This is a genomic window from Candidatus Marsarchaeota archaeon (genome assembly GCA_023473665.1).
In the GTDB taxonomy this organism is placed as follows: Archaea; Micrarchaeota; Micrarchaeia; order Micrarchaeales; family Micrarchaeaceae; genus JAMCYM01.
The window spans coordinates 1-55,984 of record JAMCYM010000001.1 but is presented as its reverse complement, the minus strand read 5'-3'; the positions used below and the strand labels follow the sequence as shown (position 1 = coordinate 55,984).

Annotated in this window: 61 protein-coding genes, 4 tRNA genes and 1 pseudogene (1 of these 66 cut by a window edge); 32 read left to right on the top strand and 34 right to left on the bottom strand. The window is 51.1% G+C overall.

The genetic code is table 11. The features are described from left to right. The 3 genes in view from sufC to M1158_00320 are tightly spaced (at most 9 nt apart) and all read left to right on the top strand, a layout consistent with a single transcriptional unit that may run on beyond the window. Positions 1-618, top strand: the 3' portion of a protein-coding gene (gene sufC, locus M1158_00330) for a Fe-S cluster assembly ATPase SufC (protein ID MCL5099561.1). Its footprint begins 147 nt before the window's first position; only the last 618 of its 765 coding nucleotides appear in the window; the start codon falls outside the window, past its left edge; the stop codon is at positions 616-618. Continuing rightward, on the top strand, positions 611-1,885 hold the full coding sequence (locus M1158_00325; GenBank protein MCL5099560.1) for a cysteine desulfurase: 1,275 nt from the start codon (positions 611-613) through the stop codon (positions 1,883-1,885). The genes sufC and M1158_00325 overlap by 8 nt, the downstream gene beginning before the upstream one ends. A gap of 9 nt (positions 1,886-1,894) precedes the next feature. Continuing rightward, the gene (locus M1158_00320) at positions 1,895-2,299 is read left to right on the top strand and encodes an iron-sulfur cluster assembly scaffold protein (protein MCL5099559.1); all 405 of its coding nucleotides are present in this window, start codon (positions 1,895-1,897) and stop codon (positions 2,297-2,299) included. Here the strand turns inward: M1158_00320 and M1158_00315 are convergent, their stop codons facing one another. The 7 genes from M1158_00315 to M1158_00285 all read right to left on the bottom strand — a co-directional run bounded on the left by M1158_00315 (position 2,300) and on the right by M1158_00285 (position 7,230). Next, the gene (locus tag M1158_00315; protein MCL5099558.1) at positions 2,300-3,013 is read right to left on the bottom strand and encodes an alanyl-tRNA editing protein; all 714 of its coding nucleotides are present in this window, start codon (positions 3,011-3,013) and stop codon (positions 2,300-2,302) included. A gap of 9 nt (positions 3,014-3,022) precedes the next feature. Beyond that, positions 3,023-3,904: an EamA family transporter gene (locus tag M1158_00310; GenBank protein MCL5099557.1), complete on the bottom strand. Its 882-nt coding sequence runs from the start codon at positions 3,902-3,904 to the stop codon at positions 3,023-3,025. Positions 3,905-3,937: 33 nt separating this feature from the next. Further along, positions 3,938-4,010: transfer RNA gene (locus M1158_00305), tRNA-Gln, on the bottom strand. A gap of 96 nt (positions 4,011-4,106) precedes the next feature. After that, a complete protein-coding gene (locus tag M1158_00300) occupies positions 4,107-4,973 on the bottom strand; it encodes a proline dehydrogenase family protein (GenBank protein ID MCL5099556.1) in 867 nt (288 codons plus the stop codon). Continuing rightward, the gene (locus M1158_00295) at positions 4,973-5,566 is read right to left on the bottom strand and encodes an HAD family phosphatase (GenBank protein MCL5099555.1); all 594 of its coding nucleotides are present in this window, start codon (positions 5,564-5,566) and stop codon (positions 4,973-4,975) included. The genes M1158_00300 and M1158_00295 overlap by 1 nt, the downstream gene beginning before the upstream one ends. 33 nt (positions 5,567-5,599) lie before the next feature. Beyond that, positions 5,600-6,163: a hypothetical protein gene (locus M1158_00290; GenBank protein MCL5099554.1), complete on the bottom strand. Its 564-nt coding sequence runs from the start codon at positions 6,161-6,163 to the stop codon at positions 5,600-5,602. A gap of 11 nt (positions 6,164-6,174) precedes the next feature. Next, complete coding sequence (locus tag M1158_00285; protein MCL5099553.1) at positions 6,175-7,230, bottom strand: pyridoxal-phosphate dependent enzyme; 1,056 nt, start codon at positions 7,228-7,230, stop codon at positions 6,175-6,177. Positions 7,231-7,309: 79 nt separating this feature from the next. On the opposite strand from M1158_00285, the gene M1158_00280 reads away from it, so the two are divergent. Both M1158_00280 and M1158_00275 read left to right on the top strand, forming a co-directional pair. After that, positions 7,310-7,507 (top strand): hypothetical protein, encoded by a 198-nt coding sequence (locus tag M1158_00280; GenBank protein MCL5099552.1) that lies wholly within the window; start codon positions 7,310-7,312, stop codon positions 7,505-7,507. A 92-nt stretch (positions 7,508-7,599) separates the two neighbouring features. After that, a complete protein-coding gene (locus M1158_00275; GenBank protein MCL5099551.1) occupies positions 7,600-8,640 on the top strand; it encodes a hypothetical protein in 1,041 nt (346 codons plus the stop codon). A 22-nt stretch (positions 8,641-8,662) separates the two neighbouring features. Here the strand turns inward: M1158_00275 and M1158_00270 are convergent, their stop codons facing one another. Both M1158_00270 and M1158_00265 read right to left on the bottom strand, forming a co-directional pair. Continuing rightward, complete coding sequence (locus M1158_00270; GenBank protein ID MCL5099550.1) at positions 8,663-9,421, bottom strand: class I SAM-dependent methyltransferase; 759 nt, start codon at positions 9,419-9,421, stop codon at positions 8,663-8,665. Beyond that, positions 9,415-10,182: an isopentenyl phosphate kinase gene (locus M1158_00265; GenBank protein MCL5099549.1), complete on the bottom strand. Its 768-nt coding sequence runs from the start codon at positions 10,180-10,182 to the stop codon at positions 9,415-9,417. Before M1158_00265 ends, M1158_00270 begins: the two co-directional genes overlap by 7 nt. A 171-nt stretch (positions 10,183-10,353) precedes the next feature. Between M1158_00265 and M1158_00260 the strand changes: the two genes are divergently transcribed. From M1158_00260 to M1158_00250, 3 genes are all read left to right on the top strand, one after another. Further along, entirely contained in the window at positions 10,354-10,803 is a 450-nt protein-coding gene (locus M1158_00260; GenBank protein ID MCL5099548.1) for a hypothetical protein, read from the top strand. A gap of 4 nt (positions 10,804-10,807) precedes the next feature. Continuing rightward, entirely contained in the window at positions 10,808-11,872 is a 1,065-nt protein-coding gene (gene fni, locus M1158_00255; protein MCL5099547.1) for a type 2 isopentenyl-diphosphate Delta-isomerase, read from the top strand. Positions 11,873-11,939: 67 nt separating this feature from the next. Next, on the top strand, positions 11,940-12,653 hold the full coding sequence (locus M1158_00250) for a glycosyltransferase (protein MCL5099546.1): 714 nt from the start codon (positions 11,940-11,942) through the stop codon (positions 12,651-12,653). 3 nt (positions 12,654-12,656) lie between these two features. On the opposite strand, the gene M1158_00245 is transcribed toward M1158_00250, so the two are convergent. Further along, the gene (locus M1158_00245; GenBank protein ID MCL5099545.1) at positions 12,657-14,246 is read right to left on the bottom strand and encodes a glycosyltransferase family 39 protein; all 1,590 of its coding nucleotides are present in this window, start codon (positions 14,244-14,246) and stop codon (positions 12,657-12,659) included. A 234-nt stretch (positions 14,247-14,480) separates the two neighbouring features. Continuing rightward, positions 14,481-14,834 (bottom strand): DsrE family protein, encoded by a 354-nt coding sequence (locus tag M1158_00240; GenBank protein ID MCL5099544.1) that lies wholly within the window; start codon positions 14,832-14,834, stop codon positions 14,481-14,483. 348 nt (positions 14,835-15,182) lie between these two features. Here M1158_00240 and M1158_00235 point away from each other — a divergent pair, with 348 nt between their 5' ends. Then, positions 15,183-16,226: a bile acid:sodium symporter gene (locus M1158_00235; GenBank protein MCL5099543.1), complete on the top strand. Its 1,044-nt coding sequence runs from the start codon at positions 15,183-15,185 to the stop codon at positions 16,224-16,226. A 324-nt stretch (positions 16,227-16,550) separates the two neighbouring features. On the opposite strand, the gene M1158_00230 is transcribed toward M1158_00235, so the two are convergent. Then, positions 16,551-16,689 (bottom strand) — tRNA-Trp (locus M1158_00230). Between the two features lie 62 nt (positions 16,690-16,751). On the opposite strand from M1158_00230, the gene M1158_00225 reads away from it, so the two are divergent. Further along, a complete protein-coding gene (locus M1158_00225; protein MCL5099542.1) occupies positions 16,752-17,252 on the top strand; it encodes an NUDIX hydrolase in 501 nt (166 codons plus the stop codon). Between the two features lie 12 nt (positions 17,253-17,264). Here the strand turns inward: M1158_00225 and M1158_00220 are convergent, their stop codons facing one another. Next, the gene (locus M1158_00220; protein ID MCL5099541.1) at positions 17,265-17,531 is read right to left on the bottom strand and encodes a DUF5654 family protein; all 267 of its coding nucleotides are present in this window, start codon (positions 17,529-17,531) and stop codon (positions 17,265-17,267) included. A gap of 90 nt (positions 17,532-17,621) precedes the next feature. On the opposite strand from M1158_00220, the gene M1158_00215 reads away from it, so the two are divergent. Together M1158_00215 and M1158_00210 are read left to right on the top strand one after the other, a co-directional pair. Then, positions 17,622-18,494 (top strand): undecaprenyl-diphosphate phosphatase, encoded by an 873-nt coding sequence (locus tag M1158_00215; GenBank protein ID MCL5099540.1) that lies wholly within the window; start codon positions 17,622-17,624, stop codon positions 18,492-18,494. Positions 18,495-18,546: 52 nt separating this feature from the next. After that, complete coding sequence (locus M1158_00210; protein ID MCL5099539.1) at positions 18,547-19,392, top strand: DUF929 domain-containing protein; 846 nt, start codon at positions 18,547-18,549, stop codon at positions 19,390-19,392. 5 nt (positions 19,393-19,397) lie between these two features. Here M1158_00210 and M1158_00205 read toward each other — a convergent pair whose 3' ends face one another. Together M1158_00205 and M1158_00200 are read right to left on the bottom strand one after the other, a co-directional pair. Beyond that, entirely contained in the window at positions 19,398-20,837 is a 1,440-nt protein-coding gene (locus tag M1158_00205) for a sulfatase-like hydrolase/transferase (GenBank protein MCL5099538.1), read from the bottom strand. Positions 20,838-20,891: 54 nt separating this feature from the next. Further along, the gene (locus M1158_00200) at positions 20,892-21,572 is read right to left on the bottom strand and encodes a hypothetical protein (protein MCL5099537.1); all 681 of its coding nucleotides are present in this window, start codon (positions 21,570-21,572) and stop codon (positions 20,892-20,894) included. Between the two features lie 45 nt (positions 21,573-21,617). On the opposite strand from M1158_00200, the gene M1158_00195 reads away from it, so the two are divergent. Both M1158_00195 and M1158_00190 read left to right on the top strand, forming a co-directional pair. Beyond that, positions 21,618-22,760: a glycosyltransferase family 4 protein gene (locus tag M1158_00195; GenBank protein MCL5099536.1), complete on the top strand. Its 1,143-nt coding sequence runs from the start codon at positions 21,618-21,620 to the stop codon at positions 22,758-22,760. Continuing rightward, positions 22,757-23,842 carry a flippase-like domain-containing protein gene (locus M1158_00190; protein ID MCL5099535.1) on the top strand — a complete coding sequence of 362 codons (1,086 nt, stop codon included), beginning with the start codon at positions 22,757-22,759 and terminating at the stop codon, positions 23,840-23,842. The genes M1158_00195 and M1158_00190 overlap by 4 nt, the downstream gene beginning before the upstream one ends. Positions 23,843-23,860: 18 nt before the next feature. Here the strand turns inward: M1158_00190 and M1158_00185 are convergent, their stop codons facing one another. Next, a complete protein-coding gene (locus M1158_00185; GenBank protein ID MCL5099534.1) occupies positions 23,861-24,226 on the bottom strand; it encodes a DNA-binding protein in 366 nt (121 codons plus the stop codon). Positions 24,227-24,370: 144 nt separating this feature from the next. On the opposite strand from M1158_00185, the gene M1158_00180 reads away from it, so the two are divergent. From M1158_00180 to M1158_00150, 7 genes are all read left to right on the top strand, one after another. Further along, entirely contained in the window at positions 24,371-25,159 is a 789-nt protein-coding gene (locus tag M1158_00180; GenBank protein ID MCL5099533.1) for an Mrp/NBP35 family ATP-binding protein, read from the top strand. A gap of 131 nt (positions 25,160-25,290) precedes the next feature. Next, complete coding sequence (locus M1158_00175; protein ID MCL5099532.1) at positions 25,291-26,952, top strand: TCP-1/cpn60 chaperonin family protein; 1,662 nt, start codon at positions 25,291-25,293, stop codon at positions 26,950-26,952. 84 nt (positions 26,953-27,036) lie between these two features. Further along, positions 27,037-27,618: an AAA family ATPase gene (locus tag M1158_00170; protein ID MCL5099531.1), complete on the top strand. Its 582-nt coding sequence runs from the start codon at positions 27,037-27,039 to the stop codon at positions 27,616-27,618. A gap of 8 nt (positions 27,619-27,626) precedes the next feature. Next, positions 27,627-28,136, top strand: a complete 510-nt coding sequence (locus M1158_00165) for an EMC3/TMCO1 family protein (GenBank protein MCL5099530.1) — start codon at positions 27,627-27,629, stop codon at positions 28,134-28,136. Between the two features lie 108 nt (positions 28,137-28,244). Further along, on the top strand, positions 28,245-28,550 hold the full coding sequence (rpl34e, locus tag M1158_00160; protein ID MCL5099529.1) for a 50S ribosomal protein L34e: 306 nt from the start codon (positions 28,245-28,247) through the stop codon (positions 28,548-28,550). A gap of 8 nt (positions 28,551-28,558) precedes the next feature. Next, entirely contained in the window at positions 28,559-29,110 is a 552-nt protein-coding gene (locus M1158_00155) for a cytidylate kinase family protein (GenBank protein MCL5099528.1), read from the top strand. A 1-nt stretch (position 29,111) separates the two neighbouring features. Next, a complete protein-coding gene (locus M1158_00150; protein MCL5099527.1) occupies positions 29,112-29,369 on the top strand; it encodes a 50S ribosomal protein L14e in 258 nt (85 codons plus the stop codon). Here the strand turns inward: M1158_00150 and M1158_00145 are convergent. From M1158_00145 to M1158_00110, 8 genes and pseudogenes are all read right to left on the bottom strand, one after another. After that, positions 29,366-30,592 (bottom strand): DNA repair exonuclease, encoded by a 1,227-nt coding sequence (locus M1158_00145; GenBank protein ID MCL5099526.1) that lies wholly within the window; start codon positions 30,590-30,592, stop codon positions 29,366-29,368. The two genes, M1158_00150 and M1158_00145, sit on opposite strands and share 4 nt — an antisense overlap. Positions 30,593-30,596: 4 nt before the next feature. Next, positions 30,597-31,601, bottom strand: coding sequence for a DHH family phosphoesterase (locus M1158_00140; protein ID MCL5099525.1), 1,005 nt, complete (start codon positions 31,599-31,601; stop codon positions 30,597-30,599). A gap of 4 nt (positions 31,602-31,605) precedes the next feature. Further along, on the bottom strand, positions 31,606-31,944 hold the full coding sequence (locus M1158_00135) for a prefoldin subunit (protein ID MCL5099524.1): 339 nt from the start codon (positions 31,942-31,944) through the stop codon (positions 31,606-31,608). Between the two features lie 69 nt (positions 31,945-32,013). Then, positions 32,014-33,108 carry an NADH-quinone oxidoreductase subunit D gene (locus M1158_00130; protein ID MCL5099523.1) on the bottom strand — a complete coding sequence of 365 codons (1,095 nt, stop codon included), beginning with the start codon at positions 33,106-33,108 and terminating at the stop codon, positions 32,014-32,016. Continuing rightward, positions 33,108-33,431: an NADH-quinone oxidoreductase subunit C gene (locus tag M1158_00125; protein ID MCL5099522.1), complete on the bottom strand. Its 324-nt coding sequence runs from the start codon at positions 33,429-33,431 to the stop codon at positions 33,108-33,110. The genes M1158_00130 and M1158_00125 overlap by 1 nt, the downstream gene beginning before the upstream one ends. Before the next feature lie 55 nt (positions 33,432-33,486). Further along, a pseudogene (nuoB, locus tag M1158_00120) lies at positions 33,487-33,876 on the bottom strand (NADH-quinone oxidoreductase subunit NuoB). Positions 33,877-34,033: 157 nt separating this feature from the next. Beyond that, complete coding sequence (locus M1158_00115; GenBank protein ID MCL5099521.1) at positions 34,034-34,393, bottom strand: NADH-quinone oxidoreductase subunit A; 360 nt, start codon at positions 34,391-34,393, stop codon at positions 34,034-34,036. Between the two features lie 70 nt (positions 34,394-34,463). After that, a complete protein-coding gene (locus M1158_00110; GenBank protein MCL5099520.1) occupies positions 34,464-34,772 on the bottom strand; it encodes an RNHCP domain-containing protein in 309 nt (102 codons plus the stop codon). Positions 34,773-34,844: 72 nt separating this feature from the next. Between M1158_00110 and M1158_00105 the strand changes: the two genes are divergently transcribed. The 5 genes from M1158_00105 to endA are packed head-to-tail and all read left to right on the top strand — an operon-like array spanning position 34,845 to position 42,352. After that, entirely contained in the window at positions 34,845-35,639 is a 795-nt protein-coding gene (locus M1158_00105; GenBank protein MCL5099519.1) for a hypothetical protein, read from the top strand. Next, the gene (locus M1158_00100) at positions 35,626-37,626 is read left to right on the top strand and encodes a hypothetical protein (GenBank protein MCL5099518.1); all 2,001 of its coding nucleotides are present in this window, start codon (positions 35,626-35,628) and stop codon (positions 37,624-37,626) included. Before M1158_00105 ends, M1158_00100 begins: the two co-directional genes overlap by 14 nt. Before the next feature lie 18 nt (positions 37,627-37,644). Beyond that, positions 37,645-40,410: a DEAD/DEAH box helicase gene (locus M1158_00095; protein ID MCL5099517.1), complete on the top strand. Its 2,766-nt coding sequence runs from the start codon at positions 37,645-37,647 to the stop codon at positions 40,408-40,410. A gap of 11 nt (positions 40,411-40,421) precedes the next feature. Continuing rightward, positions 40,422-41,189, top strand: a complete 768-nt coding sequence (gene dph5 / locus M1158_00090) for a diphthine synthase (protein MCL5099516.1) — start codon at positions 40,422-40,424, stop codon at positions 41,187-41,189. Beyond that, entirely contained in the window at positions 41,186-42,352 is a 1,167-nt protein-coding gene (gene endA / locus M1158_00085; GenBank protein MCL5099515.1) for a tRNA-intron lyase, read from the top strand. Before dph5 ends, endA begins: the two co-directional genes overlap by 4 nt. A gap of 11 nt (positions 42,353-42,363) precedes the next feature. Here the strand turns inward: endA and M1158_00080 are convergent, their stop codons facing one another. The 5 genes from M1158_00080 to amrS form a co-directional block, all read right to left on the bottom strand. Then, positions 42,364-42,855 (bottom strand): hypothetical protein, encoded by a 492-nt coding sequence (locus M1158_00080; protein MCL5099514.1) that lies wholly within the window; start codon positions 42,853-42,855, stop codon positions 42,364-42,366. A gap of 19 nt (positions 42,856-42,874) precedes the next feature. Next, positions 42,875-42,948, bottom strand: a tRNA-Lys gene (locus M1158_00075). Positions 42,949-42,973: 25 nt separating this feature from the next. Continuing rightward, positions 42,974-44,092, bottom strand: coding sequence for an HD domain-containing protein (locus tag M1158_00070; protein MCL5099513.1), 1,119 nt, complete (start codon positions 44,090-44,092; stop codon positions 42,974-42,976). A gap of 11 nt (positions 44,093-44,103) precedes the next feature. After that, on the bottom strand, positions 44,104-44,508 hold the full coding sequence (locus M1158_00065) for a vitamin K epoxide reductase family protein (protein MCL5099512.1): 405 nt from the start codon (positions 44,506-44,508) through the stop codon (positions 44,104-44,106). 109 nt (positions 44,509-44,617) lie between these two features. Continuing rightward, positions 44,618-45,670, bottom strand: a complete 1,053-nt coding sequence (gene amrS / locus M1158_00060; protein MCL5099511.1) for an AmmeMemoRadiSam system radical SAM enzyme — start codon at positions 45,668-45,670, stop codon at positions 44,618-44,620. A 185-nt stretch (positions 45,671-45,855) separates the two neighbouring features. Here amrS and M1158_00055 point away from each other — a divergent pair, with 185 nt between their 5' ends. The 3 genes from M1158_00055 (at position 45,856) to M1158_00045 (ending at position 50,786) form a co-directional block, all read left to right on the top strand. Beyond that, the gene (locus M1158_00055) at positions 45,856-47,760 is read left to right on the top strand and encodes a DNA gyrase subunit B (protein MCL5099510.1); all 1,905 of its coding nucleotides are present in this window, start codon (positions 45,856-45,858) and stop codon (positions 47,758-47,760) included. 10 nt (positions 47,761-47,770) lie between these two features. Continuing rightward, a complete protein-coding gene (gene gyrA, locus M1158_00050) occupies positions 47,771-50,212 on the top strand; it encodes a DNA gyrase subunit A (protein ID MCL5099509.1) in 2,442 nt (813 codons plus the stop codon). A 70-nt stretch (positions 50,213-50,282) separates the two neighbouring features. Further along, positions 50,283-50,786 carry a hypothetical protein gene (locus M1158_00045; protein MCL5099508.1) on the top strand — a complete coding sequence of 168 codons (504 nt, stop codon included), beginning with the start codon at positions 50,283-50,285 and terminating at the stop codon, positions 50,784-50,786. Here M1158_00045 and M1158_00040 read toward each other — a convergent pair. Together M1158_00040 and radA are read right to left on the bottom strand one after the other, a co-directional pair. Further along, a complete protein-coding gene (locus M1158_00040) occupies positions 50,776-51,495 on the bottom strand; it encodes a YdcF family protein (protein MCL5099507.1) in 720 nt (239 codons plus the stop codon). The genes M1158_00045 and M1158_00040 overlap by 11 nt on opposite strands. Positions 51,496-51,499: 4 nt before the next feature. Further along, entirely contained in the window at positions 51,500-52,450 is a 951-nt protein-coding gene (gene radA / locus M1158_00035; protein MCL5099506.1) for a DNA repair and recombination protein RadA, read from the bottom strand. Between the two features lie 318 nt (positions 52,451-52,768). Here radA and M1158_00030 point away from each other — a divergent pair, with 318 nt between their 5' ends. The 3 genes from M1158_00030 to M1158_00020 are packed head-to-tail and all read left to right on the top strand — an operon-like array spanning position 52,769 to position 54,190. Next, a complete protein-coding gene (locus M1158_00030; protein ID MCL5099505.1) occupies positions 52,769-53,467 on the top strand; it encodes a DUF92 domain-containing protein in 699 nt (232 codons plus the stop codon). 17 nt (positions 53,468-53,484) lie between these two features. Further along, a complete protein-coding gene (locus M1158_00025; protein ID MCL5099504.1) occupies positions 53,485-53,799 on the top strand; it encodes a lycopene cyclase domain-containing protein in 315 nt (104 codons plus the stop codon). A gap of 4 nt (positions 53,800-53,803) precedes the next feature. Then, positions 53,804-54,190 (top strand): hypothetical protein, encoded by a 387-nt coding sequence (locus M1158_00020; GenBank protein ID MCL5099503.1) that lies wholly within the window; start codon positions 53,804-53,806, stop codon positions 54,188-54,190. Between the two features lie 2 nt (positions 54,191-54,192). On the opposite strand, the gene M1158_00015 is transcribed toward M1158_00020, so the two are convergent. The 3 genes from M1158_00015 to M1158_00005 all read right to left on the bottom strand — a co-directional run. Next, a tRNA-Gly gene (locus M1158_00015) sits at positions 54,193-54,263 on the bottom strand. A gap of 4 nt (positions 54,264-54,267) precedes the next feature. Further along, positions 54,268-55,041, bottom strand: coding sequence for a proteasome assembly chaperone family protein (locus M1158_00010; GenBank protein MCL5099502.1), 774 nt, complete (start codon positions 55,039-55,041; stop codon positions 54,268-54,270). Positions 55,042-55,057: 16 nt separating this feature from the next. After that, positions 55,058-55,984, bottom strand: a 927-nt coding sequence (locus M1158_00005) for a S1 RNA-binding domain-containing protein (protein MCL5099501.1), incomplete at its 5' end; no start/stop codon positions are given.

Sequence of the window (55,984 nt, the reverse complement as noted above, 5' to 3'; positions counted from 1 at the left end):
GGCTACCCTGGTCTTGAGATATCGAAAGGCGACATCTTAATCGATGGGAATAGCATATTGAAACTAAGCCCGGATAAGCGTGCAAAGCTAGGGCTATTCCTCCAATTCCAGAATCCTGTTGAGATAGATGGCGTTGGTTTCGTCAACTTTCTCAGGTCGGCCCTTGAATCAAAGACAGACGGCACAGTAAATATGCGCGAATTTATGGAGAACATCAAGGCTTACTCCGAAAAACTGAAAATCGACAATGGCGTGATAGGCAGGTCGCTTAACAAGGGCTTCTCTGGGGGCGAGAAGAAGAAGGCAGAGATATTGCAGATGGCTGTACTGAAGCCGGGTATCGCGATTCTCGACGAACCTGATTCCGGGCTCGACATAGATGCCGTCAAGGTAGTTGCGGAGAACATTAACGAGCTCGCCACTAAAAACAGTATGGGCCTGCTTGTAATAACGCACTACAGCAGGGTGCTGAAGTACATGAAGCCCCAGTTCGTGCATGTAATATCCGATGGCCGGATAATCAAGGAAGGCGGCGTGGAGCTGGTCGGAGAACTCGAGGCAAGCGGGTACGGGCAGATGCGCTCAAACGGGCAGACGGCAAGTGAACAAAATGATTGAATCGAATCATGGCAAAGCTAGGACGGCGCTTGATGTGGAAAAGATACGTAAGGACTTCCCGATACTCGGCATTAGGATGCATGGCAAGCCTCTCGTCTATCTGGACAGCGCAGCCACCTCGCAGAAGCCAGCGCAGGTGATAAACGCCATAAAGGAGTACTATGAAGGCTACAACGCGAACATACACAGGGGGATATACGAGATTTCGGAGCGCGCAACCGAGGCATACACAGGCTCTAAGGTGAAGCTAGCAAAATTCTTGAATGCAAACTCATACCAGGAGCTTGTATACGTGAGGAATACAACAGAGGCCATGAACCTTGTGGCACTTACATGGGGAGCCTCCAACATAGGGAGAGGAGACCACATACTTATATCAGAGATGGAGCATCACAGCAACATAGTCCCATGGATAATGCTGGCAAAGAAGACCGGCGCTATTCTTGACTACATAAAGCTCGATGAGGAGCGCAGCAGGCTTGATGAGGAAAGCCTTAAGGAACAGCTTGAAAAGCACCCGAAACTAGTTGCCATAACCCACGTTTCGAATGTGCTTGGCACTATAAACGACGTGAAGAGAATAACCGCCATGGCGCACAAGGCCGGCGCAAAGGTGCTCGTGGATGGAGCCCAGTCCGCACCGCATATGCCGGTTGACGTAAAGAACATTGACTGTGATTTCTTCGCGCTTTCCGGACATAAAATGCTTGCGCCTACGGGCATAGGGGCGCTGTATGCTAAGAGGCAGCTCTTGGAGGATATGCCGCCATTGTTTGGAGGGGGCGACATGATACGCACTGTCAGTTTCCAAGACTATACGCCGAACGACCTGCCATGGAAGTTTGAGGCAGGTACCTCGAACATAGAGGGAGGCATAGGGCTGTCTGCTGCACTTGATTATCTAAATAGGCTTGGCATGGAAAACGTAAGGAGGCACGAGATCGAGCTTACGGAGTATGCGCTCAGCAGGCTGGAAAGCGTTAGGAACGTGTCAGTATTTGGGCTTGGCCGGTCGCAGATCAAGAGCAGGGGTGGCGTGATATCGTTTGAGGTAGATAAGGTGCATCCGCACGATGTCGCAAGCATATTCGACAGCGAAGGAATAGCGATACGCGCAGGTCATCACTGCGCGATGCCACTTGTAGCCAATATACTCAATGAAGCAGCCGTGGCAAGAATGAGCTTTTACATCTACAACACAAAGGCTGAAGTAGACAAGGCCGTTGACGCAATAGCAAAGGTCAAGAAGATTTTCAGAGTTGCTTGAGGCGAACTTATGCCTATGGACTTGTACGCAGAAGAGCTCATATCCAATTATGAGCATCCGCACAACAAAGGCAAGCTTGATGGAGCAGATGCAGAACTGCACGAATACAATCCAGTATGCGGAGACGACATAACTATATACATAAGTGTAAAGGGCAAGAGGATCGCTGATGTCAAGTTTGACGGCAAGGGATGTGCGATAAGCATCGGCGCCGCCAGCATGCTTACGGATTTAGTGAAGGGAAAGACACTGGCCGAAGTCGAGAAGATGGGATTCAATACTGTTGTAGGCCTACTCGGCATAGATCCGGGCCCCGCACGGGCGAAATGCGCAACGATAGCGCTCAAGGCGCTGAAGGGTGCAGTATTCGCGTATGAGCACAAGACCATCGATGCTGAAACCAAGAGCCTTTGATTACTCAAGTGCTATCTCTATTCTTTTGTTGTGGGCCCCTTTGTTTTCGTATTTTATGATTTTAATCTTGCCGACCTCTTTTGTGTGCGCCACATGGGTGCCGCCGTCTAGCTGGAAATCGAAGCCCTCTATGTCTATAATGCGGATCTGATCTAGCTTTTCGAGTAATTCTTCTCCAGGCGCTGTCCTTGCCAAACCTTGAATCTTTGAGGCCTCAGCTCTTGTCATAAACCTTACAGTGACTGGATGGTCTTCTTCTACAATGCTCTGTGCATCATCGATGATGCTTTGCGACTTCGTCTTGTCAAGACCGGGAACATCGAAGTCCATCCGCGCCCTATCCTCGTATATCTGGCCGCCGGTTATTTTGCCTGAGTACCTCTTTTCAACTACCCCGTCTATTATATGGAGGGCGGTGTGAAGCCGCATGTGTATGTAGCGCCTGCCCCAATCGATTGCGCAGTGTACTGCAGTCCCTTCCGAAAGACTGGATGCGTCATCTACAAAATGCACAATGCGGTCGCCGTCCTTTTTTACTTCTGTAACTGCAATAGCCTTGCTGTTGACCGCCAGCGTGCCAGTATCGCATGGCTGGCCGCCGCCGGTCGGATAAAAGATTGTCTTGTCGAGCTCTACCTCGTTTCCGTTAACAGCCGTAACCGCTGCATCGGCTTCCTTAGCATATGAGTCGGTTTGGTATATCTTTTCAGTCATTTCAGCATCTCATAAGATCAATGGATTTATCACGAAATATATACATACAACCATCATGACTGCCAAGGCCATCTTGCGCACCAAATCGTGCTCCTTGAATATTATGGCACCTAACATAACGGTTATGGCTACGGTTGCGCCCTGCCTCAGTGGCGAGACAATGCTTATGAAAGCAACAGATGCAGCAGCATAATAAGTGAGCCTATAAAACAGCGTTAGCACCGCTATGGTAGTAAGCGGTGCAGGATGCTTCATGAGATTTTTAGTCATCTCCCTTACGCCGCCGTACTTGAATGTCATGTATACCGCCATATTGAACGCTATCGACAGCCCAAGCACGACGAACAGCGTGAATATGCTGACTCCCAGGTCAAGCACGTACTTCATAAGTATGGCGCCTACTGCCATGAGCAGCGAGGTTATGATAAGATAGTTAATGTAGCGCATGCGTTCGAAGTACTTGATGCCGTTCCTGCCATTCCTGAAAAGCAGAAGGTAAGTAAGGGCGACAAGTACGATTATGAATATATACTGGCTCACCCTGAGGCTTTCGCCTAGGAAGATGAATGCCAGAAGCACGGTAAAAACAGATGGAAGGGTGCTAAGAATTGGGCTGGCAGCCGATACGTCCCCATGCTTGTACGTCCTGGCTGTCAGAAGATAAGTCGTAGTTGAGGTGAGACTCAGCAGATACATGACCAGCAGCTCCTTCGCAGTGATATGAAAGTTAGCAAACGGGATAAGCAACAGCGATGCCACGGCAATCAGGAGGGTTGCGTCGCTGCTGTACACTGAGGCGTGCTCATTCTTCAGCGCAAATTTCTCGACTAGAGTCGCTGTGCTCATAAGCGCGGCAGAGATTATTACTAGGTAGTACCATGTTAGTGTCATCGGGTTCCCTGTATCGCATTAGTTATGCATATGTAGCCCCGACCGGATTCGAACCGATGTACGCGGGTCCAAAGCCCGCGGTCCTTGGCCGCTAGACGACGGGGCTGAGAGACCAGTAGGATTTTGCGAAGTTAACAATAAATTGCTGCTATGTCACGGCGTACGCACTTATCTCGTTCGCATTCTTCTGTTCGGCCTCCATTCATACACCTTGCCGCTCAAGCAATGATCTAAACAATAACTTGACATGCCCAGCTTCTTTAAGCCTTCTGTATGCGTATGGCACCCATTCCTCGCCGAATGGCACATAGAGTGCCGTTGACTCGCCATCTTCTGCAAGCTCAATGATTAGCTTGTTGCGTATGCCTCTCAGCATGGCATAAGTGACGTGCCTCTTTTCATTGACATTCAAACGCCTGGCCTCACTTATCAACCGGTCATCGTGCGTGGCTATAGTAAATTCATCCGTGCCTCTGAACAGCATTCTCATAAGCTTGAGATAGTTGCCTGTAACGTCATCGTGCGATATATATCCTTTGTTTTTGCTTACCGAATATGCGCCCTTCACAAGGCGCACTATGCCTCCTTTCTTCAAAATGGTTGAAATGTCTTTCTCGCTTCTTTTCAGGTTAGACTGTATGCATATGCCTGTGCCCCCATGACCCAGATTAGACAGGTATGCCTCTATCGCATCTGCGACATGCTCTGCTCCCTCCATATCCAGCCACGTAAACAGGCGATGCCTGCGCGCCATGGCTGCAATCCTAGCGTAGTTATTGATGGCTACGTCTTTATTTATAAGAAGCCCGAGCTGTGTGAGCTTTACCGATATATCAGCATGTATGCTAGACGAAACTAGCGCGTTCATAAGCTTCGAATATGTGCCTATTGAGCGCTCCACGGATTGCATTTCTGTGTAATCTTCTCCAAGGTAATTGATGATAGGCCTTATGCCATGCCTCGCGATGTTCGCGGACGCCGCCAGTGCATCTGGTATACCTATTCCTGCAATCCACCTTCCTGCAAACAGCTTCTCAGCAGCAGAGCTGATTACTAGGGATAGACTCATCAAATCGCGTTCATGCGCCTGAGCGCAGTTTCGAGTGTTTTGTAATTGGTAAAGAGTATGCTGCGGATGCCGACTTTCCTGGCTCCTGCTATGTTGTCGGACTGATTGTCTATGAATAGCGCCTCCGAGGCTTTCACGTGCATTTTCCTTAGCACGTACCTGAATGCCCTTGCCTCTGGCTTTCGCATTTGAAGGGCATAGGACGCAAAGACCTTATCAAACATTGAGGGTCTAAAGTACTTTGTCGAAGCGACTATGTATCTGCTCCTGCTTATGTTTGATAACAACACGACGCGATATTTTCTCCGGAGTCTCTGAACTAGTTTCTTCACTTGGAGATTGGTGCTAGTAAGACGTTCAAATGCAGCAGACCACTCCAAATCACAGTAGGGTATGCCAAATGCAGTGGATGCCTCGCGCTCCAAGGCTTTCTGCGTTATGCTAGAGGCCTCGAGTTTCTCAGCAAGAGGAGCCATTATCCTTTTTACCCTTCCTATGGATATGTTATATTTGGAACCGAGATACGCGTAGTACTCTAACTCTGAATAGTCTATGATGACCCCTCCAAGATCAAATATTATGAGTTTATACAAAGGCTCGCCGGCATTTACACTCAGAATGTGTGGCTAACTACTTATTGCTTGCGCAAGTTCCTGCCTTTCCTGTTCAGAAAGTATGCTTTCCTTGATGAAGCTTTTTAATGAGAGCACAAAACGCAATGCCTCGCGCCTTCCGGCATCATCTTGCATAGTGGCCCTAATTATCTCAGATATGCTATTTTCCCTGACATGATGTGTAGTCTCTTCGGCCCACCTGTCCATCATCTGGCTATAGGCCATTAGCATACGCATCTCGTCCACTGCCAGCACGAACTTCTTCAGGCCTTCCATGCGCTCGGCAGTCTTGCCATCGAACTTTGATGGATTGGACTCAAACTCTGCTATTAAGAAATCGTACTTCTCATGCATGGCCACGCGATCGTTTATGAGGTTATTGACAACGAAAAGCTTGTTCTCCCCGTCGCTCTGTTCATCTGGCTGCGTTATCACTGAGCCGCCTATGCTTATGCGGCCTGCCTTAATCTCGCCCTCAAGCACTGCTATGGCCTCGTTGGCAAGCTCGTTCTTAAGCTTTATGAGCAGATCGCTGCACAGTATCCATGCAGGAATTCTATCATTTTCTTTCTCCATGCGCTAACCTGTTATACGTTTCCACCGCTTACCACTGCCACTGCAGGGCTATTTGGATCAAGGCGCAGCTTGCGCCATGCAGCTATGCTCGCAACTCCGGCAAGCTCGGCTACAAGCCCGTATTCATCAAGTAGCCTTTTCTGTTCGGTTCTCATCTCAGCGTCAGTCACTGCAAGTACCGTTCCATGCTGATTCCTAAGCTCAGCTGATGCAGAATCGCCGAATGTTGGATAACCAACGGCTATGGCGTCTGCCTTGGTAGAAGGCTTCACGTACCTGATGCGCTTGCCTGATTTGAAAGCCTTCACAAATGGATCTGTTCGCACCGCCTGCACAGCAACTACAGTAGGCGCATTACGTATAAGCTTAGCGAACTTCATCTCCCGTATTGCCTTAAGGATGCCGCTCAGGAGAGTCGCGTTGCCAACAGGCACTATGACATGCGTGACTCTGGGCGCCTGGGCCATTATTTCATAGGCTAGAGTGCGTTGTCCTTCCTTCCTGTAGCAGTAATCTCCAGTCAGGAACGCCCCATTCCTGTGCGCGTACCGTTCGGCCAGATGCTGGGCTTTGGTGAAGTCACCGTTTACCCGCTCTATGTCTGCATCGCCTACTTTCCTTATGTCGTTTATCTTGTCTCTGTTGGCGTTGTTGCTTATGTATATCTTCGCAGTAAGGCCGACAAGCTTAGCATAGTACGAGATTGAGTATGCCATGTTACCCGTAGATGCACACGCCACTTCGCTGAATCCGTATTCATGGGCCTTCGCTATCTCTACAACCGAACCCCTGTCCTTGAACGACCGCGTGGGGTTCTCTAGCTCTAGCTTGAGCATCAGGCGAGGGTCGTGGGCCTTCAATAGGCGGGTGCCACCCAAATCGTAATGCCTGTATTCGCCTTCTGGAAGCACTGATTCATAGTCCCAGAACTCGTTGCTCAACCTACCTAGTGTAGGCCTGCCCTCATACACCACTTCCAGTACAGATCCGCAGGCAGGGCACACCTGGTAAGGATGCCGCCTGCTGTACCTCGCATTACAGGCATTGCATTCAAGATGGTATTCCATGCATATAGATCGGTAAAACAAATCTTTAAATATTAAATAAACCTAATTAACATAATCTGCGAAGCTGCGGAGTGACTTTATGAAACAGAACGAGGTTATACTGCAGATTTTCGATGAGAATGGAGAGCCTAAAAAACGCGTTCACGATTGTTACCTCTGCAAGATATACAAGAGGGAAATGGCGAGAGGCAACAAAGATGCTTATACCTGCTACGTCAACCATCTCAACTACGTCGCTTCGAGGGAAGGCGGAATCTCGATAAAGGTAAAGAAGTAGATTAATCTATTCTAGTATCCAAAATACTGGAACTACGACATAAGCAGATTAGTGAAGCAAACATAAATATCATAGTATATTGAGTTGCAACCATGAAAAGCGTATCAAAGCTCGTAAAGAAGACGGAATACGACAGAAAGATTTTAGGTGACACTGAATTTTTTTACAGGGTAAACGACTCGGCAAAGGTACGTATTGCTGAATCTGCACTGGCCAGTGTTGAGCGCGATATGGATAGTCATTATGAAACTGCAGGCTTTTTGATCGGCAAGGTCTATTCAAACGATATGCTGAAATTCACAAAGTACGTTCCGCAGGAGAGGCTTACGAGGTTGCCAGAGGCAATTAAGTATGAAGAGACAGATGTTTTGGAACAGCTGCGCACAATAAAAAATAAAGGTAGCGAAGGGAGCAACGCAATAGCATTCATACACCTGCACCCTGCAGGAGATATTTGCACTGCATCTAATGCAGAGTCGATGGCAGAGGAAATATATGAGGGGTTATTTGTCAATAGTGCGGATTTGCGCGCTAATCGCATAGAAAAAAGGCTTGGCGAGACTGCAGGTTTCATTTCCGTATATACCGGCGTATTTGTGCGTGAGGAATGGAAGAGACCGTCGGAAGGTAAAATGGCAAATGCTGGAAAGGTTGCTGTGCTGGCCCTATACGATATGAATAACGCTGCAAACATACCGGAAAGTTTTTCCGTTTTTGATGATACCTACACGGTTCCTAAGTACATTGCCGACCTTGAACGACTGCGCAGGCGGAGCAAGGATTCGGGACTAGCAGCCAATATTGAGAGCTACTTTCATGGTTACGAGTATAGACCGAGCAAAGACCAGTTGACAGCCGCACTTGATAGGGCTAAAAAACTAATAGAACAGTACGAGAATGAAAATCTACAACATAAAGGTTACATACGCGTTAGGGCAGAAGCTCCTGTAATCATTATAGATGTGCTTAGCACTAGGGAAACACGGGCAAGCAACTCTGACATGCAAATCAGACAAAAAGCAGTAGATATCGCAAAGCAATCGGTACTCGATGATCCCATATATGAATGGCTTAATGGGATACCGGACGATGCCAAGGAAGATATAGAGTGGGGGCTTATGAAATCGCTCTAGAGCGACAAAATGCTGGCGCGTATTAGGCTTTAGACTTTATACCAACATATGCGCCATTGCCTATAGAATTCTTCAGAAACTTAGCGTCTATGCCTGCCTTTCTCATGATGCCTATTACTCTGCGTATGTCAAACAGGCCTATATCGTATCTATCTATTGAATACCCCACTTTCTTGTCGCCAATTTTTGCCACCAGCGTGTGTATGTCCATTATCTGGCGATTACCAACGTTAATTGGAATACGAATCCTGGCTATCTTTAACCTAGGGCTGTCATATGTGGTCATGTACGGCATGCCTTCGGTATAATAACTTTTTGTTCTTAACCCATCCGTGGATGTCGTGTACCACGGATCAGCTATAAGCACGCCCCCTGTCTTAAGATGCTCTGAGAAATTATTTATCGTCGATTCAAGCGCGTCATAGCTCTTTGCATATGAAATAACGCCCCAGAGGCAGAGGACTACGTCAAACTTCTTGCCAAGGTGCATCTTGGTCATGTCGGATCTTAGCAACTTTACGCCTTTGAGCTTTTGTCTGGCTATCCGAAGCATGTTAGCGCTTATGTCGATGCCAGTGCATGAGAAATCCTTGCTTATATATTTCAGATAGTTGCCGGTACCGCAACCAACTTCCAGTAGCTCATTTCCGGATGATTTTTTGTATTTGTGGATTATGCCTTTTATTACTGATACGTCTTTTTTGTATTCCTTCCAGTAATAAACATTGTCGTAATATTCTGCATACCGCTGGTATAGCAGCTGTTCCCCTTTGATTACCATGTAACCATTGTATTCCTTACTTTCATGCCAACAAGCAACTTATAAATTGCGCCCTTCTTCTTTCCATTTATTATATAACCGCTTGTTCTTGTGCCTTTCACCGCTTCATACAGCAACGCCACTTTTGTCTTCATCCCGCCGGTAACATCAATTTTTAGTGACGGCCCTGCTTTTGATATGACGTCGTTTATTGTATGCCTATTTACTTTACGTATAAGCTTGGCACTTTTTTCAAGTTTAGGGTTGGCGTCAAACACGCCGTCCACATCGGTGCAGAATATAATTTTTTCCGGATGGAGCCGACGCGCAAGCGCCGCCAACAGCTTTTCGGTTGATATGTCAGAAAATCCCTGCGTGTAATCCATAAGCACATCGCCGTAGATTATTGGGACAGTGCCGTTTCTCAAAGCAATCTCTATCGGTTTTGTGTACAGGTCAGATACAGCGCTATTTATTGTTGTGCTAAATGAATGCGGTTGGAACGGAAAAACAGGCATGCCTAAATCAATAGCAGCCTGCACCACAACATCGTCGAGCCTGCTACATGCGCGCTCTGTATACATACTGCCATATCTAGCACGTTCGCTCTTGAATCCGTCACCAACATTGTATTTCTGAGAAGGCACATGACCAGGGGCGCCGGATCCGTGCCCTATTACAATATTAAATCCGGCAATTTGTCTCGCATCATCAATCTCTTTCAGTATTCTTCTTATTTCGCGCTTGTGTATCTCACTTTGATTTTTCTGGCCTGCTATCAAGCTGCCTCCTATTTTCAGCAGATAGAGCTTTTTGTTCAGAATGTCACCTGAATCAGGAGGTTTATAACCGCGGCCTTAAAATATTTAGCTTCATGTTCGTCTATTGGCCACTTTGCAATAGTAGCGTATATTTTTATATTAAAAACACAATCATTGTATGAGTTGATTTCTTTGGATAAGTTGGGTCCAAACGATATAAGCTTCGTGCACAACGCGCTCCCAGACCTCGCGTTAGATGAAATAGATGTGACGATGCGTTTTGGTTCTCCAGAAACAACACTCAAGGTGCCAATTTTGGTACTAGCCAAAACGCCAGAGGAGGCGCTTGCACTTTCCTCAGCCAATCCAGATATTTCGTTAATGACGCGTAACGGCAGCAAGATTGCGTTGTACATCGACGGAAAGCCCAATGACGTTGATTTTGGCAGGATGCATGAGGAAAAGGTAGGGGATGGAATCGAGGCCGCGAAGGTCATTAGAATGGGGGGCATCCCGTTCATAAGCGCGGAGCAACTTGGAGAGCTGCAATTGTATATAAAGCAGCTTAGAATTGCAATGTTCCTGACAAACTCAAACGACATAGAGCATCTGAAGAAGGCACCCATATACGTAACGAGGTGATCCATTGCCTGACGAGCCAATTGAGACCCAAAAAAGGAAGGTAGAACACATAGACATAGTGCTCAACAAGGACACCCAATACCGTAACAAGACAACCATGCTGGAGTATATTGAGGTCATTCCGAAAGGAAAGCGCATCAATATTGATGATGTAGATACATCGATGGAGCTTATCGGCAAGAGAATATCAGCGCCACTATTCATCTCTGGCATGACAGGCGGCCCTGCAGCTACGCTGGAAATAAACAAGAACATAGCAATTGGAGCGTCCAGGGCAGGCATACCCATGGGGCTCGGCAGCCAGAGGGCGATGCTTGAAGACCCAAACTTAAAATTCACATATGAAGTTAAGAAATTCGCCGACTTGATACTTATCGGCAATATTGGTGCCGAGAAACTACGAAAATATACTGATGACAGGATACAGGAAATGCTCGATGATGTAAAGGCAGACATGCTCGCCATTCACACCAATCCAGGCCAAGAGAGTGTACAGCCTGAGGGCAACGTTGACTTCAAAGGTGCATATGAGAGAATCTGCGAAGTCGCTAAATCAGTCAGACAGCCTACGCTGCTCAAGGAGGTGGGCAATGGCATATCAAAGGAAGTCGCGAAGAGGTTTGAAGGGAAGATATACGGCATTGATGTGCAGGGTGCCGGTGGCACCACATGGATAGGCGTTGAGACCTACAGAAGCAAAGGCGCTTACGGGAAGGCTTTCTGGGATTGGGGAATACCAACAGCGCTGTCGGTGCTAGAGGTGAAGTCTGTCTTCTCCGGCCATGTGTGGGCCAGCGGAGGAATAAGGAGCGCTAGCGATGTGCTCAAGTCGGTGGCGCTAGGGGCTGACATGTGCGGCATAGCGAAACCGGCATTAGTCAGCCAGAACAAAGGAGGAGCAGATGAAGTTTACAGATTCATAAGCAGCATAGCGGAAGGGCTTAGAGACAGCATGGCGCAGCTGGGCTTCAGCTCCATAGACGAGCTTAGGAAGGCCAAGATAAGGCTGAATGGGCCGCTGGCAAAGCTTGCGGAGCAGAGAGAACTCACAATAAAGAACCTCGCTTGACAATATGAGTAGCCACTTTCGTCGCTTCTCAGATGGCTTCTGCTGATTAAGACCAGAAGGCTATCACATGCTCGTAAAATCAGCCTATTCGGATCTTACCGTTGTACTGCCGACTATGAACGAGGCTGGCAGTGTCGGCAAGCTGATAAAAAACATATTGGATTCATTTATTGGAGCTAAGGTAATTGTGGTTGATGATGGTTCAACAGATGGGACAGTTAGGGAGATGCGCGAGCTCTCCCATAAAAGAACAGAAATCAGATTTATTGATAGGAAGGCGCTACATAGGGAGAGGGGGCTCACCGCCAGCGTTGTAGATGGTATAATTGCGGCCAAAACCGACTTTGTCGTAGTCATGGATGCGGATGGACAGCACCCCTACCAACTCATACGTCCTGTCATGAAGAGCTTGCGAGATGGCAACGACCTTGTCATATGCACAAGGACATCGGTGAGGAATTGGTCTATGAGTAGGGTAGTTATCTCAAAGATCATGACTGTGATAGGAAGAGCTGTGCTTTTGATCCGTATGAAGCCGCATCCGCGCGACGTAATGTCCGGCTTCTTTGGAGTCAGGCGCCATTTCTTTTCAGAGGTATACAGCTCATACAGGAAGGGGTTCGTAGGCAGAGGATTCAAGATTCTGTTTGACCTCCTAAAGTCGATGGACGGCAGGCGCACGATACATGAGATACCATATGTCTTCAGTGACAGAAAACGTGGTGCTTCAAAGGCGAAACTCATCCATGGAGCGTATCTGGTAAAGTCCTTTTTGACTTAATCCTCAGCTGTACGTGTAGTTTGCTGGCACATAATATAAATCTGCTTCAAATGGCTGCGTCGGTGCTATGACCCATGTGCTGTTGTAGGGAATCTGCGGTGACATGACCTTTATCCAATAGTCGCAGTATATCAGCGGATTTGGAACGAAGCTGAAACCATCATTGCCGTATCTTGGTATGACCACATACGACCCGCCAGGTATCTCAGAGCAATTGTTGGCTCCGCCATAACCAAGATAGAACCGGCTGAAGTTCCTGAAACCCATATACACCGCTAAATCGCCATACCCTGCGTCAAGATACACTTTGGTGCTGCTCGACAATTGGTTCAGCATTCCTGCTATAGAAAGCTCAGTATACTGAGAGTCAACGAGCACCAGGTGCCATGAGTATGTTATCTCGAATGATGTTATTGCAAGGACTACAAACCCCAATGTAAGGATTGCAATCTTTATTTCAGAATAGCGTTTCCTTGACCTGTGCACGACATCGAAAGCCGCACCTGCAATTGCTACGCTGAGTGGAGGGCCTATAAGGGTCAGGTATCTGTCCAGCCTGTGAGACAGGATGTAGGTCAGCGGGTTTAGGCTGAAATGCATAGGCCCGAACTCGAGATAAGCAAAGCCAACAATTATCCATATAGCAGGTATTGCAATGCGTCTGTCCTTTGTGATTATCAGGTATGCCAGGGCTGCGGTCATGGCGTAGAAGAAGAGTCCTGACTTGCCGTAGGATTGCTGTGCATATGTCAGTATAGAGACAACCGAAGTGACTCCCTGTGAGAGAGAATAAGGGAACATGACAGACGGATAGAATGCGAGGGCAATACTGATTGGTTGCGGCATTATGTCGGGCCTGTATATTTGGCTATAATACTGCGCATTGGCCGTAAACGTTATAAACGGATATCCTGATGTTACATAATTGAAGAGCACCATTACGGCAATGACTGCAGTGAAACCGCAAACCGCATAAACTGCCTTATACTTGCGTGAGCGCTCGCCTTTCAGCATTTCCCAAAGAAGCACGACGGCCATTATTATCCAGAAGATGAAACCCTCTGGGATCACAAATGGGGCTGCGGCTGTAGCAGCCCCTGAAACAATATACCATTTTCTGGAGTGCTTTTTCGTCCCCTTAATGAAGGCGAACACTGCCAGAGTCGCCAAAAACATTAGTGGTATGTTATCACTCATGGTCACTGAATAGATGTTTGCCATAGGGAATATCGCAAGTAAGGAGGCAGCAATCACTCCGACCTTCCAATTGTATAGCTCCTTTCCTATTAGGTAGGTTAGGAGGACAGTCAAAACAAAAGAGATTGCATCCCAGGCATTGCTAGTGTAGATCCCAGACCCGAAGAGGTAATAGAAGGTCCCTATAGGTATGATCTGTAATGGACGCACGCTCAGTATGTCGCCAAAGTTCTGCTTGTATGCGCTTATGGAGGCGTAGTGCGCGAGCCAGGAGTACCAAACGTCGTCACCAAGGTGGCTCGGGCCGATGGCGAATGCAATGGAGTAGAGGCTTGTTAAGAGCAGCAATGTTGCTACAAATGCGACCTCAATGCTATTGCTGCGGACCTTGACCATCTAACCTACCATCTCAAGATTAAAAGCAGTATAAAGATAAAAGGTTGTACGATGGAGTGGACCACAAACTGTTAAAAGGGAATGGTTCTCGCATTTTACAAATTATATTGGGCAGTAAATGCCAATGTAATTGATTTGATAGTCCATCGAAGTTGATGTATGCTAAGACCAATACGTAACCTCTTCCGCGCGCTGGGAACCCTATTAATAGATTGACGCTGTGCATTCGCGAAATCAGAAGGTAAATACAGTGAATCCTTCCCTGGAATATCTTGAGAAGGCGTCCCTTGCAAACTCCAGCGCTATGTCGAATCTTTTTGCATTCTCTTCGAGCCCCCAGGCTTTTGCCTCTGTTGCGCATACCTTTATCGTTAATCCGCCCTGTTTCAGCTCTTTTATAAGATTTTCAAATTCTTCGGGCAAAGATTGCAGAAGTTTTGAGCCGCCAGCATAAAGGAACACCTCCACGACGTCCACACCATTTGCTTGCCTAACTTCATATATGCGCTTAGCCAGATGGAGTCCAGAAGTCACTTTGAGTTTTTGATCCCAGTCAGATGCTATGATTATGGCTATCTTCCCGCCCATAGAATCGTAACTATTTACGGCTAAGAAGATTTATATATTTATGTTTATAAATATATTATTTATTATGGACCATGAAAAACGGCGTATACTTTTCAAGGCGCTAGGTGACAAGACAAGATATAGAATAGTTTCGATTCTTGCCAATCATGAAAAGTGCGCCTGCGAACTGCCTAAGCTTGTCAAGCGGGCACAACCGACTGTCTCATTGCAATTGAAGTATTTGGTTAGGGCTGGGATCCTCTCTAACAGGAAAGATGGGAAGGAGGTTGTCTACTGGGTAAGCAACAGTCGTGTGAGACGTTTACTTGGCAGAGGCACAAATCCCAGACAATCACTATAGGTGAATTGATGGCTAAGCATGTAAATGCTAGAGGAAAAGCGCAAAAAAGTGACTGGGCATCAAGGTTGACAAAGCACGTTAGGAAGTATCTTATTCTGTATACGCTTCTGGCCGTATTCATTGCCGTATTTGTGGGTTATTATACCAAAAGTTTCGCAAGCTCTCATGCGCAGCTCTTCTCTAATCTAGTCATCCTTTTCGCGATAATGACCATATACCCATCCATGATACAATTGAAATCTGAAGGTTTTGTAAGAGAATTAAAGTCGTGGAAACTGATTATTACTTCACTTGTATACGTGTTTGTACTCGCCCCTGTTGCAGCTTTTGTCATTGCCCCGTCACTTGGCTCATCTGTCGGAGCCGGCTTTGTTATTTCCAACGTAGTGCCAGCGTCGAGTGCGTCTCTTGGTTATGTGCTGATAGCGGGTGGCAGCATAGAACTGGCGACCGCACTTGCAATTATGAGTCTTATCATTGCGGTGCCTGCCATACCAATAATTTTGGGGCTTTACAGCAGCCACACGTCGATAGCGATCCCTGTGGGGCCCGTAATGCTGTCTATTCTGTATATTCTCATACTTCCTCTTATAGTTGGGCAGATTACCAGATATCTGCTTATAAAGTGGAAAAATGAGACCGTGGTAGAAAATGGATCTAAGAAATACCTGTCATTGATTACAATGCTATCCATGCTTGCCTTGATATTCGTGCTTGTGGATAAGGAAGCGGCATTGATAATTTCTACGCCACAATTAGTAGGTTATCTCATAGGCTACCAGTCGGCAATAATAGTTGGGGTACTGGCACTTTCGATAATAGTGAGCAGACTAATGCGCATTACATACGAGAAACACCAGGCTGTTGCGTTTATCTCTGTAACAAAGAATCAGAGTGTTGCAGCTGCCATTGCAATATTTGCACTCAACTCTGAAGCAGCTTTAGCTCCAGCAGTAATCCCCATGATACAGCCGATCCTTGCGGTAGTCTACATACATCTCGAATCGGTCGTAAAGAGGATCTTAACCCCGATAACGTCTAAACAGCAATAGCGAAAGCCCTAGCCAATCATTTGGGATTTTAAATTAGGTTTCTCGAATTATCTAGACGCTTTACGCGAGGCGGCTTCCATTGACTGCCTTGCAACCTCTAAATTGCAGCTATTGTGCTTTGAACACCAGGCGTAACACTTATCGGCTAGCTCCTTGCTTTTGTAATGGAGGCCGCATATTTTACAGACATATGTGCTAGTTGCCATGTTGAATATTAGTCAACAAAACAATAAAAATTAATGGTTGGTGGCATCTTTATAGAAAACCATTAACGAATACTGTAAACAATGCCTGGGCCATCAACAACTGTACATCTCTGTCAGATGGGGTTGCGGGGATTTGAACCCCGACCAGCAGGTTACTTCATACTATTTTGCAATTCCAGATATTCATCATCGCCATTTGGCTCAACACTTGCTAAGCATCTGGAGCCTGCTGCGCTGCCAAGTTACGCCACAACCCCTGGCGCTATGGATTCTGCTGCAACTGATATAAAGGTTCTCTCTTTATGGTTAGCGTGCGCGTATGGCAGTAGTATTCAAAGGGTGGGTCATCAAGGTCGAGACTGTAAGAAACAGGATTAATGGCTATGAGGAGCTCAAGATCACGAAGCCTGATGTCGCAGTGATAATACCGATGCTCGACAAGCGCACAATGCTGTTCGAAAGGCATTACAGGTCTGCAATAGGCAGATACATACTTGAGCTGCCCGCAGGGCACATTGATGCAGGAGAAACGCCCGTGCGTGCGGCACGCAGGGAGCTGCTTGAGGAAACGGGCTACAGGGCAGGCAGAATGAAACCGGTTTACAATGCATACATGGCTCCGGGATTGCTTGCTGACAAGATGCATTTCTTCGCGGCAACTGAGCTTAGGAAAGCAGGCCTGCCAACTGACAGCAATGAGAAGATGAAGCTTATCCGTCTGTCAGTAGAAAAGGCGTACAAGTACGTAAAGAATGGCCGCATAAAAGACGGAAAGAGCATGATAGGCGTGCTTCACTGCATCGCAGAAGCGAAACACTGAGCCTGAAATGCATCATTTGCTCTTGAGCTTTGCCGTTACCCTAGTGAAGTATATTATTATAATTACGGCTAACACAGTCACAACCACAGCATAGGCGAACATCGCTTCGAGGCTTGACTGCGTGCCGAATGCAACGGAGAACAGCTTCTGGATTGCTGAATTCCAGGCCAGGGCCGCAACAAGGCCGAGTGCAGATGTTATCAGTATGGTAACGCGGTCTATCGCTTCGTCCCTGATCTCGTGCTTCTTCTGCGCGGATGTTCCGGCTGCTTTTGGCATGATATTAATTTGGATTAAAATCTAAAAACTCATAGCACATGACCAACGGTTGCGCCAGGTTTATTAACCTTGCCACTCAAACACTCCTGCATGCTTGGCATTCTGCAGGCTTTGTACTCTATATTGATAGGCATAGTGCAGGGCATATCTGAGTGGCTGCCCATAAGCAGCAAGACGCAGGTATTGCTAGCCTCGCAGACGCTGCTGCACCTCAACTTCCAGCAGGCTTATACCTTCGGCCTGTTTATGGAGATAGGCACTGTGCTCGCCGCCATAATATACTTCAGGCGTGAAGTCTGGTCGCTTATAAGAGTTATAGCACTTCGAGGCACGCAGATGGAAAAGAAGCTGTTCAAGTACGTGCTTGTCACGATAATATTTACTGGCATCATAGGCGCGCCGCTATACATAGTTGCTGATTCTGTGACAGGAGTATCAGTGGGCGTGCCTATGGCTATAATTGGCGTAATACTGATAGGCGACGCCATGTTAATAAGGTACTCAAGGAAGAAGCGCGAGCAGGGAGTCAACACACGCAAGTTCGCGAACATGACTTTCAAGGATTACATAATAGTTGGTGTGGTACAGGGCATAGCCGCCCTGCCAGGAGTCAGCAGGTCTGGCATAACTACTAGTGCGATGTTCCTCATGAACTTTGAGGCGGATGAAGCGTTCAGACTTTCTTTCTTGACTGGCATATTCGCATCTACGGCAGCGTTCCTCCTCACCTTGATCAAAAGCTATGCGAATGTAAGCGCTGCGCTCGCGTTCATTGGCATATATGGGCTTCTCATAGCGATAGTGGCAGCCACAATAGTTAGCCTGTTCCTGATAAGCTTCCTTATAAAAGTAGCCAGCAAGTCCAAGATAGTGTACTTGATAACGGCGCTCGGAGTGATAGCTCTGGCCAGCGGCATCCTGTATATGGCATTGGGCAGTTTTGGGATAGCAGTAGTCAGCTGATATACAAATGCATTTCTTAGTTTGCTTAGATTGATTGTATCGGTGGTACCTGATGAACAAGCGTACTCTTGCGTATGTGATTATCGCATTGGTGATCATAGCGGCTGTAGTGGCAGCCGTATTCCTAAACAGCGGTGTGTCAAGCTCACAGCTTGTGAAATATGATAACGCGGCAGTGCCGCAGGCAACTCTGACGCAATTGAGCAGCATAGCAAACAACATGAGCCTGGCGAATAGCGTAGGTGTAGGGTCGGCTGGCGCAGCAATGCTGCCTGGCGCATCGGGCGCTAGCATGCTGACGCTTAATGGCCTTCCTGAGGTGCTTTACATAGGCGCAGACTACTGCCCGTATTGCGCAGCCACAAGATGGGGGCTGATCATAGCACTGATGAGGTTCGGTAACTTTAGCTCGCTTCACTACATGACGTCCAGTGCATCTGACTACGATCCGAGCACGTCCACATTCACGTTCTACAATTCTTCGTATACAAGCGGGCATGTATCTTTTGTTGGGGTCGAAGCGTATACGAACTACGTGCCTTCTGGGGCCAGCTATTACGCCACGCTGCAGACGCCGACCCAATCAGAGGGTGCAATTTTCAACAAGTATGACACAAACAACACCCTGCTGCCTGCCAATGCAAGAGGAGGCATACCATTCGTAGACTTTGGCAACTTGAGTGTCGAGGCAGGAGCGCTGGTACTGCCTGATGCGTTCTACAAGCACTCTTGGAGCCAGATAATATCAAGCCTGGGCGACAGCGGCACCCAGCAGTCCCAGGCTGCGATAGGGGCCGCAAACATATACACGGCCGCAATATGCAGGATGACGAACAACACACCATCAAGCGTGTGCGACCAACAGTTCGTCAAGGCCGCTGCCAGCTTCCTGGGCTGAACGACCTACGCGGCAGGGAGCGGATCGCCACGGCCGTAATAGTTTAGCAGGTGCTGCGCATCGCTGCGCCGCGAGTCCATTATGTTGTCAGTTTCCATGGGGTCCTTCTTCAGGTCATAGAGCTCATCCTTGCGGCTGCCGAAGAAATGGATAAGTTTCATGTTGCCAGAGTAGATGGCAACAGAGCGCTTATTGTGTCTCAGCTTTGTCTCGTATATCTTATTTGCCATCTCGGACCTTCCCTTCAGCATGCGCAGGAGCTCGCCGTCCCAGCCCTCGCTTATGCCCAGGTGCTCGCTTACGGCGTAGCGCGATGCTCTTAGATTGCCGTTCAGGTATTCTGATTTCCCTGCAGCTATATCGATAAGCGATTCGTGCAGCGAAGCGGTGCTGACGTTGCTGTATACGCGCTCGTGCGTCTTAACAGGCCTTCCATTCTCGTAGTTTATCGCGATGAGCGGCACCTTCACGACCTCCTCGTATGGCGGAAGGGCATGATACAGAAGGCCGTGTTCGCCGAAGAATTGGCCATGGTCTGAAGTAATCACTACAGAGGCATTGTCCAGCACCCCGCGTTTTTTCAAATCGGATATCATGGCCCGGACCTTAGAGTCAAGGTAAGAGAGCCGTTTTATGTAGCCGCGGTGAAAGAGTTTTGTGACGCTCTCGTCCATGTCGAGTATGCCGCTGAGGTATAGCCATTTGTCCTGAATGACATCATTCCTCCCCACAGGGTAGTTCTCGTGCGCCTCTATGAAGTTCATGAACAGGAACTGCGGTGTCAGTGCATCCTCCATGCCGAGATGTGTCATTAGGCGCTCGTTTGTATCTGTCATGCCACGGTCCAGCTTATGGGTGCCATCGGCGTTGGCCACGCCCCTGTCCATCCGTAACCTGAGAGACAGATAAATGCCATCGATGAAGCGCTTTGGTATGAACTGCGCTACTGCAGCGCTCGCTTTCGAGAGCCTCGACCTCGTTTTGTGCCCGCCCTTCAGCACGGACGCCATCCTGTTGGTCAGCTTTTGATCGTATTTGCCGTTCGATTCGAGCCATATGTCATATATGCGGTCGAAGCCTGCGCCGAGGTTAGTAAAGCTTGTCAAGAAGGGGTTGTTCGAGAACAAGGCAGTAGTATAACCCAGGCGCGAGACCTTTTTGGCGAGGGTTTCTGCGTCAGCTGGCAGGAACTTAGTCTGCGTGAACCATGGGTCAATCGCGCCGCTTGCAAGGAAGTCCTTTGACACACCGCTGATGCTTGACGCCCTCGTGCCTGTGAACAGCGCAGCGTGCGATGGCGCAGTCCACGTAGCGGGCGAGATCGTATTCATGTATGCCGTGCCTTCGCGCGCTAGACCTGAGAGGTAGGGCATGGCATTGCTATACCCGTCGCTAGCCCTGACAGTGTCAAGCAGCAGCACTACTATGTTCTTCTTCGCCTTCATACCGCTCAGCAGCCCTATGCTGAAACGCTATATAAAGCTTGGGATGAAACGGTTTCAACGATTTATGCTGCGCTCCGGGGCCGCTTGGTCTGAAATTCTGGCGCCTCTTAAGGTAATAGCCTGATAGATCTCCTCCTTTGTAATATTATTTTGGTAAAAAAGAATCCTGAACAGATGAGACGACAGGTTGAGGTTATTTGTATGGAGCCCACCAATCTTCGTATAGAAGTCAAAAATAAACTTGTACTTATCTCCATCTATGTAGAAACCAGTTGGATGCTTTATGCCAGCTTTATTAAGCACGGAACTAATTTGCTTGCGTACGGCTTTTATGCCAAAATTTATTGGGACTGCATGAATTTTCGCGCCATAGATTGCAAGGCCTTCATTTAACTCTTCCAAGGTATTCTTAAAAGTGACAGGATATTGCACGTCGGCCCAGCCTTGCATGAGCATTTTCTTAAAGGAGCCACTGAGCGACATAGCAATGTATACCTTCTCCCCATCGCTGTAGCTAAACCCGCTATGCCTCTTTTTTGACATGGCAGAAGGCAGAGCCTCTTCGAACAATGCAACGATGCTGTTGATGCTGTTATTAGTTAGACTGCCGGCGATGCCAGTACTAGAACGTAAAAGCGCGGCTAGCCGCGCTTTCTCTGGATTTATAGTAATGGTTGTCATACCAACCGTGTGATGTGGGAATTTTCTAATATTTATATTTTTCTTGGCAGGCATGGTATAATGTTTATATGAATGCCAGGCCAATAGGTAGCGACATAGATGGACATATGCGTGCTCAACCCCTTCTTCTACCCGTTCAATGGGGGAACGGAGAAGGTCCTTTTAGAGCTGTATAGGAGGCTTGCCCGCCGTCACAACGTATGTGTAATTTCAGCCTCGCTAAAGCCCGGAAAAGACACGCACACAGAGCATATTGACGGCATAAAGGTAGTCAGGCTGCGCACACGATACCTGAACCTGCCCGGCCTGCCTCTGCCATTCTTGGCCATGTCAGGCATCAAAGACCGAATAGAAAAGGAAGGCGCTGAGATTTACCATATAAACAACAGGTACCAGTACTTCTTCGGCTCTGTGAACGCAATAAGGAGAACTGGCGGCAAGCTGGCCATGACTATACACAATTCTCTGCCTTCCGGCATCGGGCCCCTCACCGATGCGGGCGGCATGCTGTATGACATCATGCAGGGCAGGAAGACGATGCATGCTGCAGACCTTATTACGGGAGTGTCGAGGGATACGATAGATGCGACAGTACCCAAGGCAGACCTTTGGAAGAGCCATGTGGTATACAATGGAGTAGACAGCAGGCGCTTCAGGCGCCTGGGGCATGTGGACCGACGCATAATAGCGATAAGAAGCAGGTTCGACGGGCTTCCGATCGTGCTCAACAACGGCCGTCTCACGCAACAAAAAGGCCAGACATATCTTATGGACGCGGTCTCCCGCATGGAAGAAAAGGTGGGGCTCGTGTTTATAGGGACTGGACCGCTTGAAACAACGCTAAGAGAACGCGCTTCGAATGCGGGCCTGAAAGGAAGATTTTCCATACTGAACGGCATACCGGAAGACGAGCTGCCGCTTTACTACAATGCGGCTGATGTATTCGTGCTGCCGTCGCTATACGAGCCGGCCGGACTGGCGCTGCTTGAGGCATTGGCCAGCGAAACGCCTTCGGTCGCATCGCGCGTTGGCGGCATACCGGAGATGATGGGCAGATGCGGGCTCTACGCAAAGCCAAAAGATATAAATGGTATCAGAGAAAGAGTAGAGTTCGCACTCTCGCACCATACCGCGATGCACAGGCTCGCGGTGGAAGGCAGGAAGAGGATGCTAAAGTTCCATGATTGGGATGGCATAGCGAAGCAATATGAGCGGCTTTTCGAAGAAACAATAAGGAGATGAGCGACCCTATGGAGAATCCGATAATGAAGAAGGGCTCGATCTGGTACACAATAGCGCACATAGAGGAGCTCGACAGAGACAAGTACATCAATCTCGTGCGCGGCGTTGCTGTCTTCGTGGGTGCGGCCATCCTTGTGAGCTTAGCTGTATTCGTGGTAATAGCGTGGATAGGCGGCATAGGCAATGTCGTCAATATAATCCTGCGCATGAACCTGTATCTCTTCTCGCTTGGCTTGCTTGCTGTGTTTGCGAGCTACTTGCTGCGCTTCTGGAAATGGAGGTACTACCTGGATAGGCTGCACCTGAAGGTGCCAAGGGGAAAGAACCTCATAGTCTACCTGTCGCTCTATTCGATGAATATAACGCCTGGCATGCTTGGCAGGTTCCTGGTCGGCTATACTATAAGCAGGCTTACCAAGATGAAGGCTGCGAGCGTCATACCTATTGTCACAATGGACATATTCACCGACTTCATAGGCACGGCCATAGTGGCGCTTGCAGCCTCGTTGTACTTCCACACCTATGTGCTGCTTATAATCGGGGTTGACATTGTGCTGCTTATCCCATACGCTTTCATACTGAGCGACTGGTTCTACAGGATAATAAAGCGCATATTCAAGGGCAGGAGGATGCTCGAGATGTTCACGCTTTTCGGAGATGAATATTTCGCGTCGCAAAGTGCCCTTAACACTACAGGCACATACGCCGTATCGCTCGCGGTCACCATACCTGCTGCAATACTCACAGCATTGGCGCTTTTCTTCACCCTTGCTGCGGTAGGCATAACGCCGCATTTCGCAAGCTCAGTATTCATATACACGTCTACGCAGGTATTGGGCATGGCAACCGCCGTGCCAGGCAGCATAGGCGTTACAGATGGGGCGCTCGTGGCTTTGCTCAGCGCATCATTGCATATCGGCACGGACATAGCTTCTGCAGTCACAATACTGACAAGATTTGCGACACTCTGGTTTGGCACGGCCCTTGGCGGCGTGCTGCTGATCTACAGCTTGCGCTACTGGAGTGAAAGCATTGGTGCAGGAAAAAGCAGCAAACGGAAAAAGAAAAAGGAGAAAGGCTAATGAGCTTACTTAGCGGAATCAGGCTTCTTCCTCGTCGGAGGGGCTGCGGTCGTCCTCCTCGCTCTCTAATAGCTCCTCGCTCTCGCCGGACGACTTGCCGGTCACCTTTATCTTGCCGAACTTGCCGGTCGATATCTGCGGTGAGCCCCTGAACTCGCTCACGTAGCAGTTCGTCAGCTCGACGTTGTCCCCTACGTTGACTGTGCTTATGTCGTCTCCCCAGAGCGACATTGGTATGGTACCCGTGTCATCCTTGAGCGTTATGTTTGCCACCATAAGTCGCTTGCCATACTTTGTCACCACTTCCCTTGGCTCGTCCTTCTGCACTATCTTAGCGCTAAGGTTTATGTTGCTGGCACCTGCCTTTAGTTCATTTATTTTCATATGCTGCACCTTGAAATTCTACCAATAGTTATACCACAAAGGTTATTTAAGTCTTTTTAGAATTGTGGAAGCCCTGTAGGTTTTTTACCTGCTTGCATGATTCATGCGGAGTGCTTTAAAAAGAAATAGCACAAAACTACACACATGGCAGAAGATGGCGCAGCACAGCCGGGCATGCATCCGTCGTTCATAAACACCTTAAGGCAGAAGGAGCGCGTCAAAAAGGCGCTGGCTGGGATACGGAGCAAGATAGGCGTGTACAGCGCGAAGGGAGGCGTAGGAAAGACGACAGTAGCAGTGAACCTAGCATACACGCTGCACAGGATGGGCCACAGCGTCGGCCTGCTCGACGCAGACATAGACTGCCCTAACGTGTGCATGTTCCTTGGCACTGACGCTAAGATGGACATACGGCAGTTCCCGCTCAAGCCCATTGACATAAATGGTGTGAAAGTTGCTTCCACGGCAATGGTGGTAGACGATGCAAAGAAGCCGATCATATGGAGGGGCGCGCTGATAGCCAAGATGCTTGGTGATTTCTTCGAGAACACAGATTGGGGGGAGCTTGACTACCTGATAATTGACCTTCCTCCGGGCACAAGCGATGCGCCGCTCTCTATCATGCAGCTCCTTGACATGAAGGGCTTCGTGCTCGTCACTACGCCCCAGAGGATTGCATCGGTCAACTCGGTCAGGTCGGGGCTGATGGCCAAGAGACTCGGGATCGCTGTGCTGGGTGTGGTTGAGAACATGTCAGGTGGGAAACCTGCTCCAAGCACGGAAAACGCTGCTGAGATGGTCAGCGCTCCCATACTGGGAGCCGTGAAAGCAGACCAAAGGCTCAGCGACATGCCGGATTCGGGCAGGGTGCCTGTGCTCGAGGACGAGGCGCTGTACGGAGAATTCAAGGCCATTGCCGAACGCATAGAATGATGCAAACTGCCGCAAATTGGCAACGTATAAATAGTTTACCCTCATTAAATTAATCTGGGCATTGTCTGAATGCGTGTGTAGGGGGATGCGCTCGGTTTTGCTTGCTAATTGTGCTTATAGAAGGTGTAAAAATGGCTGAAAATCAACTAGGCGGGCAGCAGGTCCTTCTGCTGCCGGAAGGTGCAACGAGATTGCTTGGAAGGGACGCGCAGCGCACGAACATAGCTGTTGCAGTGGCAGTGGCGAATGCGGTGAAGACCACTCTAGGGCCGAAAGGCATGGACAAGATGCTGGTCAGCGACCTTGGGGACATAGTGATAACGAACGACGGAGCCACAATACTCGACGAGATGAATGTCGAGCATCCTGTAGCCAAGATAATGGTCGACATAGCCAAGACGCAGGACAAGGAGGTTGGCGACGGCACCACAAGCGTGATAATAATGGCCGGCGGACTGCTGAAGGGCGCCCAGGACCTCATAGAGCAGGGCATACACCCCACTGTGATAATACGCGGATACAAGATGGCCGCGGCGAAGGCGCACGAGGTGCTGTCCAAGTATTCTAGAACAGTCGGCACGGACGACGAGACGCCGCTACTGAAGATCGCAATGGTGGCAATGGGCTCCAAGAACGTAGGCGACGACCCGACTAAGCTGGTGATATCCAAGCTGATAATCAAGGCCGTGAAGCAGGTCATGGAGAAGGGCGCCGACGGCAAGATCCATATCGACCACGATTATATAAAGGTGGAGAAGAAGGCGGGCGGCAGCATAGCCGACACCGCGCTCATAAACGGCGTGCTGATAGACAAGGAGGTGGCGCACCCGGGCATGCCAAAGTCGATTTCGGGGGCGAAGATAGCGCTGCTTGACGTGGCCCTCGAGATAGAGAAGACCGAGACCGAGGCCAAGATAGAGATAACGTCGCCTGAGCAGATGGAGGCCTTCCTGCAGCAGGAGGAGCACATGCTCAAGGAGATGGTCGAGAAGATAAAGAAGAGCGGCGCCAACGTGGTGTTCACGCAGAAGGGCATAGACGATGTGGCGCAGCACTACCTGGCGAAGGAGAAGATATTAGCTGCCAGGCGCATAAAGAAGAGTGACGTAGAGAACCTCGCAAGGGCCACAGGGGCCAAGATAGTGACGAGCCTGGACGACCTGTCGGCTTCTGACCTCGGGTTCGCGGGCATCGTGGAGGAACGCAAGATAAGCGGGGAACAGATGATCTTCGTCGAGAGGTGCAAGGACCCCAAGAGCGTTACAATATTCGCGCGCGGCGGTAACCAACAGGTGGTCGACGAGGAGGGCCGGGCCATCGAGGACGTCATAGGCACGGTGTCTACCACGGTATCGGACAATGGCAGGTACGTCATAGGCGGCGGCTGCATAGAGATAGACGTGGCTGACGAGCTGAGGCTCTACTCAGGCGATGTGGGCGGCCGCGAGCAGCTTGCCATACAGAAGTTTGCCGATGCCATGGAGGACATACCAAAGACCCTTGCTGAGAATTCAGGCATGGATCCGATAGACATACTGGTGGGCCTGAGGAGCCAGCACAAGAAGAAGGAGGGCAAGGTCTATGGCGTGGACGTTAACAGGAATGTGATGGGCGACATGGCCAAGGCAGGCGTCTTCGAGCCTACGAAGCTGAAGGAGCAGGCAATAGACAGCGCCAGCGAGGCTGCGGAGATGATCCTGAGGATAGACGATATAATAAGCTCCAAGGGCAAGGGTGCTGGCGGCGCCCCGCCGGGCGGCATGCCTCCTGGAGGCATGGGAGGCATGGAGTGAACGCTAGCACCTTTCTATTCCTGACCCATTCCGGGCAGGCTCGCGATATTTTAATCCTTGCTGCCAATTGGCATAGGTGTTGGAGTGCAGGGTAGGAAGCTGATAGTGGTTGCTGGCATTCCGGGCGCTGGTAAGAGCAGCATACTTGACAGGCTGGGACATTCCGATCAGGCCACAGTAGTGAACGTTGGCAACCTTATGAAGGGTATATCTGACAGCAGCGGAGCAAGAATAGACAGGGACAAGATACGCTACCTGCCTACCGCCAAGATAGACAGGCTCAGGAGCCTGGCCTTCAGAAAAATAGCAGGCATGAAGGGCAGGGTGCTCGTAGACACGCATCTCATCATAGAGCATGAAGGCACATTCGTGCCGGGATTGCCGATGGATTCGCTAGGCGCCTTGGGCGGCATAGACGGTATTATTTACATAGACGCTGAGCCAAAGGAGCTGCTGACCAGGCGCAAGAAGGACAAGGGAAGGAAACGTGAAGATGAGGGCCTGGAGAGCATGGAGCTGCAGCGCAACATCAATCTGTCGATGCTGGCGCTGTATAGCGCACATTTAAATATTCCCTTTCACATAATACATAACAAGGAGGGAAGGCTGGAAGAGGCAGTCGCATCCTTCAGGAAGGCGCTTACGTATATAGACCCTGCCCGATGATTCTCTTGGTGGTTCCAAATCTCACTGTGCCGATGCCGATCGCCACTACGGTCATTCTGGTAGTCATAGGCGTGGTGTACGTGATGGCTTCTACCTTTATCCAGCGCAAGCTCACCAATCCAAAGCGGATGCGCGAGATACAGGCAAAGATACAACTGATCAGCAAGGAGATGAATGCGCTTGTGAAGAACAAGGCCGCGCAGGAGGAGATATCGGCCAAGCAGAAGGAGCTGATGCCCCTGATGAGTGAGAACATGAAGGTGAGCTTCAAGCCCATGCTCGTACTCCTGCCCATATTCCTGCTGCTGTACTACGTGCTCTTGCCCACCGGATTCAAGAGCGTGTCGAGCGACTACGTGGTGCTGTTCGGCCTCAAGCTTGGCTACCTCGGGGTCTTCTTCGCGACCGTGCTCATACTCGGGCTGGCGGCATCGGTTGTAATAATGGCCTACGACAGGAAAAAGGCGCGCGAGGAGAGGCAGGCGCTTGAAACCGCTGGCGTTGGAGATGGTGCTTAATATTAAATTCTTTGCACGCACAATACTCCTGCAATAAGCGAGATACTGCTATTTGCATCGGCCGCTTTGCGCACCGATGCGTTGAAGGTGTTTAATTTGCCAAAACCTATGCACAGATCGCACAGCTTCAAGAAGGCCCACAGGGTCACCAGGAGCGGCAAGAATGTGATCCATTACAGAAGGGCCAGGCCATCGCAGCCTCACTGCGCCATATGCGGCAACGAGCTTAACGGAATAGGTACGAAAGGAGGCAGGAGCAGGCGCACTAACAGCAGGCTCTTCGGCGGCGTGCTCTGCGCGAGATGCACGGCTGAAGTGATAAAGATGGGCTCTAGGATAGAACGCGGAGACATGAAGCTCGACGACATAAGCGTCAGGGAACGTGCCTTCGTGCTGCAGCTTGTAGCCCATTGACGGGCATCATGATGAAAATATGCATCGGGGGCCTCTCGGGGAGCGGCAAGACGACATTGGGAGAGCTGCTTGCTGAGGAGCTGAAGATAGAGCACATAACAAAGTCGCGGACAGGAACGTTCGCCGCCATGATGCATGACGTGAAAGAAGGAAGGACTAAGGGCCTTGCAAGGAACGAGCTCTCTAATCCAAAATACATAAAGAGATTCGATAAAGAAATAGTAAGGCTTGCGAAGGGCAAGGACTGCGTGATTACAACATGGCTCGGCTCATGGATGGTGAAGGACGCCACGCTGAGGGTGTGGCTCAATGCAAGCCCTGATGAACGCGCAAGGCGCATAGCCGAGCGGACGGGGACAAGCCTCGCCAAAGCGCGGCGCAGGATGGCAATAAAAGACAGAATCGCTATAAGCGATTTCAAAAAGACATATGGGATAGACGTGAACGACCACCAGATATTCGACGTGGAGCTCAACACCGAGAGGCTGGACAGCAGGGCGTCCGTAGCAGTGATATCGATGCTTGCTATGCTTAAGGAAAACAATGGAAACAAGTGGTAAAATGGCGCTGATAGAAGTTGGGCGGGTATGCGTGAAGAAGTACGGCAGAGATGCGGGGAGCAGGGCGGTGGTCACTGCCTTGGAGAGCGACGGCTTCGTCAAGATAGTGAGCGCGAAGAGACCGACAGAGAGGCGGTGCAATCCCAACCACCTGGAGTTCCTCAACGAGAAGATCGACGCCAAGAATAAGGAGCTACTGAACAAGACGCTTGGAATTGTCGAGAAGGCACAAAGGCCGGCAGCACAAGGAAAGCGCTAATCTGTCTTGCTCCTGCTTTCGGATTCCTCAATGAGGCGCAGCGCTGCCTCTATCACCTGCTCCTTCTTGGCGGCGCGCGAATCCAGAGTGTCGAACAATCTGCCTATGCCTATGCTATCGTCGAACTTGAGCTCCTTGAGCTTAGAGGCCAGCATGCTCATGCCAAGCTCCTTGATTGAGAGGCCGCCGTCTGTGCTCTGCCTCAGCTCCTCTATACTCTTGGAGAGCTCGGGGCTCTCAAGCCTCGAATAGTCGATCTCGAGGAACGCTTTCTGCGCATACTTTGCCGATAGGCCTCTAAGCCCGAGATCGCTGATGTTGACTCCGTGGCTCATGCTTCCTTTCACTGTTAAACGTATTACCGGCTTGGTGGGAACGCTGCCCAGTATTTTATTGATGGCCCTTTCGCATGCCTCAAGTATCTCGTCCCTGCCTGCGCTTTTGAACTCCAAAGTGCTTGCAACGAACGGCCTGGAGTTAATATTCACGAACTTGTGGTTGCCGGCTTTCGTGTCGAACACGATAAAGCCCTTGCGCTCCTGCTCCCCGTCCTTGAGCTGCGTCAGCACCGTGCTACCGGGTATCAGGAAGGGCTTGCCGTGCACAATTCCCTCGACGCTGTTGTGTATGTGGCCGTCGATATAGAGGTCAAAACCGTTTGGGAGGTCATCATAGCGCAGGAAATTATCGTCGAAAGGAAGTAGTTCGTATATTGACTGATGGAACATGAACACATTGAATAGTCCCTGCACCGGCTTGGGGGCCAGCCCATTGAGCACAGAGCGGACGCGATCCTCTGATATGCCGCCGAGGCCGAAGACAGCCACCTTCTCATCGCCCTTGGAGATTATAGCGGTAGACTCGCTTACGTCCACCAGAAGGCCGGCCAGCGCAAGCAATGTGAGTGGGTTCTCCTTGCCCTCGGCTGTTCTTTCGTGCGTGCCTGGCACTGCGAGCACGGGAATGCCAGTGAAGTAAGTGCCGTTACCTGAATGTCTGGCAACCTTGGCGTTCCAGGGATTGCTTGCAAGGTCGCGGAATATGTTTATGCCCTGGGCTATTACCTCAGGCTTGGGGGCCCGCTTGTCAAATACATCGCCAGGTATGAGTATCGCATCTGCCTGAGTCTTCGCCAACTCAAGCGCCTCCTTGGCCTGCGCGAACGCGTCGGCCTCGAATCGCTCGTAGCCTATGTGAAGATCAGAAACTATGGCTATCCTCATGCAGTCACCGTTGCTTGTGCTGCCGCACCAATTCCTCAACGTTGGAGATTATTAAGCTCACTGCTTCTTCGACTGAACCACTGCGCGGGCCGTACGCCCCTGCTGCGCATGGATGCCCGCCGCCGGTGCCGCCTATAATGGCTCCGACCTTTTTCATTATTACGCCTAGGTGTATGCCGTACATCTTGTCAAGAGTAGGGCGCAGCCTCGCCGAGATTGCTGCCTCGTCTGTGCTTCTGGAGGTGAAGATTGAAAGGTCGGCGCCGACCTTTATCGCATCGTCGGCTGCTGCACTTGCCCTGTTCGGCGTGGAGCCTGATGCGATCACTAGCCCCTCGCGGACCTCGACGCTTGCACCGAAGAGGGCCCTCATAGTCTGGGCGCGTATGTTGGCATCCGCTACGTGCATGAACTCATGCGCCATAGAGGCGTAGTCTGTGCCAGCTATGTCGAACAGCTCCCCGAGTTGGCTGAACGTCAGCGCCGTGGAGTTCTTGAATTCTGCCGAATCTGATATTATCCCTATTGCAAGCAGCTTTGCAAGATTGGCGTCCATATCGCCTTCGAGCTCGGACATCAATTCATATACTATGCTGGAAGTCGAGTTGTAGCCCTCGTCATCGAATATAAATGCGTTTGCAGCGCTTACATGCGAAGGCGCATGATGGTCTATGATCAGGATTGGGACGCCGAGCGCAGTTATAGCACCGCCGAGACGGCCGCAATCCTCAAGGTTGTTGACGTCCAGCAGCACTACCAGCTCAGTACCTTGCGGGATTTCCGCGTTCATCTCACCTTTGCTGAACCCGCACCGCACTAGCGCCGATTCGGCATTGTAGGTCAACTTGTCGGGCGAAACGATAGTAGAACTTTCGAAAAGGTATGACAGCGCTACCGCTGATGCTATGGAATCAGTATCTCCCATCGAGTGGAACGTCAGCGCGGCTCTCTTCCCCTTGTTTTCGCTTATAAAATCGGCAAGGCCATCAAGGTCCAGTATCCGCGACATCGCATCATTGCTTGGTTGCTTTGAGTGCGTCGGTTATCTGCTTCCTGAGCTCCAGCTCCTTCTTTGACAGTTCCTCGCTCTGCTTTCCGACTATGCTGAGCCTCATGTCGACGAATTCCTGGCGCTCCTTGACGCTGCGCAGGCATTCGTCCTTGCTCGTTTCGATAATCGCACCGCCTATCGCGGTATATACCCTGCCTGTGGCCTTCGCTACCTCTTCCTCAGCACGCTTGTACTCCTCCTTTTGGGCGTTGAACTGCTCCTTTTGCAGTGCCAGCGCCTGCAGCTGCTCCTGAAGCTTCTGGTATTCGACGGTAAGTCGGTCAATCTGGTTCTGCTCCATCTGTTTCACCTTTTAATCATGTCATGCGGTATATTTTGCACTGCTGGAATTATATTGGTTTCTTGATAGCTACCGGTCTATCTCGGCCATCACTATATCTAGGCTACCAAGTATTGGGAATAGGTCGGCGAACTTCTCGCCTTCGACTATGTGAGGCAGTATGGACAGGTTGGCGAATGCCGGAGACCGGAGGAACACGCGATAGGGCCGCTGGGGGCCAGGCACCATGTATATAAGGCCTTCGCCGCGCGGCAACTCCCTCCTATTCACGATGCTGTTGGGATTTGCAGGAGGGCCGATGAGCTTTATAGGCATGCCAACTACGTTGCCTTCAGGCATCTTGTCGAGCGCCTGCCGTATTATGCCCAGGCTCTCCAGCATCTCATTGTACCTCACCAGATAGCGAGTATAGGAATCTCCCTGTGAGTATGTGGGAATAGAGAACTTCAGATTGCTGTAAGCATAGTATGGTGCGCTCTTCCTCGCATCTTCATCTACACCAGAGCCGCGCAGCACTGGCCCCGATGCACCGAGTTCTATCGCATCGCGCCTGCCGAGCACGCCAATGCCCTTTGTACGTTCCAGGAACACTTGGTTTGCGTCGAGGACCTTCCGATAGCCATGTATCTTTTCTTCTAGGTAGTCGGCGAGGCCGAGCGCCCTCTGCCTGAAATCTGCAGGCAGCGGCCTGTTCAGGCCGCCAATCCTGAAGTTGACATAGAACATCCTGCTGCCGGAAACGTCCTCGAGGAATTTTATTATTGGAGCCCTGTCCCTGAATGTCCACATGAACATCGTGAACATCTGGCCCATGTCGTTGCAGAAGGTGCCGAGCCATAGCAGATGGCTCGCGATGCGCTGGAACTCCAGGAGTATAATTCTGGCGTACTGCGCCGGCTCTGTAGGTTCCCTGCCAAGCGCTTTCTCAACCGTATTCACATATAGGTCGTCCCAGGCCATCGGAGCCACGTAGTCCAGCTTCTCCACGTAAGACGGGTTCTGCATGTACATTCTTGTCTCCATGAGCTTCTCGACGCCCCTATGGAGGAACCCGATGTGCGGCTCCACCTTCTTTATTGTGTCGCCATCCACATCGACTACCAGTCGGAGAACCCCGTGCGTGCTCGGGTGTATAGGGCCTACGTTTATCCGCATGACTGCCATCAACTCACCTTCCTGTACGGCTTGCCCCATGCGAAGCCCTTCCTCAGCGGCGCATCTGCGCCGTTCCATTTCTCGAGTAGGAGCCTGCTTGCTTCCCTGCCGTCTATCTTTATGCCGAACATCTCTGACAGCTCACGCTCGTACCAGTCTGCGCTCCCGTACACGTGCATTATGGTGCTTACTTTCAGCGGAGCCGTAAGCTTTACCAGCAGCGTCTCCTGCTCCTTCGTGGTTGTGTTGTAAAGCAGGTACAGCACCTCCAGTCTGTCAGTGTAGTCTACAGCAGTTATGGCTTTGAGGTAGTCAAAGCCCTTCCTTTTCATTTCTTCGCAGGTTTTCACTAATTGTGCGTTCGGTATCTCCAGCAGTCTTACCACCTACTTTGTCTTGAAGCTTCATAAGCGCAGCGAACAGGTTCTCGGGTTTTGGAGGGCATCCTGCTACATATACATCTACAGGCAGCACCTGGTCTATCCCCTGTATTATATTGTAGCTCTCGTACCAAGGCCCGCCTGAAGTTGCGCACTCGCCGTATGCGATCACGTATCTGGGGCTTGCCATCTGCTCGTAGAGGCGCTTTACCCTCGGGGCCATTGATTTGGTGACCCATCCTGCAACTATCATCACGTCGCATTGTCTTGGGGTGCCCCTGAACAGCAGGTATCCCTTCCGCTCTGCATCTATTCTTGCGGCGCCGAAGTCCATCAGCTCCATGGCGCAGCATGCGAGCCCGAATTGGAGCGGCCAGAGGGAATTGCCGCGCGCCCAGCCGATTATGCCCTTTGCGCTTTCCTGTGTTATCTCGCTGAGCCTCGCAAAGATGGCATTGACTGGCACCTTGTACTTGCTAGATGATTGCGCCAGCATTTCGGTCATTTCCTGCTCGGCGTTGAGGAACTGCTCCGGAGTGTATGGCGCTACACCGTCATTTTGCACGTTTGTCACCTGCAAGCATGTAACCCAGCGTCGCCAGGGCCGCAGCCAGCACCAGCATTCCGATAACCAGTAGCCCGTTTGTAAGGCCCGTTACCCTTGCCGAAGGGCTCCACAGGAGCACAATGACAGCCACGACCTCAAATGGTAGGAAGAGCATGAAGAACGGAAAATACTCGATGTCAAGGTCGCGGCTCGATCCTATGGTCTTCTCGCCGCTCTCATACGGCGAATCCTTGACACGATTGCCGGCAGAGCTTGGGCGCAGCAGCCTGGACGCCAGGAGGAACGCCGCTGGTATGAAAAATGCGAACGCGGCGAAGAACACGATGGCGATATAATCGTAAAGCATGCTGCTACACAGGGCTAAATTACATGCCAATCTTATTATACTTTGGTAGGTGGTGCGCAACATTTATTCCTTAATGCCCGGCCAGGTCCTCCAGCGCCTGCCTGCTATCGCCGGCAGCCTGCTTGAAGCGCCTACGCACGCCGCACTTTAGGCAAACGTAATGTATGGTGAAGGTGCCGTCGCGGTCGCACTCTGCAGAGACTGGCTTCATTTCGCCGCCACACCGCTCCAGTCTGTCGCCAGGATTTTTATCTACGTGCCTTCCCCATAGGCATTCGGGGCAGTGGTCGGTGTATCCGTTGCCTGCGACATGTGCACCGCAGTGCAGGCATATGAAGTCTTCTTTCCTCCTTGCGAACGTTTTCGCGCTATTTTGCATGCTAAGCAATGGAATGAAAAATTAATATGGCATTGGTGTTTTTATTTCTGCGGCGCAATGCATAGTGATGCAATGCTCATAGTCTACTCAAAGCTTGATATAGCATCGGAGAATGCGGCAGCGGAGCTCATAAGGATTGGCGGGTTTAAGCAAGTGGAAGATGTTGCCGGGCATGCGATGCACATTGCCGGCCAAACAAAAATGCTTGAGATAGACACTGCGATGGTCAATGCTGGGTTTCTTGACGACTTGGTTGATACAGATCTCATAGTGTTTTTGAGCAAGCATAGAAGCGAGAAGGGGGTCGCATCGTTCACCGTGCACGCAGAAGGGAACTGGTCGGGCAAGGCCGACCTTGGAGGCACACCAAGGCAGCTGAGCTACGCCGCGCCGGTGCAGATGCTGGCCGTGCTCAAGGTCATGCATAGGCTGAACGCAGGCGGCATTGAGGTTACGTATGAAGCTACGCACCACGGGCCGCTACTCGTAGCGCCATCGATGTTCGTCGAGATAGGGGGAAACGACGATATAATAGCAAGCAGAGAGCATGCGAAGACCCTTGCTGAATCTGTGAAAGACGCATTGCTCGACTGGCATGAGCCAGATTTCGGCGCTGTCGCGGTTGGGGTAGGGGGCATGCACTATCCGGGAAAGTTTACGAGGCTGGCCCTCGAAGGCAAGTATGCGTTCGCCCACATATTGCCTAAGTATTACGTGAACGAACTGGACATGCTGGGACAGGCGTTCGAACGTTCGTCTGTGAAGCCGGAGAAGGCCGTTATAGAATGGAAAAGCATAAATGCTGTGGAGAGGGAATCTGTAATAAAGAGGTTGGGAGAGCTTGGCATGGACTATGATAGGGTTTAGGAATGGTGGCGCAAGGGCAGCGGTATTAATGGCCGTTGTGCTGCTCTTCGCGGCGCTCGGGCTTGCACACGCGCAGTACTGGTTTCAGACTGGGGCAAGGGGCTCAACCCAAACCACGCAGAACAGCGGAGGAAGCGTGCAGATAGAAACGGTATACCAGCCGAGCTATGCGCAGGACGGCTCGCTCGGGTTCTGGGTTGGTGAAAGCCTGTCTAACGGAGCGTTCGTTCAGACTGGCTATGAGATACCTAATGTAAGCGGCATGTATCCTACCAATTGCACACAGAGCGGCTGTACTGGCAATACATACATAAGTGCCGGCACCCCAGTATGGTTCTGGGAGTACTTTCCTGCAGGCTATACCGGCAATTCTTTTTATGGAAGCATAGGCGGCAATGATTCGGCAGGTGCTTACGGGAAGTTCAATACCTATTCGTTCAACTATTCAAACGGTATGTGGGATTTCTACTTCAATGGAAACATGACCGGTTCCGTCAACCTGGGAGCGCAGGACTCCGACGCCAATCCGATAACCGCGTTCGCGGAATATGCTAATGTGAACACCAACACACTGCCGATGGCGATTGTTAGCTTCAGGAACCTGAGTTATTATACAGGGGAATCGTACAGGCTGGTCCAGAAGGGCTACAGTTACGTTGGTTATGGGTCTGGCAGTGAAACTGCGCTTAAGAACCCATATGGCATACAGGAGGTTATGCCGTACACCAACTACTTTGAGATAGGTTCAGGCCTGCAGACGCCGGCTAACTTTACGGAGCTATGGGCCATCGGATACAGGCTCGACATCAGGTCGCAGTACGGAAACCTGAACAGCTCAGTAAACTACAGCGCATATTCCCAAGTGAGGCTTTCTGCACCTTATGCAATCAATGTTTCTAATGGTGTGAGGCGTGCATTTTCCGGATGGGTAGGCACGGGCTCTGGATCATACACGGGGCCATCGACAAATATAACCATAACGATGGACGGCAGCATAAACGAGACCGCAGAATGGACAACGCAGTACTACCTCAATGTTACAAGCCAATACGGCAGCTCATCAGGAAGCGGATGGTACGACGCTGGCTCATTGGCCGCGTACGGCATCAGCGCTAACACAATTCCTTCAGGGTACGGCTCACGTTCTGTTTTTGCTGGCTGGAGCAACGGGGAGGCATCGGCAAACGCCACCACAGCAATGGACTCGCCGGAATACATCAGCGCGGAATGGAAGACGCAGTACATGCTAAATGCCACCTCGCAGTATGGGGTTGCATATGGAAGCGGATGGTACGACGCCAACAGTACAGCGCACGTATACATAAGCGCGGGAGTTAAGGAGGTAAACAGCACCAACAGAATCGCATTCGATGGCTGGAGCAACGGGGAGAAGAACATGAGTGTTTACATAACGGTCAACAGGAGCGTGCTCGTGGAGGCCATGTTCGCTCCGCAGGTGCTGGCGAGCTTCAAGTTCACGAACGCGTATGGCGGGCAGGTATACGCGAACACCCTTTATGCTGACGGGGAGCAGCTCAACTCTACCGCGTTCGTGTTTGCCGACAGAACCTATGCGATCGACTATGTTCTTTACAAGGGCACAAATGTGACTCCGGAAAATTCGACGTTTGCATTGTCGGAGCCAGGTGTGGTAACCATAAAGCTGCCGATCTTTAATGTGACGGTGCAGGCGGAGAGCATGTTCGGCACGCCCCTAAATGCATCCGTTGGGCTCTCGTTCAGGAACGGAAGTACCTATTCAGGGTATCTTGGCAGTTCTGGAGCAGTAACGCTGGATGACGTCCCTTACGGCTACTTGTCTGGAAGTGTCAAGTATCTCGGAGAGATAGAGCATGTGCAGACAGAAAACGCCAACTCGGTCAAGCTCGTGTTTATGACACCGCTGCAGATCGCCGTTATAATCTTGCCAATAGCGCTGATAGCTGCGATAGCTGCAGTAGAGATTTGGCACAGAAGGCGCGCATGATTGCCAGAGGTTGCGCATATGACTGTTTATGACGTGTTCCTCAGGACGTACAAGCACTACACGCCTATCCAGGAGCTTGCTCTTCCGTTAGTTGGCGGCGGCAAAAACTGCATAATAAGCGCACCTACGGGCTCTGGCAAGACCGAAGCCGCGCTGCTGCCTGTGCTGGATAACATGGTGCGCTCGGGAAAACGCGACGGGGTGATGGCCCTTTACATAACGCCGCTGAGGGCACTCAACAGGGACATGATAAAGAGGGTTGAGGGCCTGTGCAGCGCTATAGGCGTGAGCGTAGCAGTAAGGCATGGTGATACACTGCAAAGCGAAAGGAGCAGACAGAGCAGAAAAGCCCCGATGCTGCTCATCACCACGCCAGAAACGCTGCAGAGCATACTCCCAACGAAGTATATAGGCAGGGCATTGGCGAATGTAAGGCACGTGATAGTCGACGAAATACATGAGCTTTACCATACTAAGCGCGGGGCGCAGCTGGCACTTGGGCTTGAGAGGCTCGAGGAACTGTCTCAGAACTTCCAGCGAATAGGCATAAGCGCGACCATCAGCGATTTGGGGGGAGTTAAGAAGCTGCTTTGCGGAACCCGGAAATGCGAGGCGGCGGTTATAGACAGCAGGAAGGACCTTGAGCTGAAAGTCGTGATACCTAAGGCCGCTGTCAGAAGCATGGGTGATATAGCGGAGAGATTCGGCCTGGACGCACAGGCGCTCGCCAGGCTCGATGCATTGTCGAGGTTGATATCAGGGTCTAAATCTACGCTTGTGTTCGCGAACACCAGGCAGATAGTAGAGGCGCTTGGAAGCAGATTGCTTTACCTAAACAGCATACGGCCATTCGGCGGCATAGGAGTGCACCACAGTTCGCTCGATAAAGAGGAACGCGTGCGCATAGAGGAGCAGTTCAGGAGCGGCGCGCTCAAGAGCATAATAGCCACAAGCTCGCTGGAACTTGGGATAGATATAGGGGCGATAGACCTTGTGGTGCAGTACAGCTCGCCACGGCAGGCGCTGCGTATCATCCAGCGCGCGGGGCGCAGCGGGCATTCGGTGCATAAAAAAGCGCGCGGGACGATAATCGCGACAAACGAGGTTGATGCGATAGAAGCCATCACGATATGCAGGAATGTAGACGAAGGGAAGCTTGAGCAGTTCAGGCCGCACGAACTGCCGCTGGATGTGCTGGCTAACCAAATCTGCGGAATTGCGCTCGACAAAGGTGCCTGTTCTATCGATGAGGTGCTTAACATTGCAAGAAGGTCCGGGCCATTCGCAAAGATCGAGAAGAATGCAATTGAGGCACTGCTCAGGTTCATGGCCGACCAGCGCATGATAGGATTCGACGGAAGATCCATCTCGTCTGGAGGCCGCACCAGGATGTACTATTACGGGCACCTCAGCGTCATACCGGATTCCAAGCGTTACGTGGTCAAGAACATAGCAAACAACAGGATTGTGTCGTCGCTGGACGAGAGATTCGTGGCAAGCAATGTGGATGAAGGTTCGGTGTTCATAACAAAGGGGTTGCCGTGGAAGGTAGTTAGCATAGACAATGACATAATACACGTGGAACCTAGCGACAATCTCGAGGCTGCAGTTCCGGACTGGAGCGGAGAGGACATCCCTGTGAGCAGCGAGGTTGCACATGGGTTTTTCGACACGCTGAACGAACTGCACAATGGAAAGTTGGCAATTGGCGGCCGGGGAGAAGACGGGCTTGCCAAAGAGCTCGATGATTTTGCAAGGGCACAGAGTGGCGCCATTCCGTCAAGGGATTCGGTAATGATAGAGGAGCACGATGATTATTCAGTAGTTTACACAGGTCTAGGCACTCTTGCCAACGAGGCATTGTCAAGATTGCTAGGGCATCTTATGAGCGTTAGACTGGGGCACAGCGTCAACATAAAAGCCTCGCCGTACATGGTTTTCGTTGAGGTGCGCCCGGATGCCAACTTGGCTGCGCTCCTGCATTCGATTGCGCCGGCCGGCATAGAGCATGCACTGCGTGACGCCGTAGCAGACACGGAGCTGTTCAGATACAGATTCATAACCGTAGCAAAGCTGTTCGGCCTGGTTGATAGGGATGCAACGGTTTCGAAATCGGTTGCAAGGAGGCTTGTCAAGGTATTGGCTGGCACGCCTGTCTATTCCGAAACAGAACGCGAACTGATGGAGAACTACTTCGACGTGCCATTGCTCAGGGACTTCTTCTCCGGAATTCACGAAGGCAGGATTAAGATTCGCAGCGTACGTACTGGGCAGATGACTCAGCTTACCAAAACCATACTCGACTCCGCATATTACACGAAGGAATTGCTGATGCCGCTCACGCCCAGCACTGAACTGGTCGACTCGTTCGTGAAATACATGCTGGCCAAGAGGACAAAGCTCCTTTGCACGTACTGCGGTATGACGTTCACACGAAGCCTCGAGGAACTAGAACCTATGGGCGAGATAGTATGCCCGGCATGCGGGAGTCCGATGCTAGTGCCGTTCACAGAAGAATACAAGGCATTAATCGATAAAAGGAGGAGCGGCGCAAGACTGTCGCAGGCCGAACGGTCTATGCTGGGCGACATCATGAAACAGGCCAGCCTTATGGAGTCCTATGGAGGTAAAGCTGCCGTGGCTCTTGCGACCTATGGGATAGGACCGAGGACCGCCGCAAGGGCGCTGCTCATGCTGCGCAGGGACGAGCGGCTTTTCTATCTAGATTTGATAGAGGCGCAGAAGCAATTTATAAAGAACAAGAAGTATTGGTCTGTGACATGATTGGTGGCTTTATGCTATACCTGATAGGTGTTGGACTTGCAGACGGAGATGTGCCTGTGGCGGCGCTTGATGCATGCAAGCGCTGCACGCTCTATGCTGACACATATACCAGCCTAATGAACGAGAGGCGCATCGCATATCTAGAAGCGCTGCTAAGCAAGAAGATAACCGAACTGAAAAGGTCAGATATGGAGGAGAACGCGCCTGCGCTTGTTAAGCGTGCGGCAAGCGAGGACATAGCGGTGCTGGTTGGCGGAGACCCTCTCACTGCCACAACGCATAAGATACTCTTCATAGAGGCAAGGAAGGCTGGCGTTTCAGTAAAGATCATGCATGCAAGCTCTATCCTGTCAGTTATAATAGGCGAAAGCGGATTGGATTTCTACAGGTTCGGTGCAGTGTGCACTGTACCGAGATGGAGTGAAAAATACAGGCCAGTCTCTTTCTACGAGACGATTGAAAGAAACTCAAGAAGCAATCTCCACAGCATAGTGCTACTCGATTATGATGCAGAGAAAGGTTCATCAATACCATTGCAGGAAGCGCTGGATGTGTTTTGGGAGGCGGAATTGCATTATAGGCATGGCATAATTGCCAATGAGAGGAAGATATTCGTCATGCATGACCTTGGGCGTGACGGCCAGTCGGTTTTGGTGCTCGGGTTCGGCGAAGCAAAGGCACTAAAGCTTAATAATGGCGTAACCTCAATAATAGTACCTGCTGAAATTACCGACGTAGAACGCGAAACTGTGGCAGGCATGCATGGTGTGAAGGCATGACTCTTGAGATAGCCTACGACCGCAAGCGGAAGCGCCTGTTCGCGACTGACCAGTCTACCATAGACATACTGAAGAACGGTAACATAGGCAGCTATGAGAACAACACGCTGGACCTTATGGTTGAGGAAGCTCTCTACCTTGTTGATGTGAGAAAGGCAGTATGCACAGAAATCGGCTCTGGAAAGGCCATGACCTTCAATGATATCGCGGAGGAGTTCATAAAGAAAAGCAAGCTGATGGCCAGGTACTTCACGTATAAGGATTGGAAAGACAGGGGGCTCATGATAAGGCCCCCGGCGCCAGGGCTTGTTTCAAGCCAGAGCGCGACAGTTAAAAAATATCCTGCCTCGGAGCTAAGGCTCAAGGAAGTGTATTTTGAGGGGGTGTTCTTTCCAGGTGACATGACCACTGTGATAGACGATCCAGCCGCAGGGCAGGAAATCTACGAAAAGTACTGGCTGGGGCAGTTCGGTACATATAAGGTCACAGGGCATGGGACGCTAAACAAGCTTGACGTGTATGAAACGCTTTTCCTCGCTGATGCAGGCGCGCTCAGAATAAGGAACTACTCGAGGAAGCAGGTGATGGATGTAGCAATCGCCAGGCGCTTCGACTCGCAGAAGCTATACGACGTGTACAGGGATTGGCGTAGCAAGGGCTACGTCATAAAGTCAGGCTTCAAGTTCGGGACGCATTTCAGGGTGTACTTCCCTGGTGCAAGCCCGGTGAAGACCGACAGCGAATGGATACATTCGAAACACGTACTGCACGTATTCCCACGCGACACCAAACTGCTCATATCTGAATGGGCGCGTGCCATACGTGTCGCGCACTCTGTAAGGAAGACATTCATACTTGCGATACCTGGGAAGAGCAGGAGGAAGAAGCTTGCAATAGACTTTGTGTTATACCACAGGCACAACGGCAACATAGAAGTGCCGGGTAGCGACTCGCCTCGTTATGCAATGCTGTCGTTGGGTGAGAACGAGTACATAGGCGGAAGCGAGCTTGCTGCTGTGATAAACGAGGCAAGATCAAGAAGGCTCGAGCTGATACTCGCGATAGCTGACAGGGAAACGTCTGTCACGTATTACAAGGTAAGGATAATAAGCCTGCCCAAAAGCGACTATGAGTATTACGAGATAGACTGGATGCAGCCATAGCTTTCGGTTCATTATATGTCAACGCCCTTGCGGTAATGCTCATAACCCTTTTTAATGTGGAACGCCTCTCCAAGTATTAGCCCGGTAGTTCCAGCCAGCAACAGCGCCACTGCAAGCAGCGCATAATGGCTACCAGGATACAGCACTTCGATCGCAAATCTGCCAACGAAAGATGCAAGCCATAGCATCGTCACCGCTGAAGAGCGCTTGTAGTATACCATTCCGTTCCGCTTCGAGAAAGCTACACCTCCGGAAATCTGCAGGCCTACTATGGTTCCAAAGACGAAGACCAAGACCGCTGAGGTTATATCTGCAACGGTAAGAGATAAGGTGGCAAGAGCTATTGCTGTGAAAAGAACATAGAAGACAGGCAGCCTGTAGATGCGCCCCGCGCCGTACTTCGTCCCCTTCGCCGCCCTGTATAGCCTGAATGCAACCACTATGGCTACAATTGCAAGCAGTGCTACCCAGCCTGATGTCGCATCATTATATGACAGGGACAAAGCAAAACCAAAGATTTAGCGGGTCCAGGGGGATTTGGACCCCCGGCATGCTGGTTAAGAGCCAGCCGCTCTACCAAGCTGAGCTATGGACCCACGAGGATTTATTTCCGGTGCAGTATTATAAAGCCTTGCGAAGCGCGATTCTGGCGCGGGCGACGTTTACAGGCTCGCATGCTGCCAGCACTATGCTCCGCCTGCTCAGCATGCCGAGCAAAGCATTGAACAGCGGAGATATTTTGCTGAGAAGGCCCATCCTGCTCCCGTCCTTGTCGATCACCATAATGTCGTCATGCCCGCCCTTGAAGTGGTTTATCTCTACTACGTAGTCGTTATAGTCCAATCCGGCGTGCCCGAGCGCCGACTCTAGTTCCCCCTTCTTCAGGTCGACATCAAGGCTGTCGATATAGTATGCGCGCTTGAACAGCTTCCTTTCCTCTACATCCTTTGCAAGCTTCGATCCTGATTTCGAATGCAGCAGTGCCTCTGAAAGCCGCAGGTCTTCAAACCTTGCAGCTTCCTTTGGATCTATCTCGCCTGATGATATGCATGCATCAAGGGCCTTGTTGAACATACTTGACGCTATAACAGATGTGTGATGGAAATATACTGATGATAGCATGTAGTATCTGGCAATAAGCATTGATTCTGCGCCGTCGACACCGTTCAGGTATATGGCTGGCTTCCCGTTCCTGTAGGCGAGCCTGTTCTTAATGCGAACATAGTCGATTATTCCGTACGCTACTCCTGTTTGATAAGCGTCGCGCATCAGGTAATCGAGCCGGTCAGAACCGAGAGGACCCGTTATTATGGTACCTTTGCCATTGCCATCGAAGCCGCTGAGAACCTTTTTTAATGAAAGGCTGGAATCCTGTATCGCATCATGCAGCGGGCCTGCCATTATCATATCCCGGCCGAGCTGTTCATGCGTCTTGCGCAGACGATGCATGAAGACGGGCTCTGTTGCATGCGAATATGGCGTATGGCCTACGTCGTGCAGCAGGCCAGCGACCGATAGTTCGGGGTCTATTTTCCCGTATAGGTTGATGGAAAGGTCTTTGGTTATGCGCATGGTGCCGAGCGAATGCTCAAACCTGGTGCCTGTCGCACCAGGGTATACCAGATTTGCGAACCCGAGCTGGGACACGCGCCTCAGGCGCTGGAACTCGTTGGTGTCTATTATGCGCTCCTCGTCGGATGTGGCGTGTATTTCCTGAAGAACCGGATCCCTGATATACAAACTACCACCAACTATTTCCGCATGACCCCAAAATAAACAGCAATGAGAAACAATATTATTGTTGCGTCCAATGTGGCGCAGTATACGCATATGTTTCCTAGCAGGTACTGCGCTATCAATGAGTACGCTACTCCAGCAGCTCCGATAAAGCCCCATATGGGGGTAATAGTCTTCGATACCTGCGAGGCGCTGTATGCTAAAAGAATGAGCATTACAGCCGCCCATATAAGCCCGGCTACCGCAAGCGGTACCCCGAAAACAACGGAATACCTGCTGGTGAGCACCGTGAAGCAGTTTATAATGCGATTAACAGGGCAGACAAGAGGCACACTCCCGAAATGCTCCAATGTGAGATATGACGAATCTGCAAGACCTATCAGCAGTAGCGCCAGGGCTATGAGCTTGAGCTTCTTCATAATATTATCTATCAGTTGAACTTCTATAAATTAGCACTGCAGCGCCGCTACTCTTTTTTACTACCGCCTAGCGTCAGTCAACCGTGGTACGGGAGGGCATTGTGTAGAATCAGTATAGGACGCTTATCCCCCTGTCTGTGAAAAGGACGGGCTTCTTGCCTATTATAGGTATCGGAGTGCCGCATCTGCGGCACCTGTTTTCTGAGTCAAGTTCCCAGCCAGTTATCACATAGCCCTCGCGCTTTATTACTGCGTTTCCGCACGATGGGCAGTAAGTGTGCTCGTACTTGGTACCAGGCACGTTACCTATGTAGACGTAGTTTAGCCCTTCAGCTTTGGCTGCGTCATAGTGCTTTTGCAGCGTCTCGAATGGAGTTTGCGGATAGTCCAGCATCTTGTAATCAGGATAGAACCTGGTGAACTGAATAGGGGTGTCAGGCCCAAGATTATCATGGATCCATCGCGCCAGTTCGCTGCACGCATGCACCGAGTCGCCAACGCGGGGAACGATGAGGTCGGTTATCTCTATGTGTATTCCGGCCTTTTTCATCTCGAGGAGGGCTTCTTTTACGGGCTCGTTTGACGTCACCATCTCATACTTGTTCGAGAATATGCGCTCGCCGTTGCCTTTGAAGTCCACTGCAACGGCGTCTATCTTCCCTTTCATCAGCGCTATTGCTTCCTTGGTCATGAAGCCGTTGCTGACGAACATCGTTGAGAGGCCACGCCTGTGGGCGAGCTCTGCTACATCGATAGCGAACTCTATGAATATCGTTGGTTCGTTGTAAGTGAATGCGATACCGCGTGCATGCTGTTTTATCGCGGTTCCGACCACCTGCTCGGGGGTCATTTCGAGACCGGTTATTTCGCGTTCCTTCGATATGTTGTGGTTCTGGCAGAACAGGCAGCCGAAGTTGCATGATGATGTGCCTATGCCCAGAACGTAGGTGCCTGGCATGAAATGGTTGAAAGGCTTCTTTTCTATAGGATCAACCTGCATCGCAGATATTACGCCATAGCTCATCAGCACCAGCTTTCCACCAATGTTCCTGCGTATGAAGCAGAATCCGCCCGAACCGTCTGGAATTGAGCATTGGCGAGCACAGGCCGTACACACAACCCTATCGCCGCTCCTGCGCCAGAGTTTCGCTTCCCTAATCATAATCTTACTTTTGTATTGTGATATTTATCCTTTCCGTGCCTGCATTTGGAAGTGCACGTTTGCAGCAGAAAACGCAATCTTTATATCATTTTCAGGTAGTCACCAAAAGGGTTTTAAATGTAAAATCCCAAGCTATTTTAAGGCGATAATTAGGGGTTGTTTCGCGTCTTTGCCTAGCTGATAAAATGAGCGATAACAGTTACAGCGCTAAAGATATCGTTGTGCTCTCTGGGCCTCTTGGAGTGAGGAAGAGGCCTGCCATGTACATCGGCTCGACTGGCAGCGCGGGCTACCTCCACCTGCTCTACGAAGTGCTTGACAACGCGGTCGACGAATTCCTTGCCGGCTACTGCAAGAACATACGCATAACCCTGGCAAGGGAGGACGATATGGACGTGGCAGAAGTCACGGATGATGGCAGGGGCATACCGACAGACATAATGCCAAAGGAGAACAGGCCTGCGCTTGAGGTGATAATGACCTCGCTGCATGCAGGCGCCAAATTCAACAGCGGCGCGTACAAGGTGTCTGGCGGGCTGCACGGCGTCGGACTGACCGTAGTCAATGCCCTATCAGAATACGTCGATGTAACGGTAAACAGGGACGGCAAGACTTTCAGGCAGAGGTTCGGACGCGGAGTGCCGGCCACGCAGCTCCAGGAGATTGGCAGTTCTGATGGCGCCAATGGCACCACAATACGCTTCAAACCGGATTCTGAGATATTCCAGATGCACAGGTTTGACACGATCGCGCTCACTGAAAGGCTCCACGATCTTTCGTTCCTGTGCCCGGGTCTTCACATATACCTGACAGATTCAAGAGAGGGGCAGGGTTCTGCCATAGAATACGCATCCAAGAACGGCCTTGTTGACTTCCTGGAATTCATCAAGAACGGCCGGACAGCCCTTACCAAACCGGTCATAATCTCAAAGAGCGTAGATTCTATAAGCGTCGATGTGGCGCTGCAGTACATAGACTCTTACAGCGAGGAGGTGCTCTCTTTCGTCAACAAGATAAAGACGCCTGAAGGAGGCACGCACATTGCAGGTTTCAGGGCCGCGCTGACACGGGCGATAACAAACTACGTACAGAAGGGCGCGAAAAAAGATTTGCCTGCGATAGAGGGCGAGGACACGCGCGAAGGCCTTGTAGCGATAGTTTCGGTGCTGATGCAGAATCCGGAATTTGAGGGCCAGACCAAGGAGAAGCTCGGCAACACCACCATAAAGACCGTATTGGAGAGCGTATTGTACACGCAGCTCTCCTACTATCTCGATGAGCACCCTGGAGAGGCCGAGAAGATGCTCGCGAAGGTTGCGAAGAGCGCGGAGGCGCGTGAGGCCGCAAGGAGGGCGCGTGAGCTCGCCAGAAAGAAGAGCGTGTTCGACAGCGCAGTACTGCCGGGCAAGCTGGCCGATTGCATAGAAACAGATCCAGAAAAGGCTGAGATTTTCATAGTGGAGGGCAACAGTGCAGGAGGGTCAAGCAAGCAGGGGCGCGACAGAATCTACCAGGCAATATTGCCGCTGAGGGGCAAGGTGCTCAATGTCGAGAAGGCCTCAGTGGAAAAGATATTTGGCAACTCTGAGCTGCATACGATGGTAACAGCATTTGGCACAGGAATAAAGGAGGGCTTCAACGCGCAGAACCTCAGGTACGGCAAGATAATCCTGCTGGCAGATGCTGACGTTGACGGCAGCCACATAAAGACGCTGCTGCTGACCTTCTTCTACAGGTACCTCAGGCCCTTGATAGAGCAGGGCCATGTGTACATAGCGCAGCCTCCGCTGTACAGGATTGCGAACGGGAAGGACGTGAAGTATGCGTACAGCGACGCGGAGCTCAACAGGATCATGCACGATGCGGGAGACAGGGCCGAGGTGCAGCGTTATAAGGGCCTTGGAGAGATGAACCCGGAGCAGCTCTGGAGCACTACAATGGACCCGTCGAAGCGTGTGTTGAAAAAGGTTGCAATCAAGGACGTGGAGCTTGCCAACACCATGTTCACCATACTGATGGGCGTGGATGTGGAGAAGCGCAGGAAGTTCCTCGAGGAGCATTCTACAGAGGTGGCGTTCCTCGACGTGTGATGGTGCATGGATGGCTGAAGACATCGAAGTGGCAATAGAGAACGAGATGCAGTCAAGCTACATCGACTACGCGATGAGCGTGATAATAGGCAGGGCGCTGCCTGATGCGCGCGATGGGCTGAAGCCCGCGCAAAGGCGCATTCTCTATGCTATGTACATGCTTGGCAACACGCATGACAAGCCCACGAAGAAGAGCGCCAGGGTGGTCGGAGAGGTCATAGGCAAATATCACCCACATGGGGACATCGCTGCATACGAGACGCTCGCGAGGATGGCGCAAGATTTCTCCATGAACCACCTGCTTGTCGAGGGCCAGGGGAACATGGGTGACATTGACGGGGATCCGCCCGCGGCGCAAAGGTACACGGAGGTAAGGCTTAGGGGAATGGCCGAGGACATGCTACTCGACCTAGACAAGAAGGCAGTGCCAATGATGCCCAACTTCGACAACACGGAAGAGGAGCCCGTGGTGCTGCCCTCGAAGGTGCCAAATCTTCTTGTCAACGGCGCGTCTGGGATTGCAGTCGGAGTGGCAACTAACATACTGCCGCACAACCTAGGCGAGGTGTGCGACGCAATAAACGCGTACGTGGCCAACAGGGACATCACCTCTTCAGACCTGCTCTCGTACGTGAAGGGGCCGGACTTCCCTACAGGAGGTATCGCATTCTACAACAACGCTCTTGAAAGCGCTTACACGACAGGCAGGGGTCTGGTGGTGATAAGGGCGCGCACGTCGATAGAGAAGGAGGGAAAGAGCCAGCGCATAATCATAACGGAGATACCATACACTGTCAACAAGGCCATGATGCTGGAGCGCATAGCCGAGCTGGCAAGGAACAAAACGATATCGGGCATAGGCAACGTAAGGGACGAGAGCGACAAGAGCGGCATACGCGTGGTCGTAGACGTGAGGCACGACGCCAGCCCGGATTACGTGCTGAACCAGCTCTACATGCACACACAGATGCAGACCTCGATGCCGGTCATGAACATAGCGGTGATAGGCAACCGTCTCCTTACGCTGAATTTGCGTGACATGATAAGGGTGTTCGTGGACCACAGGTTCAGCGTCATAAAGAACCGCTCGCAGTACGATTTGGGGGTGGCACGGGACCGCCTGCACATAGTCGAGGGACTCGTGAAGGCGATAGCCAGCATAGACACGGTGGTGGCGCTGATAAGGAAAAGCCGCGACGTGAAAGATGCCAGGGCTGCGCTCATGGAGCGGGTCGGAATGTCGGAGAAGCAGGCGAACGCCGTACTAGACATGAGGCTCAGCAGGCTCACCAGCCTTGAGAACGCCACGCTGGTGAAGGAGCAGGACGACCTCGGCAAGACAATAGAGTACCTAAACAAGGTGCTTGCTGACGAGAGCATGGTCTACAGGATCATAAAGGACGAAACATCAGAGATAAAGAAGCGCTACGCGCGCGCCAGGCGCACTACCATAGAGCAGGGAGACGACGAAGCAGGGGCGGTCGCAAGAGAGGACCTGATAAAGGACGAGCCGAGCACCATAATACTGACAAAGGGCGACTACCTGAAACGCATCAGGACGGAGGAGTACAGGCTGCAGGGGCGCGGCGGCAGGGGCGTGATAACGATAGACCTGCGCGAAGGAGATTTTGTCAGGCAGGTAGTTGGATGCATGGCAAAGGACTACTTGCTCGCCATATCAGACAAGGGCAGGGCTTACTGGCTGAAGGCCTACGAGGTGCCGGAAGGCAACAGGTACAGCAGCGGAAAGCCCGCAGTGAACCTCATCAGGCTTGAGGAGGGCGAGCACATAGCGCGCATAGTCAACACGCGCGTTTTCACAGGCAAGTTTCTCGTGTTCATTACAAGGAACGGGAAGATAAAGAGGGTTAAGGCTGAGCTCTTCTCAAGGCCGAGATCGAACGGCATAAAGGCCATACCATTGCTTCAGGGCGACACACTCGCAGACGTGGCACTCTCGGACGGGGGGAACGAGCTGTTCATCGCGACCAAGGGCGGTTTTGCGTTGAGGTTCGAGGAGAAAACGCTGCGACCAATGAGCAGGGTCGCTCACGGGGTGAGAGGCATGCGGGTCAGGCAAGGCGACACCGTAGTCAATATAGCGCCGGTAAGGCATGACAGCGACGTGCTAACAGTAACAGGCAATGGCTTCGGAAAGATAACGCAGGCAGACCGGTACAGGCTGCAGGGGCGCGGCGGCAGGGGCGTGATAAACCTCAGGGTTACAGAAAAGACCGGTGAGGTTGTAAGGGTGATGCCTGCCAACAAATATGACAAGCTGCTTGTGGTGAACTCGCTTGGCGTGTCAATAGACATACCTATCGATTCGATACGCGTAACTGGCAGGGGCGCGCAGGGCGTTAGGATAATGCGCCTGCAGAACGGTGCGAAAGTGGTCGACGCAAGGGTAATAGAGGGCGGAACCGAAGGGACGCAGGCTAGCGGCGCGTAGCGTTACGCCGGTCTCGCAAAGCTTATTATATTTAGGCAGGTGTCTAACTCTGACTTCGGCAGGGGGTGCAATGATAGCGATATTAGCGATAGGCAGGCCGACATGCGAATACTGCATGGACCTGGGCCTAGCGGCCCGGGCCTTCGGAGCTTCTTCGATAATATTCACCACGCCGAAAAACCAGAGGGTTGTAAGGTATTTCAATAACATATCGTCTAAGTGGGGTGGGAATTTCTCTGTCGAGTTCACGAACGACTGGAAGCGCGTGATAGAGTCCAAGAAGAACTACAAGAGCGTATATCTTACCAGGTTCGGGGTCCCGATAAAGGGCGTGGAGTCGATGCTGAGGACCTACAAGAACCTCATAGTGGTGATATCGACTACCGACAATAGGGGCGTGCTCAAGCGTGCGGATTTCAACGTCAGCATAAGCACCCAGCCGCACACGTCGATATCCGCACTGAGCGTCTTCCTGCACGAGTTCTACAGCGGGCGGGAGCTGGCGATACACTTCGAGAACGCGAAATACAAGGTAGTGCCCGCCGCGAGGGGAATGAGGATAGCTAAGAGCTGATGACAGGGCCGCGAACGCGCTTTCGATTCGCCCGTGCATTGCGACGCATGTAGTTTGAGATCAGCCATTCCTTGCTTACCCCATTGGCGCTGAACGATTTCCATATGAAATCAGGCACTGTAGATGGATTGCTGCCGTATACCGGATGGTTGCGCATGAAAGTTGTGCGTATGCTGGCACTGTCGCCGCTCTTGAGCTTAAGGTAGATTTTCTTAAGCAGCGCCAATGCTGCACGCTCGTGCAAGCGCGCATCCCTCAGTTCCTTTCCGTGTTTGGACGTGCCGGAGCTTATCGGGGTTATTTTGTATTTGGGTCCGAACACCTTCCTGAAGATGTAAAGTGCCCTGGGAAGATGATAGCTATTCGTCACGAGTAAAATGCGCCTTATCTCGTGCATGTGCGCAATGATGCGGTAGCAGAACATCGCGTTGCCTGTGGTATCGAGCGAGCGCTCCTCCTTGAGCATCGCCTTGGTAGGAATGCGCATTGCAGCGGCCATGCGCCTCATGCCCTCAGCCTCAGTGAGCTTCGGAGGCCTTGCTACCCTGAAGCTGTAGAGGCTTGAGAAAAGTATCCTGCTTACCTTGCCAGTGCTGTACAGCTCTGCGGCCCTCTTTGTATTCAGTTCCGATTCTCGGGTAAGCGAGCCGTCAGCGAAGTTGCCTTTGCCAAGCGCTATCGCGATTGTGTCCTTGGGCCTTGCGCGCATAGGATCAGTCCTTTATGCCGTCGAGCGTTATCTTTATGACGCACTCTCCCTCGGGCATGTTGGGCGAGTCGACAAGCCTCACTATGCGCTTGTCCTCCTTGCTCTTCCTCATGTACAGACGTGTGGTGGCGGCGTGCGCTATGACATTCCCGCCTATGGGCGAGGTGGGGTCTCCGAACATTATGCCAGGGTTGTCCATGACCTGGTTGGTTATGTAGGCCGCTATGTTGTACTTGTCTGCGAGCATCTGCAGCCTGTGTATGTGCTGGTTGAGCTTCTGCTGGCGTTCGGCCAATGCCCCTCTACCCACAAACTCGGACCTGAACAGCGATGTGAGCGAGTCTATTATTATCAGCTTGACGTTCCTGTCCTGTATGAGCGAGTCGGCTCTCTCTAGCGTGAGGATCTGCTGCTCTGTGTTCAGAACCCTTACCATCACTATGTTTGCCAGTATCTCCTTTGGGTCTAGGCTTGATGCCTTGGCCATCTGCTCTATGCGCTCTGGCCTGAACGTGCCCTCGGTGTCTATGAACAAGACGTTGCCTCCCAAGCCTCCCTTGTCCTTTGGGAGCTGCACGTTGACTGCGAGTTGGAAGCCGAGCTGCGTCTTTCCACTCGCGAACCTGCCATACGTCTCGGTTATGCCGTTTGTTTCCACGCCGCCGCCTATCAGGTCGTTCAGGTCGCTCGAACCGGTGCTTATCTTGCCTATGAGCTTGCGCTTCTCGTAGAACTGCTCTCCAGTCTCGTAAGCTATAGTGGTGGATTCCTGCGCGGCCTGCACCGCCTTCTTTGCAGCGTCGACGCTTATGCCAGTCATCTCTGCTATCTCATGCGGCGATGCGACTGCCACCTTGTCTAGAGTATCTATGCCTGCGGATCTCAGCTTCGTGGCTGTAGTCGGGCCTATTCCCGGCAGGTCCTCCAAATCATGCACGGCCTTCTCCTTTGGCATCAAAACACGACATTACCTTATGGACGAAAAGGTATTTAAAATAAGATACGGCGCTCTAACCATGACATAAATAGAAAGAGTGCCAGCGTGCAATGCACGCTGGCAAGGCGACCAGTTCTTCACGACCTTCCTACAGTAGAGAACCCGTATGTATCTATCTGATGGAACATTTAAAAATCTTTCTAAATACCGGAACTTTTTGTTTGAAATGAGTTATGAACGAGAGTAAAAGTTCCATTTAAATGAATTTATATGACTGTTTAAAAATGTTACCGGGCATTACCATACAGGCAATGCCGACCAGGCCCAGTGATTCACATGCCCTTCCTGACGCTCAACTTCAAAGCAGTAGTTGTTTCGCTCGTGGTAGGAGCAGCAATGATAGTGTTTGGGAAAGACCTGGGCCTGTTCTTCTTCGGCGAGATGTTCTTTTTTGTTGTGCTTGCCGCGATTGTCACGCTTGCGGGCAAGAAGTTCAAGCAGAATGCCGGGCTGTATGAGAAGAGCAGGGGAATAAAGAATGTCTTGGCCAACGGTCTGTGGCCGCTGGTGATGAGCGCGGCCTTCTATGCCACTTATACCACAGGGCATTCGCATTTGGCTCTCTTTGCCGCGCTTGGCTTTATCGCAAGCGTGGGGGCAGTCACTTCCGACACTTTCAGCAGCGAGCTTGGGGTGCTTGACGGCAGGCCTGTGATGATATTGGGCTTCAGGAAAGTGCAGAAGGGCGTTTCGGGAGGAGTAACATGGCTTGGACTGGCTGCAGGCTTTGGCGGCGCTCTCCTCATATCAGCAGCGTTCGTGGTGGTGCTGCCTGAGCTCTCGGCGCTGGGCCTTTCCAGCTATATCTTGGCGTTCATAGTGCTGACAATTAGCAGCTTCTTCGGCACCATAGCCGATTCCGTGCTCGGGTACTTCGAAGAAAAGGGAATAGGCAGCAAATACACCTCGAATTTCTTCGGTAGCATGGCCGGAAGCGCACTCTGCGTCGCACTGGCCGCAATGTTCGCGCTTTAGGCTTCAGGGTGATCTTGATGCTCAACTACATATACTGGCTTGCGGTTTTCACCTGGGCGCCACTCGTCGCACTGTGGGCTTCGCACCGCAAACTGGTAGTTAGGTACAAGAAAACCTTGGCATTGTGTACGGTCAGTGCATTGGCGTTCAGCGTGCCTTGGGACATGGTAGCGATAAGAAGCGGTATGTGGTACTTCCCAAGGCACAACATACTTGGATTTTACCTGCTCGGGGTGCCTCTCGAGGAATATCTGTTCATGATATCGGTGACGCTGCTGGTATCTACGCTGATTTTGATCTTGAAGCAGCACAGATTCTTCAGAAAGGCGTGATTGCATGGGATTGGGAGCTTTCACTTACCTGGTTTCGGTATTTGTCTTTGCTGGAGGGGCGATACTGATAGAGCTTGTACTTGGGGGAGCGGAAGAGCTCAGGGACTACAGGAGGATTGTCCTGGCAATGCTGCTGCTTGGGCTTCCATTCGTGTCTGTTGGAGAGTCTGTGGCCCTGTATCTAGGGATCTGGGGATATGGACATGCCTCGTTCCAATACCTGATATTCGGAGCCGAGGCAGAAACCTACCTATTCTTTGAGCTTGTAGTGATCGCTATAGCCACGGCTACTCTGTTCTTCTCGGATGTTGAGGAAATGGAAGGGTCTTTTTACAAGGCTGTGGCCGAGAGGGCGAGGGCAGCCCTGAGGTTCATCAGGCGCAGGATGTGAGATGCGCCAGCCGGGAATCGGACCCGGGTCGTCGCCTTGGGAAGGCGATGTCCTACCCCTAGACTACTGGCGCAGCATCAGCGTATGTATGATGGGGGCTTGTCATCGCCCTTGCCCGGCATGGGGAATTCCGCAGGAGCCTGGAGTTCCAGTTCCTTGAGCGCTTTTGCTGTCTTCTGTATCATCTTGTCGAGGTTCTTGGTATCTATGTTTAGTCCCAGCCTCTTCGAGAGGAACACCAGAACCGCCTTCGCTGCGTAAGGATCGACATCGAGGAAAGATGATTCGCCCATGATGCATATTCCGTCTACGTGCTCCATCTTTGCGAAGCCGAGTATCATGCCTGCGGATCCCAGTATGGAACCGCGCGATTCGCCGAAAACGAGCCCGCTGTCCTTGAACTCGTCCACGACTGCCTTGCTTGTGGCGTTGGCGTAAACCTTTGGGTTTGAGGTGCTGGAGCCTGGGGAGCTGTAGCCCCCAAGTGTGTATATGAACTTGCCGCCGAGCCGCTCCTTGAAGAACCTGACTATGTCGTGGTTTACCTGATATTGGCCTTCCGGTGTCAGGGCCTGCGTGTCGCCTGTCAATATGACTATGTCGCCCTTGCTGCCCTGGCGCCTTATGACGTAGAAGCGGTTGTTCATCAGCCTTATACCGCCATGCCTGAGCATTATGACCTGATACGGGAAATGTGGGGAGTATAGAGTAGCGATCCGTTCTGCCTTGAGCTCCTTTATGAGGTGCTCTGCCACCATCTTGCCGACGCTGCCTATGCCGGGCAACCCGACTATCATGATCGGTGTCTTGAGCTTTGCGTGCTTCCTTACGCGTATTTTTGTGCTATCCATAGCTCTGCACCAACTTTCACTGCAAGGCATCCAGTATGCTTTCCTTGTCCTTCTTCAGCTTCTCCTTTTCAAGCTCAAGGGTGCTGTCCTTTACCTTGGACCTTATGAGTTCAATTGCAGCCTTTATTTTGTTCTCGGCGTCTGAATAGTCCTTGCCCTGGGCGTCCATCCTGTACTTCGGGGCGCTTATATACATAATGCTGACGCCAGATTTCTCGGCATCGAGCAGCGCCGAGTTAAGCTCGGATATGCCGCTCGTGGTATTGGAGGTCGAGAGCTTCATCATGTACGCGACCTCATACTTCCTCCTCTTCCTGCTTGCCTCTATTATTGAGAGTATGGCATCCTTCAGCTTCTTTGGCAACTTGGAGCCCTTCCATTCATCAGTAACGCCTGTTGCAGCCTGGACCAGTGCCGTGTAGCTTCCGAACTCTGATAGCGCCTGCTGCGCAAGCTGCTCCTTCTGGCGGTCCTCGCCAGAAGCCCTTACGGCCTGCAGGAATATGGAGTTGAGCCTGTGCTCGAGATTGTAGGCGTTTATCTTCACCTTCGAATCCTTCGGGGTGACTTTCTTGAGTGATATGTCGATGGTGCCCTTGTTCCGGTCTATGTATATTACCTTGCACACTATCTTCTGCTCCGGATGCAGGAACTCGTGGATATTTTTTATCCAGCCTGAAGATATCTCCCTGAAAGGCAGGAACGCCTCGATGTTGTTGTATTCCAAGAGCTTGCAGTAAGCGCCGAACCGCATGATCTTCGTGACTTGCGCTATTACCAAGGTGTTTGGATACGGCACCTGTGTGGAGAACGCCATATAACCATAAGGGGCTTCGCCCCTTATAAACCCTCCACTTTGGAGCCTCTTCCGAAAGCTTACGCTTTCGGTATTCTCCAAAGTTATTATGCCGCAAGTTTTGTTTGACCTGAAATGTCCTGCCTT

What these genes read in the sequence shown, in the direction of transcription:
- M1158_00110 (MCL5099520.1), bottom strand. Translation starts at nt 34,772, where the DNA reads ATGCAAAATAGCGCGAAAACGTTCGCAAGGAGGAAAGAAGACTTCATA.
- M1158_00290 (MCL5099554.1), bottom strand. Translation starts at nt 6,163, where the DNA reads ATGGAGAAAGAAAATGATAGAATTCCTGCATGGATACTGTGCAGCGAT.
- M1158_00105 (MCL5099519.1), top strand. Translation starts at nt 34,845, where the DNA reads ATGCTCATAGTCTACTCAAAGCTTGATATAGCATCGGAGAATGCGGCA.
- radA (MCL5099506.1), bottom strand. Translation starts at nt 52,450, where the DNA reads ATGCCAAAGGAGAAGGCCGTGCATGATTTGGAGGACCTGCCGGGAATA.
- M1158_00115 (MCL5099521.1), bottom strand. Translation starts at nt 34,393, where the DNA reads ATGCTTTACGATTATATCGCCATCGTGTTCTTCGCCGCGTTCGCATTT.
- M1158_00310 (MCL5099557.1), bottom strand. Translation starts at nt 3,904, where the DNA reads ATGACACTAACATGGTACTACCTAGTAATAATCTCTGCCGCGCTTATG.
- M1158_00045 (MCL5099508.1), top strand. Translation starts at nt 50,283, where the DNA reads ATGATAGCGATATTAGCGATAGGCAGGCCGACATGCGAATACTGCATG.
- M1158_00185 (MCL5099534.1), bottom strand. Translation starts at nt 24,226, where the DNA reads ATGAAAATAAATGAACTAAAGGCAGGTGCCAGCAACATAAACCTTAGC.
- M1158_00220 (MCL5099541.1), bottom strand. Translation starts at nt 17,531, where the DNA reads ATGCCAAAAGCAGCCGGAACATCCGCGCAGAAGAAGCACGAGATCAGG.
- dph5 (MCL5099516.1), top strand. Translation starts at nt 40,422, where the DNA reads ATGCTATACCTGATAGGTGTTGGACTTGCAGACGGAGATGTGCCTGTG.
- M1158_00125 (MCL5099522.1), bottom strand. Translation starts at nt 33,431, where the DNA reads ATGAAAAGGAAGGGCTTTGACTACCTCAAAGCCATAACTGCTGTAGAC.
- M1158_00320 (MCL5099559.1), top strand. Translation starts at nt 1,895, where the DNA reads ATGCCTATGGACTTGTACGCAGAAGAGCTCATATCCAATTATGAGCAT.
- gyrA (MCL5099509.1), top strand. Translation starts at nt 47,771, where the DNA reads ATGGCTGAAGACATCGAAGTGGCAATAGAGAACGAGATGCAGTCAAGC.
- M1158_00140 (MCL5099525.1), bottom strand. Translation starts at nt 31,601, where the DNA reads ATGTCGCGGATACTGGACCTTGATGGCCTTGCCGATTTTATAAGCGAA.
- M1158_00280 (MCL5099552.1), top strand. Translation starts at nt 7,310, where the DNA reads ATGAAACAGAACGAGGTTATACTGCAGATTTTCGATGAGAATGGAGAG.
- M1158_00180 (MCL5099533.1), top strand. Translation starts at nt 24,371, where the DNA reads ATGGCAGAAGATGGCGCAGCACAGCCGGGCATGCATCCGTCGTTCATA.
- M1158_00245 (MCL5099545.1), bottom strand. Translation starts at nt 14,246, where the DNA reads ATGGTCAAGGTCCGCAGCAATAGCATTGAGGTCGCATTTGTAGCAACA.
- endA (MCL5099515.1), top strand. Translation starts at nt 41,186, where the DNA reads ATGACTCTTGAGATAGCCTACGACCGCAAGCGGAAGCGCCTGTTCGCG.
- amrS (MCL5099511.1), bottom strand. Translation starts at nt 45,670, where the DNA reads ATGATTAGGGAAGCGAAACTCTGGCGCAGGAGCGGCGATAGGGTTGTG.
- M1158_00235 (MCL5099543.1), top strand. Translation starts at nt 15,183, where the DNA reads ATGGCTAAGCATGTAAATGCTAGAGGAAAAGCGCAAAAAAGTGACTGG.
- M1158_00270 (MCL5099550.1), bottom strand. Translation starts at nt 9,421, where the DNA reads ATGGTAATCAAAGGGGAACAGCTGCTATACCAGCGGTATGCAGAATAT.
- M1158_00100 (MCL5099518.1), top strand. Translation starts at nt 35,626, where the DNA reads ATGATAGGGTTTAGGAATGGTGGCGCAAGGGCAGCGGTATTAATGGCC.
- M1158_00150 (MCL5099527.1), top strand. Translation starts at nt 29,112, where the DNA reads ATGGCGCTGATAGAAGTTGGGCGGGTATGCGTGAAGAAGTACGGCAGA.
- M1158_00010 (MCL5099502.1), bottom strand. Translation starts at nt 55,041, where the DNA reads ATGGATAGCACAAAAATACGCGTAAGGAAGCACGCAAAGCTCAAGACA.
- M1158_00325 (MCL5099560.1), top strand. Translation starts at nt 611, where the DNA reads ATGATTGAATCGAATCATGGCAAAGCTAGGACGGCGCTTGATGTGGAA.
- M1158_00135 (MCL5099524.1), bottom strand. Translation starts at nt 31,944, where the DNA reads ATGGAGCAGAACCAGATTGACCGACTTACCGTCGAATACCAGAAGCTT.
- M1158_00200 (MCL5099537.1), bottom strand. Translation starts at nt 21,572, where the DNA reads ATGCCTGCCAAGAAAAATATAAATATTAGAAAATTCCCACATCACACG.
- M1158_00315 (MCL5099558.1), bottom strand. Translation starts at nt 3,013, where the DNA reads ATGACTGAAAAGATATACCAAACCGACTCATATGCTAAGGAAGCCGAT.
- M1158_00055 (MCL5099510.1), top strand. Translation starts at nt 45,856, where the DNA reads ATGAGCGATAACAGTTACAGCGCTAAAGATATCGTTGTGCTCTCTGGG.
- M1158_00285 (MCL5099553.1), bottom strand. Translation starts at nt 7,230, where the DNA reads ATGGAATACCATCTTGAATGCAATGCCTGTAATGCGAGGTACAGCAGG.
- M1158_00215 (MCL5099540.1), top strand. Translation starts at nt 17,622, where the DNA reads ATGCTTGGCATTCTGCAGGCTTTGTACTCTATATTGATAGGCATAGTG.
- M1158_00155 (MCL5099528.1), top strand. Translation starts at nt 28,559, where the DNA reads ATGATGAAAATATGCATCGGGGGCCTCTCGGGGAGCGGCAAGACGACA.
- M1158_00300 (MCL5099556.1), bottom strand. Translation starts at nt 4,973, where the DNA reads ATGAGTCTATCCCTAGTAATCAGCTCTGCTGCTGAGAAGCTGTTTGCA.
- M1158_00145 (MCL5099526.1), bottom strand. Translation starts at nt 30,592, where the DNA reads ATGAGGATAGCCATAGTTTCTGATCTTCACATAGGCTACGAGCGATTC.
- rpl34e (MCL5099529.1), top strand. Translation starts at nt 28,245, where the DNA reads ATGCACAGATCGCACAGCTTCAAGAAGGCCCACAGGGTCACCAGGAGC.
- M1158_00225 (MCL5099542.1), top strand. Translation starts at nt 16,752, where the DNA reads ATGGCAGTAGTATTCAAAGGGTGGGTCATCAAGGTCGAGACTGTAAGA.
- M1158_00195 (MCL5099536.1), top strand. Translation starts at nt 21,618, where the DNA reads ATGGACATATGCGTGCTCAACCCCTTCTTCTACCCGTTCAATGGGGGA.
- M1158_00275 (MCL5099551.1), top strand. Translation starts at nt 7,600, where the DNA reads ATGAAAAGCGTATCAAAGCTCGTAAAGAAGACGGAATACGACAGAAAG.
- M1158_00030 (MCL5099505.1), top strand. Translation starts at nt 52,769, where the DNA reads ATGCCCTTCCTGACGCTCAACTTCAAAGCAGTAGTTGTTTCGCTCGTG.
- M1158_00065 (MCL5099512.1), bottom strand. Translation starts at nt 44,508, where the DNA reads ATGAAGAAGCTCAAGCTCATAGCCCTGGCGCTACTGCTGATAGGTCTT.
- M1158_00175 (MCL5099532.1), top strand. Translation starts at nt 25,291, where the DNA reads ATGGCTGAAAATCAACTAGGCGGGCAGCAGGTCCTTCTGCTGCCGGAA.
- M1158_00095 (MCL5099517.1), top strand. Translation starts at nt 37,645, where the DNA reads ATGACTGTTTATGACGTGTTCCTCAGGACGTACAAGCACTACACGCCT.
- M1158_00210 (MCL5099539.1), top strand. Translation starts at nt 18,547, where the DNA reads ATGAACAAGCGTACTCTTGCGTATGTGATTATCGCATTGGTGATCATA.
- M1158_00205 (MCL5099538.1), bottom strand. Translation starts at nt 20,837, where the DNA reads ATGAAGGCGAAGAAGAACATAGTAGTGCTGCTGCTTGACACTGTCAGG.
- M1158_00250 (MCL5099546.1), top strand. Translation starts at nt 11,940, where the DNA reads ATGCTCGTAAAATCAGCCTATTCGGATCTTACCGTTGTACTGCCGACT.
- M1158_00025 (MCL5099504.1), top strand. Translation starts at nt 53,485, where the DNA reads ATGCTCAACTACATATACTGGCTTGCGGTTTTCACCTGGGCGCCACTC.
- M1158_00040 (MCL5099507.1), bottom strand. Translation starts at nt 51,495, where the DNA reads ATGCGCGCAAGGCCCAAGGACACAATCGCGATAGCGCTTGGCAAAGGC.
- M1158_00020 (MCL5099503.1), top strand. Translation starts at nt 53,804, where the DNA reads ATGGGATTGGGAGCTTTCACTTACCTGGTTTCGGTATTTGTCTTTGCT.
- M1158_00240 (MCL5099544.1), bottom strand. Translation starts at nt 14,834, where the DNA reads ATGGGCGGGAAGATAGCCATAATCATAGCATCTGACTGGGATCAAAAA.
- M1158_00130 (MCL5099523.1), bottom strand. Translation starts at nt 33,108, where the DNA reads ATGGCAGTCATGCGGATAAACGTAGGCCCTATACACCCGAGCACGCAC.
- M1158_00190 (MCL5099535.1), top strand. Translation starts at nt 22,757, where the DNA reads ATGAGCGACCCTATGGAGAATCCGATAATGAAGAAGGGCTCGATCTGG.